Origin of the sequence: Chryseobacterium sp. MYb7 (genome assembly GCF_002979455.1) — a bacterium.
In the GTDB taxonomy this organism is placed as follows: domain Bacteria; phylum Bacteroidota; class Bacteroidia; order Flavobacteriales; family Weeksellaceae; genus Chryseobacterium.
Genome location: NZ_PCOU01000032.1, coordinates 1 through 57671, shown reverse-complemented (window position 1 = coordinate 57671; position 57671 = coordinate 1). Strand labels below are relative to the sequence as shown.

General features: G+C 35.4%; 49 protein-coding genes (1 of these 49 running past the window's edge). 27 read left to right on the top strand and 22 right to left on the bottom strand.

Going from position 1 to position 57671, the window contains the following annotated elements; translation table 11 throughout:
• Positions 1 to 1387, bottom strand: partial view of an aldehyde dehydrogenase family protein gene (locus CQ046_RS20345; RefSeq protein WP_105704021.1) — the 5' portion only. 20 nt of this gene lie to the left of the window's left edge; only the first 1387 of its 1407 coding nucleotides appear in the window; the start codon lies at positions 1385 to 1387; the stop codon falls past the left edge of the window.
• A gap of 102 nt (positions 1388 to 1489) precedes the next feature.
• On the opposite strand from CQ046_RS20345, the gene CQ046_RS20340 reads away from it, so the two are divergent.
• Both CQ046_RS20340 and CQ046_RS20335 read left to right on the top strand, forming a co-directional pair.
• Positions 1490 to 2359 carry a helix-turn-helix domain-containing protein gene (locus CQ046_RS20340; RefSeq protein ID WP_105704020.1) on the top strand — a complete coding sequence of 290 codons (870 nt, stop codon included), beginning with the start codon at positions 1490 to 1492 and terminating at the stop codon, positions 2357 to 2359.
• An 81-nt stretch (positions 2360 to 2440) separates the two neighbouring features.
• Positions 2441 to 2863, top strand: a complete 423-nt coding sequence (locus CQ046_RS20335) for a hypothetical protein (protein WP_105704019.1) — start codon at positions 2441 to 2443, stop codon at positions 2861 to 2863.
• Between the two features lie 288 nt (positions 2864 to 3151).
• Here CQ046_RS20335 and CQ046_RS20330 read toward each other — a convergent pair whose 3' ends face one another.
• The 10 genes from CQ046_RS20330 to CQ046_RS20285 all read right to left on the bottom strand — a co-directional run bounded on the left by CQ046_RS20330 (position 3152) and on the right by CQ046_RS20285 (position 13974).
• Complete coding sequence (locus tag CQ046_RS20330) at positions 3152 to 5278, bottom strand: type IA DNA topoisomerase (RefSeq protein ID WP_105704018.1); 2127 nt, start codon at positions 5276 to 5278, stop codon at positions 3152 to 3154.
• Positions 5279 to 5703: 425 nt separating this feature from the next.
• Complete coding sequence (locus tag CQ046_RS20325; RefSeq protein ID WP_105704017.1) at positions 5704 to 6408, bottom strand: M17 family peptidase N-terminal domain-containing protein; 705 nt, start codon at positions 6406 to 6408, stop codon at positions 5704 to 5706.
• A 70-nt stretch (positions 6409 to 6478) separates the two neighbouring features.
• Positions 6479 to 7354, bottom strand: a complete 876-nt coding sequence (locus tag CQ046_RS20320; RefSeq protein WP_105704016.1) for a pirin family protein — start codon at positions 7352 to 7354, stop codon at positions 6479 to 6481.
• Between the two features lie 515 nt (positions 7355 to 7869).
• On the bottom strand, positions 7870 to 8454 hold the full coding sequence (locus tag CQ046_RS20315) for a Crp/Fnr family transcriptional regulator (RefSeq protein WP_105704015.1): 585 nt from the start codon (positions 8452 to 8454) through the stop codon (positions 7870 to 7872).
• A 10-nt stretch (positions 8455 to 8464) separates the two neighbouring features.
• Positions 8465 to 8776 carry a hypothetical protein gene (locus CQ046_RS20310; RefSeq protein WP_105704014.1) on the bottom strand — a complete coding sequence of 104 codons (312 nt, stop codon included), beginning with the start codon at positions 8774 to 8776 and terminating at the stop codon, positions 8465 to 8467.
• Between the two features lie 287 nt (positions 8777 to 9063).
• Positions 9064 to 10674, bottom strand: coding sequence for a Na+/H+ antiporter (locus tag CQ046_RS20305; RefSeq protein ID WP_105704013.1), 1611 nt, complete (start codon positions 10672 to 10674; stop codon positions 9064 to 9066).
• Between the two features lie 274 nt (positions 10675 to 10948).
• Entirely contained in the window at positions 10949 to 11569 is a 621-nt protein-coding gene (locus CQ046_RS20300; protein ID WP_105704012.1) for an alpha/beta hydrolase, read from the bottom strand.
• 4 nt (positions 11570 to 11573) lie between these two features.
• Positions 11574 to 12527, bottom strand: a complete 954-nt coding sequence (locus CQ046_RS20295; protein WP_105704011.1) for a ring-cleaving dioxygenase — start codon at positions 12525 to 12527, stop codon at positions 11574 to 11576.
• A 159-nt stretch (positions 12528 to 12686) separates the two neighbouring features.
• On the bottom strand, positions 12687 to 12983 hold the full coding sequence (locus CQ046_RS20290; protein WP_105704010.1) for a GNAT family N-acetyltransferase: 297 nt from the start codon (positions 12981 to 12983) through the stop codon (positions 12687 to 12689).
• A 58-nt stretch (positions 12984 to 13041) separates the two neighbouring features.
• Positions 13042 to 13974, bottom strand: a complete 933-nt coding sequence (locus CQ046_RS20285) for a ring-cleaving dioxygenase (RefSeq protein WP_165790563.1) — start codon at positions 13972 to 13974, stop codon at positions 13042 to 13044.
• 577 nt (positions 13975 to 14551) lie between these two features.
• Here CQ046_RS20285 and CQ046_RS20280 point away from each other — a divergent pair.
• The 5 genes from CQ046_RS20280 to CQ046_RS20260 all read left to right on the top strand — a co-directional run bounded on the left by CQ046_RS20280 (position 14552) and on the right by CQ046_RS20260 (position 20652).
• Positions 14552 to 15550: an EamA family transporter gene (locus tag CQ046_RS20280; RefSeq protein WP_105704008.1), complete on the top strand. Its 999-nt coding sequence runs from the start codon at positions 14552 to 14554 to the stop codon at positions 15548 to 15550.
• A gap of 18 nt (positions 15551 to 15568) precedes the next feature.
• Positions 15569 to 16597, top strand: coding sequence for a methionine ABC transporter ATP-binding protein (locus CQ046_RS20275; RefSeq protein WP_105704007.1), 1029 nt, complete (start codon positions 15569 to 15571; stop codon positions 16595 to 16597).
• Complete coding sequence (gene metI / locus CQ046_RS20270; RefSeq protein ID WP_105704006.1) at positions 16590 to 17246, top strand: methionine ABC transporter permease MetI; 657 nt, start codon at positions 16590 to 16592, stop codon at positions 17244 to 17246. Before CQ046_RS20275 ends, metI begins: the two co-directional genes overlap by 8 nt.
• Before the next feature lie 87 nt (positions 17247 to 17333).
• On the top strand, positions 17334 to 18143 hold the full coding sequence (gene metQ / locus CQ046_RS20265) for a methionine ABC transporter substrate-binding lipoprotein MetQ (protein ID WP_105704005.1): 810 nt from the start codon (positions 17334 to 17336) through the stop codon (positions 18141 to 18143).
• A gap of 298 nt (positions 18144 to 18441) precedes the next feature.
• Positions 18442 to 20652 carry a glycoside hydrolase family 3 C-terminal domain-containing protein gene (locus CQ046_RS20260; RefSeq protein ID WP_410493695.1) on the top strand — a complete coding sequence of 737 codons (2211 nt, stop codon included), beginning with the start codon at positions 18442 to 18444 and terminating at the stop codon, positions 20650 to 20652.
• A 601-nt stretch (positions 20653 to 21253) separates the two neighbouring features.
• On the opposite strand, the gene CQ046_RS20255 is transcribed toward CQ046_RS20260, so the two are convergent.
• The 8 genes from CQ046_RS20255 to CQ046_RS20220 all read right to left on the bottom strand — a co-directional run bounded on the left by CQ046_RS20255 (position 21254) and on the right by CQ046_RS20220 (position 33649).
• Positions 21254 to 23440, bottom strand: coding sequence for a TonB-dependent receptor domain-containing protein (locus tag CQ046_RS20255; protein ID WP_105704003.1), 2187 nt, complete (start codon positions 23438 to 23440; stop codon positions 21254 to 21256).
• A 382-nt stretch (positions 23441 to 23822) separates the two neighbouring features.
• The gene (locus CQ046_RS20250; protein ID WP_105704002.1) at positions 23823 to 24374 is read right to left on the bottom strand and encodes a DUF2652 domain-containing protein; all 552 of its coding nucleotides are present in this window, start codon (positions 24372 to 24374) and stop codon (positions 23823 to 23825) included.
• A gap of 58 nt (positions 24375 to 24432) precedes the next feature.
• Entirely contained in the window at positions 24433 to 25845 is a 1413-nt protein-coding gene (locus tag CQ046_RS20245) for an efflux transporter outer membrane subunit (RefSeq protein ID WP_228407005.1), read from the bottom strand.
• 17 nt (positions 25846 to 25862) lie between these two features.
• A complete protein-coding gene (locus tag CQ046_RS20240; RefSeq protein ID WP_105704000.1) occupies positions 25863 to 29003 on the bottom strand; it encodes an efflux RND transporter permease subunit in 3141 nt (1046 codons plus the stop codon).
• Between the two features lie 9 nt (positions 29004 to 29012).
• Complete coding sequence (locus tag CQ046_RS20235) at positions 29013 to 30158, bottom strand: efflux RND transporter periplasmic adaptor subunit (RefSeq protein WP_105703999.1); 1146 nt, start codon at positions 30156 to 30158, stop codon at positions 29013 to 29015.
• Positions 30159 to 30375: 217 nt separating this feature from the next.
• Positions 30376 to 31290 (bottom strand): helix-turn-helix domain-containing protein, encoded by a 915-nt coding sequence (locus tag CQ046_RS20230; RefSeq protein ID WP_105703998.1) that lies wholly within the window; start codon positions 31288 to 31290, stop codon positions 30376 to 30378.
• Positions 31291 to 31392: 102 nt separating this feature from the next.
• Complete coding sequence (locus CQ046_RS20225; RefSeq protein ID WP_105703997.1) at positions 31393 to 32124, bottom strand: metallophosphoesterase; 732 nt, start codon at positions 32122 to 32124, stop codon at positions 31393 to 31395.
• A 136-nt stretch (positions 32125 to 32260) separates the two neighbouring features.
• Positions 32261 to 33649, bottom strand: a complete 1389-nt coding sequence (locus tag CQ046_RS20220; RefSeq protein WP_105703996.1) for an MFS transporter — start codon at positions 33647 to 33649, stop codon at positions 32261 to 32263.
• Positions 33650 to 33791: 142 nt separating this feature from the next.
• Here CQ046_RS20220 and CQ046_RS20215 point away from each other — a divergent pair, with 142 nt between their 5' ends.
• A complete protein-coding gene (locus tag CQ046_RS20215) occupies positions 33792 to 34262 on the top strand; it encodes an Lrp/AsnC family transcriptional regulator (RefSeq protein ID WP_105703995.1) in 471 nt (156 codons plus the stop codon).
• Between the two features lie 78 nt (positions 34263 to 34340).
• On the opposite strand, the gene CQ046_RS20210 is transcribed toward CQ046_RS20215, so the two are convergent.
• Together CQ046_RS20210 and CQ046_RS20205 are read right to left on the bottom strand one after the other, a co-directional pair.
• Positions 34341 to 34856: a hypothetical protein gene (locus tag CQ046_RS20210; protein ID WP_105703994.1), complete on the bottom strand. Its 516-nt coding sequence runs from the start codon at positions 34854 to 34856 to the stop codon at positions 34341 to 34343.
• Between the two features lie 17 nt (positions 34857 to 34873).
• On the bottom strand, positions 34874 to 35875 hold the full coding sequence (locus tag CQ046_RS20205; protein WP_105703993.1) for a hypothetical protein: 1002 nt from the start codon (positions 35873 to 35875) through the stop codon (positions 34874 to 34876).
• A 507-nt stretch (positions 35876 to 36382) separates the two neighbouring features.
• On the opposite strand from CQ046_RS20205, the gene mnmE reads away from it, so the two are divergent.
• The 6 genes from mnmE (at position 36383) to CQ046_RS20175 (ending at position 45082) form a co-directional block, all read left to right on the top strand.
• Positions 36383 to 37768 carry a tRNA uridine-5-carboxymethylaminomethyl(34) synthesis GTPase MnmE gene (gene mnmE / locus CQ046_RS20200; RefSeq protein ID WP_105703992.1) on the top strand — a complete coding sequence of 462 codons (1386 nt, stop codon included), beginning with the start codon at positions 36383 to 36385 and terminating at the stop codon, positions 37766 to 37768.
• Between the two features lie 258 nt (positions 37769 to 38026).
• Complete coding sequence (locus CQ046_RS20195) at positions 38027 to 38404, top strand: helix-turn-helix domain-containing protein (RefSeq protein WP_105703991.1); 378 nt, start codon at positions 38027 to 38029, stop codon at positions 38402 to 38404.
• A gap of 1395 nt (positions 38405 to 39799) precedes the next feature.
• Positions 39800 to 40960 carry a tyrosine-type recombinase/integrase gene (locus CQ046_RS20190; protein WP_105703990.1) on the top strand — a complete coding sequence of 387 codons (1161 nt, stop codon included), beginning with the start codon at positions 39800 to 39802 and terminating at the stop codon, positions 40958 to 40960.
• Between the two features lie 67 nt (positions 40961 to 41027).
• The gene (locus tag CQ046_RS20185) at positions 41028 to 42215 is read left to right on the top strand and encodes a hypothetical protein (RefSeq protein WP_105703989.1); all 1188 of its coding nucleotides are present in this window, start codon (positions 41028 to 41030) and stop codon (positions 42213 to 42215) included.
• Positions 42216 to 42333: 118 nt separating this feature from the next.
• Positions 42334 to 42621, top strand: coding sequence for a helix-turn-helix domain-containing protein (locus CQ046_RS20180; protein ID WP_105703988.1), 288 nt, complete (start codon positions 42334 to 42336; stop codon positions 42619 to 42621).
• A gap of 4 nt (positions 42622 to 42625) precedes the next feature.
• Positions 42626 to 45082 (top strand): DUF3987 domain-containing protein, encoded by a 2457-nt coding sequence (locus CQ046_RS20175; protein WP_105703987.1) that lies wholly within the window; start codon positions 42626 to 42628, stop codon positions 45080 to 45082.
• A gap of 77 nt (positions 45083 to 45159) precedes the next feature.
• Here the strand turns inward: CQ046_RS20175 and CQ046_RS20170 are convergent, their stop codons facing one another.
• Complete coding sequence (locus CQ046_RS20170; protein WP_105703986.1) at positions 45160 to 45855, bottom strand: ADP-ribosyltransferase; 696 nt, start codon at positions 45853 to 45855, stop codon at positions 45160 to 45162.
• Between the two features lie 370 nt (positions 45856 to 46225).
• Here CQ046_RS20170 and CQ046_RS20165 point away from each other — a divergent pair, with 370 nt between their 5' ends.
• From CQ046_RS20165 to CQ046_RS20105, 13 genes are all read left to right on the top strand, one after another.
• The gene (locus CQ046_RS20165) at positions 46226 to 46636 is read left to right on the top strand and encodes a hypothetical protein (RefSeq protein WP_105703985.1); all 411 of its coding nucleotides are present in this window, start codon (positions 46226 to 46228) and stop codon (positions 46634 to 46636) included.
• Positions 46637 to 46682: 46 nt separating this feature from the next.
• On the top strand, positions 46683 to 47249 hold the full coding sequence (locus tag CQ046_RS20160) for a DUF2971 domain-containing protein (protein WP_105703984.1): 567 nt from the start codon (positions 46683 to 46685) through the stop codon (positions 47247 to 47249).
• Between the two features lie 495 nt (positions 47250 to 47744).
• Positions 47745 to 48260, top strand: coding sequence for a hypothetical protein (locus CQ046_RS20155; protein ID WP_105703983.1), 516 nt, complete (start codon positions 47745 to 47747; stop codon positions 48258 to 48260).
• Positions 48261 to 48306: 46 nt separating this feature from the next.
• Entirely contained in the window at positions 48307 to 49188 is an 882-nt protein-coding gene (locus CQ046_RS20150) for a hypothetical protein (protein WP_123906659.1), read from the top strand.
• Between the two features lie 201 nt (positions 49189 to 49389).
• On the top strand, positions 49390 to 51579 hold the full coding sequence (locus CQ046_RS20145; protein ID WP_185126216.1) for a type VI secretion system Vgr family protein: 2190 nt from the start codon (positions 49390 to 49392) through the stop codon (positions 51577 to 51579).
• Positions 51580 to 51589: 10 nt separating this feature from the next.
• Positions 51590 to 52729, top strand: coding sequence for a hypothetical protein (locus CQ046_RS20140; RefSeq protein ID WP_105703981.1), 1140 nt, complete (start codon positions 51590 to 51592; stop codon positions 52727 to 52729).
• A 6-nt stretch (positions 52730 to 52735) separates the two neighbouring features.
• A complete protein-coding gene (locus CQ046_RS20135) occupies positions 52736 to 53275 on the top strand; it encodes a hypothetical protein (protein WP_123906658.1) in 540 nt (179 codons plus the stop codon).
• Between the two features lie 13 nt (positions 53276 to 53288).
• Positions 53289 to 53771, top strand: coding sequence for a hypothetical protein (locus CQ046_RS20130; protein WP_105703979.1), 483 nt, complete (start codon positions 53289 to 53291; stop codon positions 53769 to 53771).
• A 15-nt stretch (positions 53772 to 53786) separates the two neighbouring features.
• Positions 53787 to 54116, top strand: coding sequence for a DUF4280 domain-containing protein (locus CQ046_RS20125; RefSeq protein ID WP_105703978.1), 330 nt, complete (start codon positions 53787 to 53789; stop codon positions 54114 to 54116).
• Positions 54117 to 54438: 322 nt separating this feature from the next.
• Complete coding sequence (locus tag CQ046_RS20120; RefSeq protein WP_105703977.1) at positions 54439 to 55398, top strand: hypothetical protein; 960 nt, start codon at positions 54439 to 54441, stop codon at positions 55396 to 55398.
• A gap of 9 nt (positions 55399 to 55407) precedes the next feature.
• Positions 55408 to 56106, top strand: a complete 699-nt coding sequence (locus tag CQ046_RS20115; RefSeq protein ID WP_105703976.1) for a hypothetical protein — start codon at positions 55408 to 55410, stop codon at positions 56104 to 56106.
• An 8-nt stretch (positions 56107 to 56114) separates the two neighbouring features.
• The gene (locus tag CQ046_RS20110; RefSeq protein WP_105703975.1) at positions 56115 to 57134 is read left to right on the top strand and encodes a restriction endonuclease; all 1020 of its coding nucleotides are present in this window, start codon (positions 56115 to 56117) and stop codon (positions 57132 to 57134) included.
• 195 nt (positions 57135 to 57329) lie between these two features.
• Positions 57330 to 57596 (top strand): hypothetical protein, encoded by a 267-nt coding sequence (locus tag CQ046_RS20105; protein ID WP_105703974.1) that lies wholly within the window; start codon positions 57330 to 57332, stop codon positions 57594 to 57596.
• Positions 57597 to 57671: the final 75 nt, after the last annotated feature.

Sequence of the window (57671 nt, the reverse complement as noted above, 5' to 3'; positions counted from 1 at the left end):
CTTTAGGAACGGTAACTGCTTTCAATCCTTCCATTCCGAATTCTACTCCATAACCGGATTGTTTTGCTCCTCCAAACGGTACAAACGGGTGAATCGCTCCATGTTGATTGATCCAGACTGTTCCTGCTTCCAGTTGTGCTGCCACTTTCTGAGCTTCGTCAATATTATCACTCCAAACAGAAGCTCCGAGTCCGTTTTCTGAATCATTGGCCTTACTGATAGCTTCTTCCAAAGTTTTATATTTAATAATTGGTAACACCGGACCGAACTGTTCTTCGTCTACAATTCTGTTTCCGTTATCTACATTTCCGACTAAGGTTACCGGAATGAAATATCCCTCCAAATTAGGCTTGTGTCCTGTGAATATAAAGTCTGCCCCGATACTTTCAGCATCACGGATCAGATCCTGAATTTTATCGTACTGCATTTTATTCTGGATAGGTCCAAGAACGCTGGTTTCATCCGCGCCATTCCCCATTGGGATATTGGAAGAATAATCTGCTAACGCCGTAACGACTTTTTCATAATTGTTTTCATGAACATATAATCTTTTTAAACAGGCACAGGTTTGTCCCATATTCAGGAAAGCACCCCAGAAAATATTATCAATATGTTTGGTAACATCAAGTCCGGGTAAAATAATTCCTGCATCATTTCCTCCGCATTCAAGAGTTAATCGAGCCATATTTTTAACAGAAGCTTCAATCACTTTTTTCCCTGTGGCAATTGAACCTGTGAACATAATTTTTCCAATTTCGGGATGTGATGTAAGATAACCTCCTACTTCTCCTCTGCCGGTAATTACCTGCAAAATATCCTCAGGAAGTACGCTATTGATCACTTTTATCAATTCTAAACTACAATAGGTAGTATATTCCGAAGGCTTGATGATCACCGCATTTCCCATTCTGAGTGAAGGAATAATCTGCCAGATGGCAATCATCAACGGCCAGTTCCAGGGAGCAATAGCAGCCACTATTCCGATCGGGTTTCTGTATAAAACATCTTTTCTGGTTTCGTCTTCAAAAACAATTTCTTCAGGTAAATCCAGTGATGCAGGAACCTGAGTCCAGCCTACACATGCCTGCATTTCGAAATTGGCTCCAGGACCATTAAGCGGTTTTCCCTGCTCGCGGGTAATCCATTCTGCAAGGTGTTTTGAATTTTGCTGTAAAGCTTCCGCAACTTTTAATAAAATTTCTTTTCTTTCTGAATCAGGTCTCGCTGACCATAATTTTTGGGCTTTTTTTGCTTTCTCAATTTTAGCATCAATCTCCTCACGAGAAGTATCGGTTACTTCGCCTATAACCTCTAAGGTAGAAGGGTTTAGAGATAAAAACCGGGTATCTGGAGTATGGGTTTCTTTGGCTATTGATGTATTTTCCATTGTTTTAAATTATTTTGTATTTTACGTAGTTCGAAAATGGCAATAACATGATATAAATCATTTACCTATTCTCTATTTTTTTTAACCTAAACTCTACCTATCATGGAAAAGATCGAAGAAAGAACTGTTTTCAGCATTCCTTTTGGTGAATTGAATGTATTTGAAACGAATGTAGTTTGTCATGATTTTCCTTTCTTTTTTGAAAAGCCTGTCATCACGCTTATGCTGAGTGGCAATAAGATTATTCGCAGTGAGGATGAGACTTTTGAGTTTAATGAAAGAAGTGTATTTATTCCGCCCTGTAACAAGGAATTGAGCATAGATATTCACCCTGTTTTCAAAGAACCCACCAAGTGTCTTGTATTAAATATTGAGCAGGAATATATTGACAGTGTATTCGCTGAAGTGATTGAAAACTGGCATCCGGATTGGGACAGAACGGGAATTATGATGAAAGAAAATGCGGTGAAAAAGTTCGTAAGTTCAGATGAGTCTTTGTGGAGAAGCCTTACAAATCTTTATAACAGAAGAATTGACGGAAGCCTTCACGGTACCTCAGATTTTCTTTTAAGCTTAAACCTGAAGGAACTGATTTATGAGCTGATGAAAACCAATGCAAAACATATCCTTTTGTATTCTGACAAGACAGGAAATGTGCAGAATGGGCTGCAGGAAGTCGTTCATTTTATCAAAAACAATTACAGAGAACCGATTACCATTAAGAAACTGGCTGTGATTGCAGGAATGAGTGAAGCCAATCTGTTTAAAAAGTTCAAGCATTCGTACAACTGCACTCCGGTAGAATATATTATCCAGCTGAGAATAGAACATGCGAAACAGCTTTTGATCAGCAATCCTGAAATTGGAATTAAAAATATATGCTTTGAATCCGGTTTTAATACACTGGAATATTTTTATAGAAAATTCACCCAGATCACCGGAAAGTCTCCGAAGAAGTTTAAAATAGATTGATAAGGGCTGGAAGATGGAAGGAGGTTAGTACCATTCTTTTTATTTCCGGTAATTATCATTATTAAATAAAGTAATCGTCTTATGTATTATAAAAAGATATTCATTGTTTTAAGTCTTTTCTTATGCTGTATTTTTCATACACAGACTCTGCATTTGTATGGCGGTGTGGATCAAAAAGAATACCTGGGATGCTTAAACTGTGACAATTTTGATAAGAATTCAATATGGAATAAGTTCAGTGATTACGGAAATGTCTTCAGTTCAAAATCCATCTGGAACGCCTATGGAAATTATGGAAGTACATACGGTCCCTATTCACCATGGAATTCTTATACTTCTTATCCTCCGGCGATCCTGGATCAGGATGGAAATTTCTTTGGGTTTCTTACATTAAACCCTTATAAATCTGACAGGTCTGAGCTGGAGCTGGCTTTGATTTTATGTAAGCATCATGAGGAGATTAAGAATGATGTTGGGAGTTGGTATGAGAGGTTGTTCCGGTAAACCACCCCGTCAAAAATTCCTTGAATTTTCGCCACCCCTCCGGAGGAGGGGAATTTTCACGTCTTCAGTTGTAATACTTGTTATTAAAACAAAATTGCAAAGTACAGAAAATATAGGGTTGGATTTTAATAGGTAAAAATCTGGCGCTTTTGACTGGCAGTCAAAAGGTCACGGTTTCGAATCCCGTATTCTCCACTAAACGGTAATATTTAATGTATTGGTCACAGATTTTTATCCTCTCACGGATTGATCGGATTGGACAGATGTTCGCATTAAATTCAATATTAATCAGCTAAGTTGTACCTGAAAGTCGTCAGTTAAAGTCAAAATACCTTCTACAAAGCCTTCCGGATGGGTCGTGAATCCTTTCAACTTCGATGTTTTTCCTTTTAAAACTAAATCTAAAAGCTGTTTATCGGATAATTTTTTGCCGAAAATTTCGAACGTAATTTTAAAACCACAATTTTTGAAATCGGAGCAGCCTACTGCAGCTTTCCCTTTGATCAGATTGTGTTCTTTGCATTTAGGGCATTTCGTTTCTTCCCAGGACTGAAGTTCTTTTTTCTGTGCAGGTTCTCTTTTTTTCTTTTCCTTCACTTCTTCTTTTTCTTCTCCCTGCAGAGTAATGACTTTCCCTTTTCCGTATACCACTTTCTCTGTAAGTTCTGTAACCATCTGAATCAGTTCTTCTTTGAAAAGGTTGGCTTCATACTCTCCTTTTTCAATTTTTCGAAGTTTGGATTCCCATTCTCCGGTCAGTTCCGGGCTTTTTAACAGCTCGTCTTCGATAGTATCGATCAGCTGGATTCCAGTTTGGGTAGCGATCAGATTTTTTCTTTTCTTCTCGATATATTTTCTTTTGAAAAGGGTTTCGATGATGTTGGCACGGGTAGATGGTCTTCCGATACCGTTGTTCTTCAACATTTCACGCAATTCTTCATCTTCTACCTGCTTTCCGGCGGTTTCCATCGCTCTCAGCAGTGTTGCTTCCGTGTAGGGTTTTGGAGGTGTTGTTTTTCCCTGGTGGATCATCGGATCGTGGGATCCGGTTTCTCCTACAGTAAATTCAGGGATGGTTTGTTCTTCTTCTTTTTCTTTTTCCTTATCGGCGGTTTCTTCTTTAGGTTCTTTGGCATAAACGGCTCTCCATCCTGCTTCAAGCACCTGTCTTCCACTGGTTTTGAAAGGAATAGTTCCTACTTTTCCTTCTACCAAAGTATTGGAAATTTTACATTCCGGATAGAATACGGCAATAAAACGTTTTGCAATCAGATCATAAATCAATTTTTCTTCCCTGCTCAGGTTCTGAGAAGGTGGAATTTCTGTAGGAATGATGGCATGGTGATCGGTTACTTTTGTATCATCGAAAACGGCTTTTGATTTCGGAATCGGAGCTTCCAACAAAGGTGCAATCAATTCCTGGTAAGGATACATTTTCTGAAGAATACCTGCTATTTTCGGATATAAACTCTCGGATAGATAGGTGGTATCAACACGAGGGTAAGTCACGTGTTTCTTTTCGTAAAGACTTTGAATATAATTCAGTGTATTTTCTGCTGAATATCCGTATTTTTTATTGGCTTCTACCTGAAGTCCGGTCAAATCGAAAAGTCGTGGATTTTTTTCTTTTCCTTCTTTAATTTCGAAAGAAACGATCTCAAATGGATTGACTTTAAGGTATTCCAGCCCTTTTTCTGCACGTTCCAATGTTTTTAAACGATCGATCGCTGCATTGAAAATCACATCACGATATTTGGTTTTCAGTTCCCAATATTCTTCTGTGGTAAAGGCATCAATTTCTTTCTGACGCTGCACCAGCATCGCCAATGTAGGAGTCTGAACTCTTCCAATGGACAGAACGGCTTTATTTCCCCCAAATTTTTTAGTAAAAAGCCTCGTAGCATTGATTCCCAATAGCCAATCTCCTATAGCTCTGGCATTTCCGGCCAGATAAAGATTCTTGTAATCTTCTGCAGGTTTTAAGCTTGCAAAACCTTCTTTAATGGCATCTTCCGTCAATGAAGAAATCCATAAACGCTGAATCGGTTTATTGCATTTTGCTTTCTGCAATACCCAACGCTGAATGAGTTCTCCCTCCTGCCCGGCATCCCCGCAGTTGATGACCTCATCACATTCTTCGACTAATCTTTCAATCACTTTAAACTGATTTTCAACGCCTTTATTCGGGATCAGCTTGATTCCAAAACTGCTGGGAATAATGGGTAATGAAAAAAGATTCCAGGATTTGAACTGTGGACCGTAATCGTGGGGTTCTTTCAGGGTGCAAAGATGTCCGAATGTCCATGTTACGCAGTAGCCGTTTCCTTCCATATAGCCTTGTTTAGGCGTGGTAGCGCCCAATACTTTGGCGATATCTCTGGCAACACTGGGTTTCTCGGCAATACATAATTTCATGAACTCGGGTTTATTGAAGGAGTGCAAAAATCGGGATTTTTTTTGACATTGCAAATTCAGATAAAGGTTGATATCTTAGAATTGAAAGAAAGGAAATTACATTTTGTAATCTAAAGATGTAAAGTTTTACAATATATATCATCAATTTATTTAAACGCAAAGTTTAATATGCCTTTTTTAAAATTCTTATCTAAGGGAGCAAAGATGGAATCAATTTCATTGATTTTTTCTAAGCTTGTGGATTATCCTTTAGCTTCGTCATCGACTTAGTGGCGTTTCTTTGCTTCTTCAAATAAATAATACAATAACCTTCGCGCGTTTAAAAATAAATCACTTGTTAGATATTTGATTATGATCAAATATTTTATACAAAAAGCCCCCTTATAAAAAGGAGGCCGGATCAACAATGTAATGAAACTAGTTCATTATTTCTTTTTTACTTCTGAAATGGCATCGGAAATTCCTCCGCCTGCGGTTTCAAAGAAGGCAGGACCAGCCAGAAGATATACTTTTTCTAATTTTTTGGTGGTGGATAATTTGTGTTCTTTCAGGTAATTTTCGGAACGATTGGCATGTACAATTCCTCTTACTACATTTCCCGCTACTAAAGCGGTTGGAGAATCTATTCCTGCATCTTTCAGATCACTGGCGAATGCAAAATTGGTAACGCCTAATCTCATGGCTTCACGGGCGGCCACTTCTCCTACGGAAGTCATTAAGTCGGGTGTGAATTTGTTACGGTCACCCAAACCGATCAATAACAATTTCTTGGCGGACATCGATCCTGCAGGAGGTGTAATTAAAATAGTTTCTAAAGAATGTCCTAAAAACTGACCTGATTTTCTGATGTTGGTCAGTTCTCCTTTTAAAGCTTCATCCAGGTGAACCAATCCGTTGACATTTGCAGGTAAGGCCTGAGCACTATGGATATCATTGTCTGTATATTCGAAAACACAGGCTACCTGAAGCTGGGCATCTGCTGATGAGGGTCCTTGTACCAATCCTACCATGGAAATTCCATCTACTGTTCCCCAATTTTTGGAGGTTCCTACGGCTGTTGTTTGTGCAAAGCTTAGGGTAGAAAGTGCTAATGCTGCGATTACCAGTGATTGTTTTAGTGTATTTTTCATGTGATTTATTTTTTGTTGGTTGTTACGAGATGCTAGCTTCAAGCTGCGACTTATTTTTTTTGTTTTTTATTTATAATGTCATGGGTACCTCCATCAAAAGGATCTCTGTACCTTCTTTAAGGGCTTTTACAGTGATTTTCTGAATATCCCAGATTCCGAATCCATCGCGTTCTTCTATCGTCTCATTACCTATTTGCGCACTTCCTTTAAGGATAAAAGCATAGATTCCGTTTCCTTTTTTTCTGATCTGGTAATGAGTTTCTTTATTCTGATCAAAAGTTCCCAGATGAAACCATGCGTCCTGATGGATCCATACTCCTTCGTCATCTGCGTTAGGAGAAAGAATCTGTTGAAATTGATTGTAACTTTTTGTTTTGTCTAAAGTAATCTGATCATATCTCGGTGTCACATTTCTTTTTTTCGGATAAATCCAGATTTGAAGGAATTTTACAAGCTTATCACTGTTTTTGTTGAATTCGCTGTGCATGATTCCGGTTCCTGCACTCATCACCTGAATATCTCCGCTTCTGATCACTGCCGTATTTCCCATACTGTCTTTGTGCTCGAGGTCACCTTCCAAAGGAATGCTGATGATTTCCATATTGTCATGAGGGTGTGTTCCAAAACCTCTTCCTGCTTCCACTTTATCATCATTCAGTACTCTCAATACTCCGAAGTGCATTCTTTCAGGGTTATAATAATTCGCAAAACTGAAAGTGTGCTGGCTCAACAGCCATCCGTGGTCCGCTTTCCCTCTTGAATCAGCTCTGTGGATCACTGAGTTTTCTTCTATTTTTGATTCTGTATTGGGTAGATGATTGTATCCGATCGGTTCTAATGGTTCGATCTCATCAATGTCATTTTTCATAGCACTTGCTAAAGAAGCTGATGCTACAAACATACCTGTTCCCAATAATCCTTTCTTTAAAAAATCTTTTCTGTCCATATCAGATTGTTATTTGTTCTTGTTTGATAGGACAAATTTAGAGAGACGGGAAACCCTGCACATTTAACTAGTTTAATAAATGACTTCGAAGCAAAAAAAAAATGCCGGATACAAAAGTATCCGGCAGTATGAGTATATTGGGTTGTTGTTTTTCGGAAAATACAAGAGTCTTTTTTATTATTAAGACTTAATTAATTCTATTAATATTGTAAAGAATAACTTTATTTAGATTCCTAAGGAATGACAAACTGCATGGGTAAAGCTATTATTGCAATTGTGTCATTCCGTAAGAATCCAGCCAATATTATTCAAATAAGAAAAGTATCAACAAAAACTCCAATCCTGGCCTAATATCCCAACTGGAGACGTGAAATTCCCCTCTCTTGGAGGGGTGGCGAAAATTCAAAGAATTTTTGAAGGGATGGTTTTACACGCAAAGCCATCAACAACATAAAATCATCCTAGTCATCCATTTCCATCCGTGCAATTTTTAGGTAAAAAAATTCCCCAAAGATTTATTTCTCCTTTGAAGCAAGTCGCTTTCTGATGGTACTTACAAATTCTTTTGAAACACCAAGGTAAGAAGCGATGTAGTACTGTGCTACTCTTTGTGGTATTGAAGGATATACTTTGATAAATTCCAGGTATCTGTCTGAGGCGGTTTTGGAGATGGTATTGACCAGTCGGCTTTGCAGGGTTGCCAGATTCCTCTGAACCAGCATTCTGAAAACTCTTTCGAATTTAGGAATCTCTTGTAATAATTTCTCTTTTGTTGAAGGATTGAGCATATAAATTTCCGAATCTTCCAGGGTTTCAATATACACTTTTGAAGGCTTCTGCTCCTGAAATGAAGCTATATCACTGATCCACCAATCTTCTATGGCAAATAGCAGCGTTACTTCAGAACCATTATCATCCAAACAATACATTCTCACACATCCTTTATGAATATACCCCTCAAACTGGCAGATTTCTCCTTCTCTGAGTAAAACCGTTTTCTTTGGAAACGACTGGCAGGCAAGCAGATCTGTAAAAAATTTTTCTTCTTCCGGAATGATTGAGATAAATCGTGTAATGTTTTTGATGATATTTTCGAACATAATGTCAGGTTTATCCCTGCAAATTAGGAAAAAGACTATAAACTTCATTCTTTAAAAGTCCACTTCCTCCTCCATAATGATCAATCACTTTAACCTCTTTATCTAATTCTGCACAAAATTCTTTGATCTCTTTTTCAAAATCATCTTCAAGACCGGAACTTAAAAGGACAATATCCACCTTATTTTCTCTAATATATTCATAGCAGAAATCTTCATCACTTTGGATTTCTGCCGTCCAGCCTTCATTATTTTCTATAATTCTTTTTAAAGTATCCAGAATTTCCTGGTTTTTTCCAATGACTAAAAAATGTAATGTTTTCATGTTGTTCAATGTTTAAAGTTTAAAGTTTAAAATTCAAGGTTCAGAGTTTAATGTTTATATTTTTATGTAAAGGATAAAATGACGATCTAGATTCCTGCAGAATGACAATGTGGGTGCATAAATAAAAACATATAATTTGTCCATTCGGTAGAAATCTAAACACTTTTACTCCCAAATGCTCCCACTCAATAACCCGAGTCTCGAAGCCTGCCTCCACACTAACAACTCTAATACTCTCAAGCCCTCCGACTCTCAAACAAACTCAAAACCCGCATCTCGCAACCTCTCTACAAATGCTTATTCCCCGTAATCTTCAACTCATTCAGATCCAGTTGTGATTCTGCTTTTCGGATCTCGTCTTCACTGAAGAGTTTTTCGCGTTTCATTTTAAACAGCTCTTTTCGCTGTAAGGCAAAAATATCAAGCATTACCTTATGATATTCTGCCATATCGTTTTGTCTGTTGGTGCACATTTCAATAGAACTTAAGTGATTCTGGTGAAGTTTGATATCACTTTCCAGTGCTTTTTTAAGATTCTCAAGCAAGCCATTGCTGCTTACCACTTCATTGTATTCATTATCAAGTTTTTCGACAGCAAGCTTATCCAGTCTCATCTGAATTCCCGCCTGTTGTTCATGGGAAGGAAGAATATGATCTATCTCTCCAATCTTTGTTAATTTAATAATCAAAGGCAGTGTTAGTCCCTGAAAAACCAATGTGACAAAAATGACTACGAATGTGATAAAAATGATCAGATTTCTCATTGGAAATTCTGCTTGAGAATTCATCATAACCGGAATAGACAAGGCTGTTGCCAGGGAAACCACTCCTCTCATTCCTGCCCAACCGATAATCAGGGGATTTTTCCATCCCGGACTCGGATCACGACGGGCTTTTTCACTGAACCATCTTGGGAGATGAGCCACAGGATAGATCCATAAAAGTCTTACCACAATGACGATCAAGCTTATAATCAAACCATATTTGATTCCTTCTATTACTGAAATTTCACCTAGTCCATTGATAATATCGGGAAGTTCAAGGCCTATCAACACAAAAACTAACGCATTCATCACAAAAATCAGCGTATTCCAGACTCCTGTCATATTGATTCTTGTAGTTCCTGTCTTGAAGATTTCATGAGCACGGAAAGACATAAACAATCCTCCGCTCACTACAGCCATCACACCAGAAAAATGAAAATGTTCTGCCGAAAGAAACAAAATATAGGGTGTCATTACCGTAAGTGCCGCATCAATAGCTGGTGTAGTGGGTAAAAAACGATGAATGGCATAAAAAATATGAGCCCCTGCAATTCCTACTACAACTCCCATTCCTGCCACCAAAAAAAACTGTCCTGTAGCTTCATGCATTGAGAAAGTGCCTGTCATTACGGCTGCCAGAGCAAATCTGAAAACAATCAGTGAAGAGGCATCATTAATCAAACTTTCTCCTTCCAGAATGGCAATCGTACGTTTGGGAACTTTTAATCCTTTTAAAACCGTTGTGGCTGCCACTGCATCCGGTGGTGAAACAATTCCTCCCAATAAAAATCCCAGTGCCAGTGTAAATCCCGGAATCAACATTTGTGAAGTATAGGCAACGACCAGAGAAGTCAGAAATACCAATCCAAAAGCCAAGAGACTGATGGGACGTTTCCATTTCCAGAAATCATTCCATGAGGTATACCAAGCTGCTTCGTATAAAAGAGGGGGTAAAAAAATCAGAAATATAATCTCCGGATCCAGTTTTAAAACAGGGACTCCGGGAATAAGACTGATTCCCAATCCGGCAAGTACCAAAAAGATAGGATAGGCAATTTTGATTCGTTGTGCCAGCATGACCAGCAGCATGACGAGTAATAAAAGGCCTAGGATTAAAAGGAGTTGTTCGTGCATGTTTTTAGAAGTTAGAAATTAGTGGTTGGAAGTTAGTTTTCAGATTCGGGTTATTTAGGTTTTGGCTAAAGTCAGTGATTTTTTGTTTTTTTGTTTGGCGGGCTAAAGCCCACCGCTATCGAATGTTAATTTATGATTGGGTTAGACTTCCTACGGAGTGACAATGTGAACGGATAGATAATGCGCATACTTTGTCACTCCGTAAGAGTCTCCATTTTACTTAAACACGTAAATGGTCATTAAAATTATAAATATATTCAATCTTAAAAAATACTTATTTAAATATCACTGAATTAGCTATTTCAATTTCTTCCTCGTTAATAGAATGTCCGAAATTGGCATATACTTTTTCTGTTACCTCCGCATTCATTTCTCTTAAAATATTGGCTGTAGCGTATACTCTTTCTATGGGAACATGAAAATCAGGGTTACTGGTTCCCAGAAAAACCGGGGTTCCGGCAAAATCTCCTTTATAATTTTCACGATTGATCTTATCACCTACCACACCGCCAATAATGGCTGCCGCTCCACCAAACTTCTGAGCATTTCGTGCTAAAAATTCAAGAGTAAGACAAGCGCCCTGAGAAAATCCGAAAAAGTAGATATTTTCAGGTTTAATTCCGGCTTTTACAGCAGCTTTCACTGTTTCTTCAACCATTTCAAGGGCTGATGATAACCATGGTTCGTTTTGTTCTACCGGAGCTATAAATGAAAAAGGATACCATGTGTGATTCAAAGCCTGTGGAGCCAGCAGTGCATAATCTTTTACATTTAAATGCTGGGATAAACTTAAAATATTCTGAGCGCTTCCTCCACGTCCGTGAATCATGATTAAAGCTTTTTCTGCCTGATTCAATGGTATTCCTGCTGTTTTTATATTTAAAATATGACTCATTATTTTATCTGAATTTTTCTGTTGGATAATTGATTTTGGGAAGAACTTCTTTCAAACGTTCTCTTCTTTTCTCAAACTGCAGCGGCAATTGCAAATCTTCCCCTAAAAATGCAGCTTCTTCATCTACATCGAAACCAGGGCCGGAAGTTGCAATTTCAAATAAAACGCCTCCCGGTTCTTTAAAATATACAGAAGTAAAATATTTTCTGTCTTTCACTTCAGTATGTTCCAGTCCGTATGCATTTAATCTTTTTACCATTTCAAGCTGGGATTCGGCATCTGGAGTGGCAAAAGCTACATGATGAACAGTACCTCTTCCGGCTAATCCTTTCAAAGCATTTGGAGTAGAAAGCAGATCTACATATTTCCCGGGCCTATTTTCTGTTCCCAATCTCAGTCTGTCTGGACTTTCCTTGATGACTTTGTGATCCATCTGAGTGGTCAGAAGTGCTGCTGTTCTTTCATAGGCATCCTGCCAGATTTCTACATGATGGATTCCCTTGATGGCATAATCTTTAGGAATATAGCCGTTGTAATAGCCTTTTCTTTCATCTTTATCATTAAAAACCAATTCCAGTCCCAACCCGTCAAAATCTTCAAGATAAATGAAAACTTCCTCAGAAAGTCTTTGCTGTGGCTGTTTGAAAGGAATATTAAACTGTTCCAGGCGGTTTGTCCAATAATCCAGTGCATCTATAGAAACTGAAAATGCAGTGGTGTTGAGCATACCTTTACCATGTCTGCCATTGATCAGATCTTTACCATACGGAAAAGTAGTCATGATCGTTCCCGGTGTTCCGTATTCGTCCCCGAAATAAAAATGATAAACATCTGAGTAATCAAAATTAACCGTTTTTTTGACCAATCGAAGTCCTAAAACTCCGGTATAAAAGTCTATATTTTCCTGTGCATTTCCGGTAATTGCCGTAACGTGGTGCAGTCCTGTGATAAGTTTCATTGTGTTGATTGTTGTTAATAAAATTGTTGTGATAAGTTAAAAAAGATGGAGAAAGTAAAGAGGAAATCGTAAAAAGAAGTAAAGACAAATTTACAATAAGCTTATTTGCCTTTACACTCTCAAACATTCTCACTTTCTGACACTCAAATCTCTATTTCCTTAGAGTTCTTCCTTCATCCACACATCATTGTATTCTTCCGGATGACGTTTGAACTGTGCGTGAACATACGGACACAATGGTGCAATTTTCAAATCGTTTTCTCTTGCGTAGGAAACCAATCTTTCTAATAAAATTTTAGCGAAGCCTTTTCCTTCATATTCAGTATTTACTTCGGTATGATAAACCGTCAGTTTTTTTCCAATGACTGAAATATCCATTTTACCCGCTTTATGATCGTTTGAAAAAAGCTGGATTTCTCCTTTTCTTCCTTCTAAAACTATTTCTGTTCTTTCCATTTTTTTGTTTTTAATCCTTAATTCAAAATTAGCATCTTTATGAGTGCTGGCCGATGATCTATGATAAGTTCGGAAGTGCTTTTTCTATTTTATCACGCATTCCTTCATACTGTGCAGGAAGCTTAAGATTTGTTCCCAACTCATTCAAAGGTTCATCTACAGTAAATCCCGGATTGTCGGTTGCAATTTCAAATAGAACACCACCCGGCTCACGGAAATATAAGGAGTAGAAATAATCTCTGTTGATCTTCGGAGTAATGCTCAGTCCTGCAGATAATGCTTTCTCACGATATTCCATCAGAACATTGTCATCTTTTACCCTGAAAGCAATGTGGTGATTGGTTCCGGCAGCATTTCTTCCGGCAGGAATTGTACCATTTTCAATAATATCTATAAGATTAGCAGTATCAATGGCATCAGTGGAGAACCTGTATCTTTCTCCTTCCTGTTTCTGCAAATCGTAACCTAAAACATCAGTCAGAACTTTGATCGTAGGATCTGCTTTTTTTAAGGTTAAAGTGACATTATGAAACCCTTTCAATGCATATTCATCCTTGATATCATCAGTTGTCCATACTTTTCTGCTGTCATCACCAGATGGTTCTATAAACTGTAACTGAAGGCCGTCCGGATCTTTGAAAGAAATCATTTTTTCTCCAAACACTTCCCCTTCTTCTACGTTTACATTAAAGCTTTGTAAACGGTTTTTCCAGAATTCCAGGCTTCCTTTGGGTACTGAATATCCGATATGGGTAGCCATTCCACTTCCGTTGTTTCCTTTACCAATTCCTTCCCACGGAAAGAAAGTAAGGATGGTTCCCGGTGTTCCGCTTTCATTCCCAAAATAGAAATGGTACGTTCCCGGATCGTCAAAATTCACTGTTTTTTTTACCAGTCTTACTCCTAAAACCTGAGTGTAAAAATCTAAATTTCTTTTGGCATTGTCTGCTATTGCAGTAATATGATGCAGACCTAATATTCTATTGTCCATGTCTTTTAATTTTGATGCTAAATTACAGTGAACTGAAATCCTGTGCATTTAACTAGTTTAATAAATACAAATGCTTCCTTTCGGTCAACATCGTTTTATCATACGTTTAAATAAGAACACAAAACCGCCTTTACACAATTCTTAAAAATATCAGCTTATTTTATCTTTTCCACAACATCAATTAAGATGTAATTTCAGTATTACTTGAGTGAAAAAACATAAAACGATTATATTATTTTTAGAATTAATCAAAAAACAAAATACACAATCAACTAACTGCCAATAATTTAATTCATCAACGATAAATTAATATTTAAAAAGCCTACTTTTTTAGTGGACTAATAAGAATTATATTATATATTTGCAAACGTATTCAGGAAATAAAACAAAATGAGCACAGAACTAAAGAATAATTCAACAAGTAAACATACCATCAAAAATATGATGAAGGATATCTGTATGCCTATGCATCAAGAATACTGTGGTTAACCTTACTTTTATTTAAATATATTTTAAAGGCTCTACCACGGTGTAGAGCCTTTTTTCATTGAACACAACAACATCAAAAAAAATAAAAATGAACAATTCTAAAAACAAATGGTTGATTCCATTGGCTTTTACAAACATCTATGTGATATGGGGAATTACGTTTTTAGCTATTTCATTTGGCTTAAAAGGTTTTCCGCCATTTATTCTTTCAGGATTAAGATTTCTGGTTGCCGGAATTCTGATGATAGGATATCTTCTTTCTAAAGGAGAAAAAGCAAACTCTCTGATCAACTGGAAGAAAAATGCAATTACCGGTATTCTTATTCTTACCGGAGGAACAGGGCTGGTAGCCTGGGGAGAACAATATGTAACGGCTCCTGAGGCAGCAATTTCTATTGCAACCGGGCCATTCTGGTTTATTGCAATCGACAGAAAAAATTGGAAATATTATTTTTCAGATAAATTCATTCCAATAGGATTGGCCATTGGATTTGCAGGATTGATTATGTTTTTAAAAGGCAGCGTAAATTCAAATGCAGCGCATGCCATTGCTAATGGAAACCTTCGTATCACAGCGTTTGTAGTATTGGGGTTAAGTTCCATCGCATGGGTACTTGGTTCTCTATATTCAAAGAAAAATCCGGCTTCCCAATCTACCTTTATGAATATTGCTCAACAGCTTATAGTAGCGGGATTAGCTTCTTTTTTAATTTCTTTTTTAAGAAAAGAATGGACTGATTTTTCAGTTGCTGCTGTTCCATTATCGGCATGGTTTGGAGTTCTATTTTTGATCTTCTTTGGATCGATAGTCGCTTATTTGTCGTACATTTGGCTTCTGTCCGTAAAACCCGCTGCCTTGGTAAGCACCCACACCTATATCAATCCTATTGTAACAGTGATTGCAGGTTGGATTGTTGCCAGCCAAAGCATCAATGGAGGTCAGCTGTATGGTTTATTCATCATATTGCTGGGAGTACTTCTAACGAATGTCACCAAGTATTTCAGACTTTCAAAACGGTCAAAGGTAAAAATCAGAAGAGTAAGAAGGTTTTTTAACAGAGCAGGCAGACCATATCAGCCAATTTAAACAGTATACAAAATCAGAATGATAGAGATCAGAAACATATCGAAAACATTTCACCAGAAAAAACAGTCCTTTAAGGCACTGGATAAGGTGAGTTTAAATATAGAGAAAGGAGATATTGTAGGAATCATCGGTTTTTCGGGTGCAGGAAAAAGTACCCTGATCCGTACAGTCAATTTACTGGAAAGACCGGATGAAGGGCAGATTATTATTAATGGTAAAGATTTTACCCAGCTCAATTCTAAGCAACTGGCTGAGGAACGTAAAAAAATCGGAATGATCTTCCAGCATTTTAACCTTCTTTCTTCGAGAACTGTTTTTGATAATGTAGCGCTACCTCTGGAACTGGACCATAGCAGCAAGGATGAAATCAAAAGAAAAGTCAATGAATTACTGAAGATCGTAGGGCTTGAAGATAAAGCCAATGATTATCCCAGAAGTCTTTCGGGAGGGCAAAAACAAAGGGTAGCCATTGCAAGGGCCCTGGCCAATGATCCTCACCTTCTGCTTTGCGATGAAGCAACCAGCGCACTGGATCCGGCTACAACGCAATCTATCTTACAGCTTTTAAGAGATATCAATCAGAGACTGGGAATTACCATCCTTTTAATTACCCACGAAATGGAAGTGATCAAAGCGGTCTGCAACCACGTTGCAGTGATAGACCAAGGAAAATTATTAACAAAAGGAACTTTAAGCGAGATTATTTCGGACAAAGAGAACCCGATAATCCGGCAATTTATAAATTCAGACATTATGACCCTGCCACAGGAACTCAGCAACAGACTGCAGAAAGAACCCAAAGAAGGTTTATTTCCGCTGGTCGAAATAGAACTTAACGAAAACATCACTGTTGAACAGATTCTTTCAACTCTATACAATCAATATAAAATCCCTTATAAACTTTTAAAGGCTGACGTAGAATATTTCGGAAATTCCAATTTTGGAAAACTTCTGCTGCAGCTTCAGGGTGAAGAGGAAGAAAACCAACAAGCGATCTATTATTTCAACCAAAATAAAATTCAAAATACAGTAAAAGGATATGCTTAGTGATACGGTAATTGCCCTTTTGGCAAAAGGAACCTGGGAAACGGTTTATATGACATTTTTATCCGGTTTTTTTGGATTTGTGCTGGGTCTTCCGGTAGGAATCATGTTATTTTTAACCAGAAAAGGACAACTACTGGAAAATGTGGTCTATCACAGAGGATTATCTATTCTGGTTAATATTTTTCGTGCAATCCCTTTTATTATTCTGATTGTGTGGATGATTCCTTTTACCAGAATTCTGGCTGGAACTTCTATTGGAGTAAATGCAGCTTTGGTTCCGCTAAGTGTGGGTGCAGCCCCGTTTATCGCGAGACTTGTTGAGAACAGCCTTATTGAGGTTCCTCATGGTCTTATAGAAACGGCAAGAGCCCTGGGAGCTTCTCCTTTACAGATCATTAGAAAAGTATTGCTTCCCGAAGCGCTTCCTTCCTTAATCAATAATGCAACGATCACTTTGATTACGCTTGTAGGATACTCTGCGATGGGCGGTGCTGTAGGTGCAGGTGGACTTGGACAGGTTGGTTACCAATATGGTTATATCGGTTATGATATTGTCATTATGAATACGGTATTGATTCTACTGGTTCTGCTGGTTTTCATTATACAATTTGCGGGAGATCGTTTATCAAAAAGTTTTGACCACAGGTAGTTAAGTTTGAGGGTTTGAGAGTATAGAAAGTTATTAATCTAGTTATTTTCGTTCTCTGTCTTCATCCATTTTAAATAAAAAATTAGAATGAAAAAAATAAATATTTTTGGTGTATTAACTGCAGGAATACTACTGTTCTGTGCTTGTTCGGGAAGAAAAGATGATCCGAACTTTATCCGTGTGGGAATTACCTATGGTCCGGAGCAGGAAATTGCTGAGGTTGCCAAAAAGGTAGCAAAGGATAAATATAACCTGGAAGTGGAACTTATTCCTTTTAATGATTATGTAGTTCCCAATGAAGCCCTGACAAATGGAGATATTGATGTCAATGCTTTTCAGCATCTTCCTTATTTGACAGAACAGTCCAAGCAGAGAGGATACAACCTCGTCCCTGTAGGAAATACATTTGTTTATCCTATTATAGCATATTCAAAAAAGATTAAAAATATCAGTCAGCTGCAGGAAGGCAACACGGTTGTTATTCCCAATGACCCAACTAATGGAGGACGTTCTCTGCTTCTTCTGCAGAAAGGCGGTCTGCTGAAATTAAAAGAAGGTGTAGGACTTCTGCCAAAAGTAACAGATATCACAGAAAATCCAAAACAGCTGAAAATCATGGAGATTGAGGGCGCACAGATCCCAAGGGTTTTAGATGACCGAGATGTTGTTGTAGGGATTATCAATAACAATTTTGCCGCTCAGGCAGGATTAGATTCTGAAAAACAGGGAATCCTTATGGAAGATAAAGACTCTCCGTATGTAAATCTGGTAGTGGCCAGACAGGATAATAAAAACAGTCAGAAAGTAAAAAACTTTGTAAAAGCCTACCAATCTCCTGAAGTGGAAAAGAAAGCCAAAGAAATTTTCAAGGGTGGAGCCGTGAAAGGATGGGATTAATGAGTGAGAGGGTTTCGAGATTCGGGATACGAGTTTGAGGGGTTTAGGGTTTGAGAGTATGTAAGGGTAGTTTTTTTACCTTCTATGCTTCTCTTCACTTTTTCATTCTTTACAAATAAAAATATTCAACAATGAGCTGTCTGCAAATATGTGGACAGTTTTTTTATTCATTAAAATTTATTTTCTCAATTTGAGATAATAAAAATTTTCTTTACTTTTGTTTTTAATCAAATAGAAAGGCATCATGTTAAAGAAAACCGTCATTATAAGTTTATTCACCTTTATTTCTGCTTCTTATATGGCTCAGACTAATAATACCCTTCCCGTTTATTTAGATGAATCCAAACCTGTAGAACAGCGTATTCAGGATGCATTATCAAGAATGACTCTGGAAGAGAAAGTGGCAATGCTTCATGCACAGTCAAAATTCAGTTCACCAGGCGTTCCAAGATTGGGAATTCCGGAATTCTGGACCACCGACGGTCCTCACGGGGTACGTCCGGAAGTAATGTGGGACGAATGGGATCAGGCCGGATGGACCAACGACTCTATCATCGCCTACCCTGCCGTGACTGCTTTATCCGCAACATGGAATAAAAAAATGTCATGGAATTATGGTAAAGCTTTGGGTGAAGAAGCCCGCTACAGAAAAAAAGATATTCTTCTGGGACCTGGAGTGAATATTTACAGAACTCCGCTGAACGGAAGAAATTTTGAATACATGGGTGAAGATCCTTATCTGACTTCAAAAATGGTGGTTCCTTATATTAAAGGGGTGCAGTCTAATGGAGTAGCAACTTCTGTGAAACATTATGCTCTGAACAATCAGGAGATGTTCCGTCATACGAGCAATGTAAATGTAGATGACAGAGCCCTTTATGAAATTTATCTTCCCCCTTTCAAAGCAGCGGTGACAGAAGGTGATTCATGGACAATCATGGGTGCTTACGATATGTACAAAGGTCAGTACGCCAGCCAGAATCAATATCTGTTAAATGATATTTTAAAGAAAGAATGGAATTATAAAGGCGTTGTAGTCTCCGACTGGGGTGCTGTAAACAACACGGAACAGGCGATTCACAACGGTCTTGATCTGGAATTCGGATCTTGGACCAACGGGCTTTCTGCCGGAACTAAAAATGCCTATGACAACTACTATCTGGCAAAGCCTTATCTTGACCTGATTAAAGCAGGAAAAGTAGGCACTGCAGAACTTGATGACAAGGTAACAAGATTGCTTCGTCTTGCCTATAAAACTACGATGAACCGTAACAAACCTTTCGGAAATATTGCTTCTGAAGAGCATAAAGCGGTTGCAAAAGAAATTGGTGAAGAAGGAATCGTTTTATTAAAAAATCAGGGTAACATTCTTCCTATTGACCTTAATAAAGCTAAAAAAATAGCGGTTATTGGAGAAAATGCCATTAAAATAATGACTGTGGGTGGAGGTTCTTCATCATTAAAAGTGAAATACGAAGCTCTACCTCTGGACGGAATCAAATCCAGGTTTGGAAAACAGGCCGACGTACAATATGCGAGGGGTTATGTAGGAGATATCGGAGGTGAATATAATGGGGTAAAATCCGGACAGGATTTAAAAGATACCCGTTCTGAAGCCGAATTACTGAATGAAGCTGTAGAATTGGCAAAAAAATCAGATTATGTGATTTTCGTTGGAGGTCTGAATAAAGCCGACTTCCAGGACAGTGAAGGAAACGACAGAAAAAGCTACGGCCTTCCTTATAATCAGGATCATGTAATCTCTGCTCTGGCAAAAGCGAATAAAAATCTTGCTGTTGTTTTGGTTTCCGGAAATGCTGTAGCTATGCCGTGGATTAAAGAAGTTCCCACCGTTTTACAGTCGTGGTATCTGGGTTCTGAAGCTGGAAATTCTATCGCCTCTATTCTGGCAGGTGATGCAAATCCGTCAGGAAAACTTCCGTTTACATTTCCTGTAAAACTTGAAGACAACTCAGCACATCAACTTGGAGAATATCCGGGACAGAAAGATGAATTGGCAGCAGGAAAAGGTAAAGATCAGAAAAATCCTATCAACATTACTTACAACGAAGGTGTTTTTGTAGGTTACCGCTGGCATGATACTAAAAATATAAAACCTCTGTTCAGTTTCGGTCATGGACTGAGCTATACAACTTTTGAATTCGGAAAAGCAAAAGCAGATCAGACCACCATTTCACAAGATGGTAAAATTACGTTTACAGTAACTGTGAAAAATACGGGTAAAAAGGCAGGTGCAGAAGTTGCACAGCTTTACATCAGTGATTTAAAATCATCAGTTCCACGTCCCGCAAAAGAACTGAAAGGTTTTGAAAAAGTATATCTGAATCCTGGAGAACAGAAAGAAGTTACTTTCACCATTGATAAAACAGCTTTAAGTTTCTTTGATGCTCAAAAACACGACTGGGTAGCTGAACCGGGAGATTTTGAAGCACTGATTGGAAATTCTTCGGATGCCATTAAAACAAAAGTGAAATTTACACTTAAATAAACTGAGAGTTAAGAGTATAAACTCTATTTAATAATTATTTGATAGAATGCAAACAGATTCCAATTGGAATCTGTTTTTGTATTTATACCGCGAATTACGATATTTTTAGACCTGTTAATTTTGTGGGATAAAGTTTTTTTAAACGCAAAGATTATTTAATTTGATCTATTATCTCAGGAAGCAAAGAAAGGCGATAAAGTCGCTGATGAAGCTAATTGATAATACGAATGCTTAGAAAGAATCAATTCTATTGATTCCATCTTTGCTCCCTTGCATTCAAAAGTATCTCAGATTAAAACTTTGCGTTAAAAATAAAATTCTAAATTTTAGATCTGCTCAAATATTCAATCTCCAAAAGCTTTTTAAACCATTAAGGAGTTTTAAGTGATGAAGAAAAGTTAAGATTCAAATAAATTTGAATGAAGCCCAGTACTTTATAAATATCTCCAGATATTCTCTTAATATTCTTAACAGCTTACTATTTTCTTAATGGTTCAAAAACTTCAGTGTAGATTTTCTGCTATAGCATAAATATTTTAGGTAAATAAAAAGCAGATTCCAAATTGAAACCTGCTTTTATTTTTATCTGACAAATTTTGGATTATTTTCCGCCACCGCCGTTTTTCTCTACATCGGTTTTGGTATTTTCTTTTACCTTCTGGTTTCCGAAACGCTTCACAAACGTAAGAGAAACTCCGTACCAGTCCCATTTTGAATATTCTCTGAAAGTCCCATCCTGGCTATAAGTTGTGTTATCTCCATAAGGTCTTTTAAAAATATTCATTAGCTGCATACTCAGCTCCATTTGGGTTTTTGGGAATATTTTAGTGACTGAAATATTGTGGAAAACATTGGTATTGTTCGCGTATGAATTTCCGTTGTTTTGATTGGCAAGTTCCACCCACGCACTCAGGTTAATGTTTTTATTGAACAGATTGGTATAAGAAACATTCGCAGAAGCTCCCCAATAGCTGATGTAATCTTTAGCTCCTAACTTGTTTTTTTCATTAAAATCTTTATTATTAATATAGTACCATCCAAATCCTGCATTGACGTTCAGCTTATTTTTCAGGAAGTTCTGATTGGTATTGGCAAAAAGGTAATATTTTTCAACTTTTCCATCAAAGTTCCCTGGTAACGAAACTGTTCTCCCATTTTCCGTTACATAAGTCGTCCAGTAATCCTGATTGGTATGCATATACCTTGCAGAAATAAAATACTTTTTCAGAATTCCGAATTTCAGATAAAGCCTGTCATTAGGATTGGGGTTCAGATTAAGGTTTCCTCTGGAATAGGTTCCGTTAATTTCAGGCATCACGAAAGGGTTAAACTCAGAATACCAAGGTCTCCAGATGCTTCGGTTATAGGTAAGACTTAAATCAAACTTCTCTGAAAAACTATACTTCAGCAATAGATTGGGAAGAAAAGTTCCATAAGAATCTCTTCTCTCTGTACCTGCCACATCCTGTGTTACTTTATAATCAATATATTCATATCGGATTCCGACTCTGGTTTCCAGTTTTCCGAAAAATGTTTTGCTGTAATTAGCATATAAAGAGCTTAAATGATCTTCATAATGGAATCTGTCATTCTTGGATAGATTGGCGTATTCCGGTGTACCATTATCAATACTGAATCCATAGAGCCTATTAGGAATAACATGGTTGTTCAATTCAGTTTTCCCTCCTACTTCCATGGTACCTCCTGTTTTACCAAAAGGATGGGTATAATCAATTTTCAGATAATAATTACGCATTTGGTTGCTACTGATAACTCCCAGCTGCTGGTTGGTAATCACCCCCTGCTTATTAATTTGTTTGTCAATCAAATTATCATTGTTATCGCCTGAATAATTGGTTCCCAAATTAACATCTAAAATCCTGTTCTTTTCTTTATCATAGTATTTGTAGAAGGCATTAGTTCCTAAATTTCGGCTGAATCCCCAGTTATTCTGGCTCTGGCGAAAAGATTCACCAGGATCTCCGTCTTTTGTCGTCATCCCATCAGATTCTGCTGAAAGTAAATTTCTGTTCTGTGAATATTCCAGCACAAATCCGAAATTATTTTTATCATTGATTTCAAATTCTGAAGTAGAGGAAAGAGAAGGGCTTTCATTTCTCATTAGGTTTTCAAGATTGAACTGGGTGAGCTTATTGCCCTCAAACCGGTTATCCCAGGTCTGTGTTTTCTGCACATAATTTCCGCTGTTGTAACTTCCTATAAAGGTTTGGGTAAACTTTTTCTTATGGTAATTCAGGTTAAAATTTGTGTATTGTGAATTCTTGGTACTTTGTCTGTTGTTCAGGGAGATGCTTCCTTTCAATCCTTCATCATCTCTCTTTTTCAGAACAATATTGATCACGGAACCTGAAGTTTCATATCTTGATGAAGGGCTGGTAATCACTTCAATCTTCATCAGGTTATCAGCAGGAATGGTTTTAAGGTATTCTTTTAATTCCTTTCCTGTAAAAACAGATTTCCTATCATTGATATATACCGTAACCATCTGTCCTTCAGCTTTTACATCATCATTATTGTCTATGCTTACCAAAGGGGTCATTCTAAGAACATCCCATGTTGTATTTCCTGCCAGAATTGCACTGTTAGCTACATTAAATACAGTTCTGTCTACCTTAGATTCTACGGTCGGTTTTCTGGCAACCAGAGTAACCGCTTCTATTTCTTTTGTATTTCCTTTTACAGTATCCTTTACGGCCGGGGTCTGAGCCTGCTGAGCCATTGCAAATGAACCTGCTAGTATTGCTATTGGAAATAATATTACTTTCATGTGAAATTATAGTTTTTCTATAAGACCATTATCTTCACAAGTTTGTTACATCAAAAAGTAAAAAAAAATAAAATAAATACTTAACTCCCAATAAGATATAAATTACAAACCCAACCATAAATTTAAAAACAGTGAAAAAATTTCAATAAATCAGCGTAATAAAAATCACATCCATAATAAATATTCTTAAAAATATATTTTATCTGTAAATTAAATTTTATTAAAAAAACTTTACAATTTGTCATGAATGCGTGAATCTTTTATTGTGAAAATAGGTTATTCATGATTCAAGTTTCAAAATTCTTATCAATAAAAAAGCCCGGATCTCACCCGGGCCGCTAGCAATAGCAAATTTACAAGGAATACTATTAAAAAATATATGCTAGTTTAAATTTTCAAAATAATGGATAACCCCCACTTCAGGCAGACGACGTGGATCCTTATTAAAATCAGACTCCTGATTTTTGCTGTTTTCCAGAAAAGAATTACTGAAAAGGGCGTAAGAAGGCTGTTCTGCCAGTCCGTTTTTCAAAAGTTGATGGGCTTCCACAATGGTTTTCCCATATAACTTTCTGAAGTTTCCAATATTATACTGTGAAAAAGAGCCGTAATGAACAATAAACTTGAGAGCCAGATCAATATTGGTACTCAAGCTCTTACTCAGCTCTTCAATTTTCCTGTTGAAGGCACTTCTCATCTTCCACAGCATTTTTGAAATACTCTGGTAAGACGGATTTTCATCATAACGGTAAAATAAAATGGCATCACCCTCAATCTCTGAAATTTCAAAATACTGATCGTTCACATCAATCAGTGTAGACAGTAACTGTCTTACAATATACTCACCTGTATACAATTTTGTATTGAACACAAATTCGGTAAATCCGCTGAAATCCGGAATTAAAATGATCCCCTCCTGTATATTTGTCTTCATAATGATATGGATTAAAAACCTGCTTCATCATTACAGACGAAGCAGATTCAATTTTACTTTATTGCCACCCGCCACCTACAGAACGGTAAAGCGTTGTTATAGCATTCAGTCTCTGGGTTTTCAGAGACGCCAGTTCCAATTCTGCCTGAAGTTTATTAGATTGCGCAATGATCACTTCTACATAAGTCGCTGAATTATATTTAAATAACAGATCAGCTTTCTTCACCGCTTCACCTGATTTCAAGACCAGCCCTTCTGCAATTTTCTGCTGTTCTTCCAGTTTCTGGATCTGTATCAGTGCATCTGAAACTTCGGCTACCGCTTTTAAAACAGATTGTTTAAAGTTGAGTTCCGCCTGATCAGCCACTACTTTAGACTGCTCATACTGTGTTTTCAACTGTTTCCCATTCAAAATTGGCTGGGCAACAGCTCCTGCCACCATTCCGAAAAGTGATCCCGGAACGCTGAACCATTTACTGATCTGAAAAGCATTTACACCGCCCTGCGCTGTAATATTCAATGAAGGATACATACTCATTTTGGCAACATGAATTGCTGCAGCACTCTTTCTTACCTCAAGTTCGGCCGTTTTAATATCCGGTCTGTAGCTTAATAATTCTGAAGGAACTCCTGCCGCCAGATGATCCGGAGACTGTACATTGTTCAGGCTTGCACTTCTTTCAATTTTCCCGGGCATTGAACCGGTCAACAGGCTCAAAGCATTTTCCTGGGTTGTCACAGAGCTTTCAATCGCAGGAATTGATTTCAAGATCTGATCTTTCACAATTTCCTGCTGCTGTACAGCCAAAGCTGTTGTTAATCCCAATTCCTGCTGTTTCGTCAGAAACTTCAATGTATTATCAGCATATGCCAGATTAGATTTTGTAATCTCCAGCTGCGTATCCAGCATCAGCAGGTTATAATATCCCTGCACTACAGCAGACACCACTTGTGTTTTTACCGCCTTTGCGGCTTCCTGTGTTTTCAGATATTCTGCTAATGCCTGTTCTTTTCTTCCTCTGATCTTACCCCACATATCGGCTTCCCATGAAAAACTAAGCGAAGTTGTATAATCTTCCATATACCTTTTTCCCATGAACTGTCCGGCCATCATCCCGTTCATACTGTTGTCTGAAGGACGGTTGATATTAGCATTGGCAGAAGCACTGATTGTCGGAATATTAGCCCATTTGCTTTGAGTATAGGCCAATGACGCAAATTCTATCTGCTTTAAAGCTACCTGAAGATCATTATTCTGCACCATCGCTTTATCTATCAAGCCTACAAGAACCGGATCTTTGAAAAAGTCTTTATAACTGATCTTAGCAATATTCTCCTCTTGTCCCGCAACAATGCTGTCACTTCTGAAAGCTTCAGGCATTTTTATTTCAGGCTGTTCATATTTCTGAACTTTACAGGAGATTGCCGTTCCTGAAATGAATGCGATATATGCTATATTTTTAATTTTCATTTTTAAAATCATTTGAATTAATATTCCCAATCCGCATCTGTAACTACCTTTCCGTTGATTCTCTCATGCAAAGCCTGGAATACCACAAAAAGAACCGGAACCACAAAAATTCCTAAGATCGTTCCGAAAAGCATCCCTGAAATGGCCGCATACCCGATAGAATGGTTACCCATTGCTGAAGGTCCTACCACAAAGATCAATGGCAGTAATCCGGTAATAAATGCCAGAGAGGTCATCAAAATAGGACGCAAACGTGCTTTTGCCCCTTCTACAGCGGAAGCAATAAGACTCTTCCCTGCTCTACGTCTTTGGATGGCAAATTCCACGATAAGAATACCGTTCTTCGCCAACAATCCGATCAGCATCACCAAAGCAATCTGTACATAAATATTATTGGATAATTCTGCGAATGTAATTCCCACAAACACTCCTGACAAACCTACCGGAATCGCGATCAATACCGCTAATGGAAGAATATAACTTTCATACTGCGCTGATAAAAGGAAGAACACAAACACGATACATAATCCGAAAATCATGACAGATTGCGAGCTCGAACCTGCTTCTTCACGGCTCATTCCTTTATAATCGTAAGTATATCCCGGAGGAAGTACCTGCTTGCTCACCTCATCAATGGCCGCCATAGCCTGCCCGGTACTGTATCCCGGAGCCGCCATTACCGTTAAATTAGAAGAATTAAATAAGTTAAAACGATCCACTACTTCTGCTCCTGTTACTTGTTTCAGGCTTACCAAAGTATTGACAGGAACCATCTGACCCAGATTATTTTTCACAAAAATTCCATTCAGAGATTCTTTATCCTGTCTTGTTTCCGGCGTAGATTGTACCAGTACTCTGTAATATTTCCCGAATCGGTTAAAATCAGAAGCCTGAATACTTCCATAATATCCCTGCATTACTCCTAACACATCAGAAACATTTACTCCCAACTGAGCAGATTTTACTTCATCCACAAGCACTTCAAACTGTGGATAGGTAACATCAAACGTAGTAAATGCTACCGCAACTTCCGGTCTCTGCATCAAAGCTCCCATCATTCCGTAGGAGATATTTCCTAAATTCTGAAGTTCTCCGTTGGTACGGTCTTGAAGCACCAGTTCCATCCCGCTGGTATTACCGAAACCGTCTACCGTTGGGGTATTGATCACAAGGAAATTAGCTCTTTTATCCTGAGAAAGCATTCCCTGAGTTTGTCCGATGATGTCATTGATATTATTAACAGCACCTCTCTCGCCTCTTTTTTTTAATTTAACAAAAATAGAAGCTGCCGAAGATGACATGGAACCACTGAATAAGTTTAGTCCGTCTACTGAAATCACTTTGTCTACTGCCGGATTTTTCATTAAAAGATCTTCCGTATCGGAAACTACTTTTGATGTTCTGTCCTTTGATGCTCCAGGAGCAAGATTAGCGGTTACGATAATGAAACTTTGGTCTTCATCCGGAATAAATCCTTTAGGTGTTGTCATAGACATCCATGCAAACAGTCCACCGAAAGCCACAATAATAATCAAAGCCACCCATTTTCTTTTTAAAAGGAACAATACAGCTTTTCCATAACGGAAAGTCAGTTTATTGAAGCTCGCATTGAATCCTGCAAAGAACCGGTCTTTGAAATTCATTTTTTCATGAGTTCCCGGATGATGTTGTTTTAAGAATAAAGCACATAAAGCCGGACTTAATGTCAATGCGTTAATTGCTGAAATTACAATGGCAATCGCCAGTGTCAATGCAAACTGCTGATAGAATAATCCTGTGGAACCACTCATAAAAGCCACCGGAACGAATACCGCTGACATGATCAATGTAATCGAAACAATAGCTCCTGTGATCTCACTCATGGCCGACATGGTAGCTGCTCTTGGATTAAGTTTTTTATGTTCCATCTTAGCATGAACCGCCTCTACGACAACGATCGCATCATCAACCACAATACCAATCGCCAACACCAATGCAAACAATGTCAGAATATTAATAGAGAATCCGAAAACCTTCATAAAGAAGAATGTTCCCACAATAGATACCGGAACTGCAATGGCTGGAATCAATGTTGAACGGAAATCCTGAAGGAAGATATACACCACAATGAAAACCAGAATAAATGCTTCTATCAGGGTATGAATAACCTGTTCTATGGATTGATCCAGCGCGTCTTTTGTCGCATAAGGAATTTCATAATCCATTCCTGCAGGAAAGGATTTTTCCAGTTCTTTCATTCTTTCCTGAAGGGCAATCTGTACTTCATTGGCATTGGATCCTGCCATCTGGAAGATCGCCATCGTTACAGATGCTTTTTTATTGTAATTGGAAGAAACCGTATAACTGTACGCTCCGAATTCTACTTTGGCAATATCTTTTAACTTTAAAACAGAACCATCGTTCAATGCTTTAATCGTAATGTTTTCATATTGTTCAGGCTCTGTAAATTTTCCTTTGTAGCGAAGAACATATTCCATGACCTCTTTACTTCTTTCTCCTAATCTTCCGGGTGCTGCTTCAAGGTTTTGGGTCTGAATAGCACGGGAAACATCGGATGGCGTAAGATTGTAAGATGTCAGTTTATTGGGATCCAGCCAGATACGCATAGAATAATCTTTATTTCCGTATACCATGGCATCTCCTACTCCTTTTACCCTTTTCAGTTCGGGAACGATATTGATTTTTGCATAGTTTTCAAGGAAAAGATCGCTCATGGTTCCGTCTTTACTGGTCAGAGAGACCATGGCAATCATACTGTTCTGTCTTTTCACCGTCGTAATTCCTGCCTGAATTACCTCTGCAGGAAGTTGGTTGGTCACCTGTGCTACCCTGTTCTGAACGTTAATAGCGGCCTGATCGGGATCAGTTCCCAATTTGAAAATAACAGTAATACTCAATGTACCATCATTACTGGCCGTAGACGTAATATAGTCCATATTTTCCACTCCATTAATGGCGTTTTCCAATGGTGGTGCTACGGATCTTGCAATGGTTTCAGCGTTGGCTCCCGGATAAGCAGCTGTTACCATGACGGTAGGGGGCGCAATGTCCGGAAATTTGGTAATCGGAAGGCTTACCATCCCGACAATCCCGAGAATAACAAGCAATACGGAGATAACCGTTGCCAGTACGGGTCTTTTTATAATTTTCTTTAGCATGATTTCTTCTTAGGATTTTTTCTGTTGAGCATTTTTCTTTTGTGCCACGACAGGAGTTCCCGGCTGTAGACGGTCAAAACCGCTGGTGATATACTCATCTCCAGCCTTCAGTCCTTTGGCTACAATAAAATTGTCTCCGGCTTTTCCGTTTACTTCAACCGGAAGCATTGCTGCCTTCCCGCCCTGAATCGTGAACACAAAGACTTTATCCTGAATGGTTCTGGTAGAAGCAATCGGGAGCAAAACAACATTGCTGTAGAACTGATCCAGTACAATTTTACCCGTGTTTCCACTTCTCAAAAGATTGTTGGGATTGTTGAATTTTGCTCTTAGCGTAATAGATCCGGTTGTTTTATTAAACTGACCTTCTACGGCATCAATCTTTCCTGTTTCCGTATATTTTTCACCTCCTGAAAGTAATAATGAAACTGCCGGTGTATTTTTGATCACCTCACCAATACTGCTTCCTGTGTATTGTTTCTGGAAATTATTAAAATCATTTTCGCTCAGACTGAAGTACGTATACACCTGATGAATGTCTGATAAAAGAGTAATCGGATCCTGATTACCCGGCGTCATTAAGCTTCCGAGACGATAATTGAATCTTCCGATAAATCCGCTCACCGGAGCTTTAATGGTAGAGAAATTAAGATTGATTTTTGCAGACTCAATGGTTGAAGTAGACTGGCTTACCGCTCCACGTGCCGCATTATAAGCAGCTTCTGCCTCTTTTACCTGAATTTCGGAAACCATTTTGCTTCTAAATAGTTCTTTTTTTCTGTCCAGATCAATTTTAGAAGTTGAAAGGTTCGCCTGAGCGGTAATTAAAGATGCCTGAGCACTTTTAAGCTGTTCACGGAAGACCTGATCTTCAATTTTGAATAATGGCTGACCTGCTCTCACAAAATCACCTTCATCCACAAAAATTTTGCTTAAATATCCTGTTACCTGAGGTCTGATTTCCACATTGGAAACTCCCTCGATAGATGCTGCATATTCTCTGGAAACAGAAGCGTCTCCCTGTATCACTTTTGCCACGGGTAATTCCGGCGCCTGCTGCTGATAGCCTTGGTTTTGATTATTTTTCCTGCACCCCGCCAATACGATCAGCGAGAGGAAAAGTAGAGTTGATTTTTGAATAAAAAATCTTTGCATAACAATAGTCCTTTAAAATTTCCGCACAAAATTCGAACGAAAAAAATTTAATAGGATTATTCGAAAAACTCCTTGTTTTGTCAAAAAGACTCCTTATTTTTAAAAATATGAGAAATATCATTCATAGACAACATAAATGATAATATTCAGTATTTTAAATCAAAATAATAGTTGAAATTTAGCAAAAAGACGTCTTAAATTTATAAATTACTGATTATCAATACAAATCATCTTTTCTATATTCCAGGGGAGATCTCCCTACGTGTTTTTTAAAAAACTTACTGAAAGACGCCTGATCTGAAAACTTCAATTTTGATGCTACTTCACCAATATTCAGGTTGGGATTTCTTAGCAGTAATCTGGCTTCTACAGCCAAAACCTGATGTATAATATCTCTCGGGGATTTAAAGACTGTTTTATTGATCACTTTCGTAAGGTATTTGCGGCTGATAAAAAGTTTATCTGCATAGAACTGAACATTATGTTCTTCTTTAAAATGATCCTGAACCAGCTTAAAGAAACTGGTCGTCAGCTCATCTTCTCTGTTGGTTACAACGTGAGGTTTTTCTATTTTCTTAAAATAATTATCAATTTCGTAGATCACCAGCGAAAAGTGATGCCAGATCATTTCATTGAAATAATAATTCTCTTTTTCCTTATCGTTCAAAACCTTCAATTCATCGAGATGGAAATTTATTTTTCTGTATACATCCGGTTCATTTCTGATGATGTGGGTAGGATCTGACGAAAGGCTTTTCAGAACATTGTTTGATTTATAATTAAATCCTGCATCAGAAATAAAATTCAATGAAAAGAAAATATATTTAGCATTGTAATCTTTAGAAATTTCATCCACCCAAAAAGTTTCTAACATCGGACAAAAAACAATATCACCCTTGGAAACTTCATAACTCTTGTCATCCAATCTGAATGTGACTGCTCCTTTCTGTACCATAAAAATGCAGAAATAATCTGAACGGTAAGGAATGTTCGGCTGTATGATATAATTAACCTTATCAATTTCCATCACAACAAATTCCTTGACTCTAAGATCAAACTCAACCTGCTGAAGAACTTCGTCAAAAGCTAGCTGCGAAACAAAATCAGGTTTAGGCTGGGATTTTTTAGGCATTGGAGAAAAATTAAATACGAAGGTAGTGTAAAAAGAAAAAAGAGCCAAGAAGTAAAGGTAGCCGAGAAAGGCAGATAATTGAATTTCACTTTTTATGGTTTCCTAAACAACAATCAGCAATTCCTTATCGTAGCCGTTATATTTTTCATCGATATATCCATGAGGATTACAAATCACCTCTGTTTCTCCGATCTTATATCTGCACAGCGTATGAATATGCCCGTGAATCCAGTATAACGGTTGGTATTCTGTAATTAAATCTTCCAGATCAGAAGCATAGGCAGCTGTTAGCGGATCTTCTTTGTAATGTTCGGGAACAGATTGTATACTGGGTGCATGATGGGTAACGACTATATTTCTAAGCACTTTCGAATCTTCAAGGCTTTCTTTTAACCATTGTTTTGAAAGCTGATGGATTTTGAAGGTATCCAAAGTTCTCATTTTTGAATAGGAAGGATCCCGACGGATCATCTTATAGTCATTCATTTTAGGCTGACAAAGCATTCCGTATTGAACAGGATTTCCGAAAATTGAAAAATCTGTCCATAAGGTAGCCCCATGAAAACGAATTCCATCAATATCTATAAATGTATTCTCCAGCATATGAACGTTGGTATCCAGCGATGCTTCCTTAATTTTATTGAGTGTTTTCGGGTATGAACCTTTGTAGTATTCATGATTTCCCAAAATATAGATTACAGGTTTATCGGGTATTGCCTCTTTAATCCATTCAATTCCTTTAGTTCCCAGGTTGACATCACCTGCCAATACTACAATATCCGCATGATCAAAACATAATTCCGTACTTCCAAATTCCCGATGAAGATCGCTGATGACCTATATTTTCATGATGTATCGTAAAAAGACAAAGGTAATAAAGGGAAAATAGAATGACAAGAAGACAAAAAAAGAACCGGCACCCAACCACCGATTCTTTCGTCATATAGTTTGTATATTTTTAGACCGCTTATTATGAAACAGCAACTTCCGCCTCCTTTACTTTTAAGCTTTTTACTATAAAATAGAATAACATTCCGAGGGCTAATAGAGCGTAACCGATTAAAATAATCAGATTCAGGCTTCCTACTGATAGTTCTGACGGAAAAACCTGGCTCATTAACGTCATGAAAGACAGCCCGATTCCCGCTCCCAGAAAGTAACTTGTAGAGCTCAAACTTGATGCTAATCCGTAATGTGCAGGCTCAACATCCTGAATTCCCATGACTGAAAGCGCGGTAAAACAAAACGTCATTCCTACTCCGGAAATACATGCTGCTCCCAGTAAAACTATTATTAGCGGATGCCCTGTATAAACGGAAATCAACAGTAACAATCCTCCAGCCAGCATAAATGACCATCCTAAAATACCCATTTGAGAAGAATTCAGACGTTTTGATATTTGTGGCAGAATGAATTTAGCCGTTAAAGCAGACAGGATACTGAACGGAACCAACATTAACCCTGCAGAAGCAGCACTGTGTCCCATATCTTTTTGAAGCATCAGTGAAATAAGAAATAAAAATCCAATAAAAAATGCTCCCAAAGTAAAGAATACGGCATTGGAAACTACCAGGGATTTATGTTTAAACAATTGTAAATCCACCAAAGGCTCAGCAACGGATTTTAAACGGTAATAAACCATAACAAGCAGCACTAAAGCCAACACCAGAGAACCTATTACCAAGAAAGGCTGGTCTTTAATATGAACCAATTCGTGGGTTCCGTAAGTTAAACTTAGTAATCCTAACACCATTAATACCCCTGAAACCAAATCTGTTTTCTGCTCAGTTTCGTTTTTTTCATCTACAGGCAGGTAATAGTAAGACAGTATAAGCGTAATTAAAAGAATAGGAACATTGATCAGGAAAACCCAATGCCAGCTTAAATAAGTACTGATAATTCCGCCTACTGAAAGACCGCTTCCAGAACCAATAGCCGCAAATGAGCTGAAAATTCCGATGGCACGATTTCTCTCCTGCTCTCCTCTGAAAGTATTGGTCACAATGGATAGTGCTGCTGGCATTACCAATGCGGCTCCCAACCCCTGCAAAGCACGGAATATTGCCAATACTTCAAAATTCTGGGATAATCCTGCTCCTAACGAAGTCAGCATAAAAATCAGGGCTCCCCATAAAAACATTTTCTTTCTTCCAATCTGGTCTGAAAGTTTTCCTCCAATGATAAGAAATCCTCCAAAGAACAGTACATACAATGTCTGTAACCACTGAACAGTTTCCGCTCCAATTTGAAACTGCTGCTGAATAGAAGGAATTGTTAAATTAATAATGGCAATATCCAACGCCTCCACAAATGTTCCTACCGATGCTAAAATTAATATTAAATTCTTCCTTGTATCCATGTTCCAAATTTCCTGCAAAATTAAAATTAACAGAACATATATGAAAATTTAACCTTAAATTTGGAACGATATTGAAAATATTAAATATTTAAAAGAACAAAATACCTGATACATCTTAAAAAAACTATAAAAACAGAACAAAATGGCAACTGAAAATTATATTCCAGATGAAAAAGACTTGTCTATCCTCCGTTTGCTTCAGAAAGATGCGAAGATGAGTGTCCGTGATATTTCGGCAAGAATCAACTTAAGTCCCACTCCTACTCATGAACGTATCAAACGTATGGAAAAACAGGGAATCATTAAAGAGTATACGGCTGTGGTAGACCGTAAAAAAGTCAATAAAGGAATGATGGTAATCTGTATGATTGCCTTAAATGTTCACAATAAGAAAACAGCTGGAAAATTCATTGAGGAAGTTGGTAAACTGAAGGAAGTAGTGGAGTTTTACAATATCAGTGGGGATTTTGATTTTATGCTGAAGATTCTCGCTCCCAATATGGATGAATTCCATGAGTTTTTTGTGAATAAATTATCAGAAATTCAGGGGATTGGACAGACGAAGAGTATTTTTGTGATGAACAGCATCAAGGAAAGTGCGCAGATTGTTTAAGCTAAAAAAGCAGCTATATAAAATATACATCCGCTTTTTCATTTTAAACCAGAATTTTCTAAATTATTCTGTTGTTATTTATTTCCAGTAATTCCAGACTGAGCCATCAAATACCGCCAGTGTCTTGCTGGTTGTATCATAGCAGATCATACCTGGATAAGGATTTTTTACGTTAAGATGCGGTGTTGCTACTTTGGGAAGAATCATTGCTTTATTCGGGGATTCCAGAACTAATACACCATCGGCTGCACTGGTTGCTTCCCCCATAATTACTCCTTTGCCTGTTTCTGCAGAATTGTTGACCAGAATCACACTTGAGTTTCCGGTATCTGATAAGGATTTCCAGGCATCATTTTCATACATTTTTACTTTGCTATCTGTCACATCAAAAATGAATGTTCCGTTCACTAAAGATCCTGTAGGAAATCCGGATGTGGCGGGAAGAATTAAACCTTTTGTATTTCCGGCTCCGTTTTCAAAATCCAGCACTGTACTTCTTCCATCTATCGATTGCTTTCCAATGGCTACCTGAGCAAAAAATGAGTTAAAAATCACCAAAGCCACTGCTATACTTATATTTCTTATATTTTTCATATTATTTATCGGTTAGATTAATCATTACAGCTTCTTTGCACACATTTCCATTCAGTACCATTATAAAGCTTTACACATTTATCCTGAATATCGTACAGAAGCATTCCTTCTTTTGGCTCTGCGATGGCATCTCCAGGCTGTGGAGTCTGGCTTACATGCTGAACTCTGGTAATAACAAAGCCTTTATTTTTTGATTCCAACGTTAAGAATCCATTAGGTATATTTTCCGGCCAGGAATCACGTTTCTGCTGTACGGTAATTCCGAATTTGGTATATCCGTCAGGAGTCCCTGAAATTCCGGGTTTTGTACAAAATCCATCGATCTCATCAATAATCAGGGGTGCATTTCCACAACTAGATTTATCTTCAGACAATCCTTCAGGCCAAAGAGAAGGACACATTGCTTTTGTTGCATTCGGTCCACAAAAACTGGAATTTCCCATTCCTAATCCTGTTACGGATCCCATCACAATAGCTACGATCTGGCTGTCATCACTGATGATGGAAGCTCCACCTCCCCCACTTACGTCTGCTTTTGCAATACAATACGCTCTTCCGGTAGGAATACCTACATATTCAACAGAAGGATAGGTTGTAGACTGCTGGGTAAATGTTCCACAAATTTCTACCACACTGCTTGTTCCCATTTCAATAACCGAGGTTGTTCCGGGATAAAAGCCCCCAAAAGAAGGATCTTCCTGAATCACTGATCCTACAAGGGACAGAAAAGATTTCGCTCCTAATTTGATTTTTGAATTCTTCTGAGATCCGAAAGTTCCTACTTTCACTGTTCCTGTCAACTTAACACTTGCTCCATCACCAATTTCCAACACTCCATCTACCTGAATACTATTGGATTGCAATTGTCCGGATTGTATGATAAGAGTTGCTCCGTTCGGAATACTGATATTGGTGCTTACACTAAGGTTTCCGTTGAGGCAATAGGTATTTCCGCTTGTGATTGCCTGTCCGGTATAAGGAATACACTGCGAATACGTCACAATGCCAAAAACAAGCATTAATAAAAAAATGATTTTTTTATTAATATTTAAAAATAATAATCTATTCATATGTATTTATAATATTTTAACGAATTATCACCGTTTTAATGAAAAATATTTAAATTTTCAACATCATCGACCGACTATTAAACAATTAACATACCAAACACGTGTTTAATTTTTTAATAATTAGTCAATTACGTCATCAGAGCATGTGTTTTTCTACACGGTTAAAAAATTTATAAATATTACACTTCAACCTATTGTACTCTTTAAAAATGATCAGCATTGAAGAGAATTTTTAAGGCTGAAATATTATTTTTTCAATATAATTTAGGTTATCGTTTAATAAAAAAAATATTGTGTCTTTACATACAGGATTCTTATTCTCAATACGGAATAATCAAAACGGCAGCAAATTGTACCATGATCTGCTTTTCACTATTTTCCTACTGAATAAAGCAATAGATAATCTGAATGGCAGACCTCAGCGAAAATTCATATTAAAAAACGTAAATTTGCAGCATGAATAACGATACGATATGTGCACTGGCTACTGCCAATGGAATAGGTGCTTTAGGCATCATCCGAGTTTCAGGAAATGAGGCTTTATCTGTAGTTCAGAAAAGTTTTCCGGCAAAAAAACTGGAAAAACAAAAATCCCACACCATTCATTACGGTTATTTTATGGATGAGGAAGAAGCTATTGATGAAGTTATGCTTTCTATCTTCCTTGCTCCGAAAAGTTTCACCACTGAAAATTCTGTGGAGATTGCTTTTCACGGCTCTCCACATATCGGAAAACGTATTCTTGAAACCCTGATTAAAAATGGTGCAAGAATGGCTAAAGCAGGAGAATTTACACTTCGTGCTTTTATCAACGGAAGAATTGACCTTTCTCAGGCAGAGGCGATTGCTGATGTGATTGCTTCTGAAAATGAAGCTTCAAGAAAAGTAGCCATCAATCAACTGAAAGGGGGAATCACCAATGAGATATCTCTATTAAGAACTGATCTTCTAAATTTTGTTTCTCTGATCGAACTGGAACTGGATTTTGCTGAAGAAGATGTAGAGTTTGCAGACAGAACTGCTCTGAGTGGATTATTGGATAAAATTGAACTAAAATTAAATTCTTTGATTGAGAGTTTCCAATACGGAAATGCCATTAAAAACGGAACTGCCGTTGCCATCATCGGAAAACCGAATGCCGGAAAGTCTACGCTACTGAATTCTCTTCTGAAAGAGGAAAGAGCGATTGTGAGCAATATTGCAGGAACAACGAGAGATACGATTGAGGAAGTTCTTCATATTAAAGGTCACGCCTTCCGATTGATTGACACTGCAGGACTTCGTGAAACGGTTGATGAAATTGAAGCCATCGGAGTAAAAAAAGCTAAAGAAAAGGTAGAAAACGCTAATATTCTTGTATATCTGGCAGACGCTGCTACGGAGGATTTTTCGGAGGATATTGAAATGATTCAGTCACTTTTGAGAGAAGATCTGAAACTGATTATCTGCGCCACAAAAATTGATGAAGTTATTCCAACAAAATACGAAACGGTAGAAAATATTTTCAGAAATGCCATTTCTCACGAGTTTGATTTCATTAAAATTTCTGCGGTTGAAAATCAAAACATCCAGGATCTGAAAAATGAGCTTTCATCGTATGTAGAGCATTTAAAAACTGAGGAAAATAATGTTGTAATCACCAATCAACGTCACTTTGAAGCCCTAAGAAAGTCTTTGGATGCTGTTGACAAAGTGAAAGAAGCTATTTCTTTCCAAATCTCTACGGAATTACTGGCCTATGAACTGAGAAATGCTTTAGAACATCTTGGAGAAATTTCCGGAGAGGTTACCAATGATGAAGTACTAGGGAATATTTTTTCTAAGTTTTGTATCGGCAAATAGCCTATCTCTGTAAACCCCTATGAATACTGCGTTTAATCAATGTTTTATGAAAATGTTGAGTGACATTTAATGACATTTTATACCATTAATTGACATTATTTTTGTTACTAATCGTGATACTGCGTTGTAAAATCGTACTACTTTTTTGAATTTTATGACACTCGGAGAAATTATCAGTGGTAAATACTGCTAAATAATGGCAAATACTGCCAAATACTGAGTGAAATTATCTAACATAAAAAAATCGGAAAGTATCAAATGAGCAGTAACATCAGGATTAATCGCATTTGTAGCTATTGTAACCAAACATTCGTAGCCAAAACATTTACTACAAAATATTGTTCTCACACCTGCAATCAACGGGATTATAAGAAGAAAGCCAAAGAGGAAAAAGTTCGTCAATCCAAAGAAGAATTTAGTACTGATTCAAAAGTTAGTAAACTCAAAAAGACTACTACTACCTTTGATATAGAACAGTTAAAAGCAAAATCTTACCTCAGTATATCGGAGGTTTGTGTTCTCTTAAATATGTGTGATTCTACTGTAAGGAAACTTATTAAAGAGGACAAAATTAAAACGCTACGTCTTGGTAAAAAACATATTATTCCAAAATCGCAATTGGAAGAATTCATTTAATTCTTTGTAGAATATCATTTATTTTAAGTTACAGCGATTTTAAATTGGAGATTGAATATTTTATTGTCTTCAAAATTTAAAATGCTGTACTTTCTTTGTTTAAAGTTTTCGCGATTTATTTTTGAAATCATCAGAGATAATTCTTCTTTTTTCCCTTTGTTTAAAGCTGTTTTCAAAGGTAATTTTTCTTTTTTTGTTTCCTTTAACAGAGATTTTAAACAATTCTTTCAAAAAAAAATACTACCACGCTCCCTAAAAAATGACTACTAAAAATCCATCTTCCTATGAAAAACCTGAGTTTTATTCAGGAAATTTGTCCTTTTTCAGAAATATCCCTTTAAAAACTACCCTATAATCAGTAATAAATCCCTTTTTATTTGATAATCGGTATTTTGTCCTCTTTTGAATGTCCTCTCTCCGTAGTCGTAAAACGTATTTGGCTATATTGCTCATATTGCCTTCTATGCAAATTAATGTTTAGATGGATTAATCAATTATTCATTGTTAATAATTAATAATTATTTAATTAAAGCAATTAATATTATTAATTATACAATAAATTGCTTTAAAATATTAATATTATAATAATTATTAATAAAATATATACAATTAAAATTAATACGCAAATAAAAATAAAAAATAGTTCTAAAAATAAGGTTATCAAAGTGTAAAATACCCTATATAAAAGAAAAATAGAGAAAAGAAGAAGAAAATAAAAGAACGAGCAGGGCAAAACGGGCAATATGGCAAAATGACTACCACAGAGGAGAAAATATAAACTCAAATGGTGCTTTGAGCTGATATTTTATAGAACATTAAATAAAAGAAGTAGACCAAAAATTATAATAAAGAGGGATCAAATCTCAGAAATAAGATGTTCGAATAATCTCCAATAGTAAAAATTTGTAGAAGATGATCTTTAGATGATTTAAAGAGAATTATTTCTTCTTTTGAATGATCTTACATTCGTAAAAGAGAAAAAAAACATCCAACTCATTTTCCTTTTAGTAGACCAATTTTCAAAAACATTTTGGTGTAGAATATCCAAATTGAAGTTAAAACCGAAATTTGAATCGACTACTGTGTTTAAATTAAAAGATTAAATGATTGAAAGATTAAAAAATTAAGAGATTGAGAAATTAAGAAATCGAAAATCGACCACCATCCATTTAAAACTCAAAAAAAGAAATTAGATTTTCCTTTGAAGAAAAATAAAAAAATAAATCCGAAGTATCAGGAAGAAACAGAGCATAAAAAGCAGCGAGTTTCCCTACCCAAAAGTAACTTTTACAAAATAAAACCAAAGAAAAGGTGTAAAACAGGAGGTTTGCGTTGTCTGTATAGAATATTCAGCTGAATGTTGTATCATAATTCGTAACAAAAAAGAGAAAAATTATGAAAATCTACCTGATGAAACGAGGCGGGCAATTATCAAAAAAGAATGCCGAAAAAGGAAAACCAAAAATGAACAGTTTGTTTTTACTGTATCATGATACCGACAGAAAAACCAGACACTATGAATTCCTACAACTGTATCTTTATGATAAGCCAAAAAACGAAACTGAAAAACTCCACAACAAAGAAACATCAAGTCTTGCCGAAGCGATAAAAGCCAAAAGGATTTTGGATATACAGAGCCGTAAACACGGATTTGTGAGCAGTGCCAAAGGAAAAATAGGATTTCTACAATATTTTAAAACATTGGTAGACAAACGTTTTGAAGTAAGCGGAACACACGGAAACTGGAACAGTGCCTATAAACATTTGCAAAAATTCTGTAAGAATAAAGATATTAATATTGATACCGTAGATGATTTGTTCTTGGAATCTTTTAAAGATTATCTTTTGAATCAGAAAGTTTCCACCCAAAACGGAAACAAACTCGCACAAAATACAGCATTATCCTACTTTAATAAAGTAAAGACTGCTCTGAAAGAAGCGTATCAATCCAAAATGATAAAAGAAAATCCTGTAGTCGGAGTAAAAGGAATCAAAGAAAAAGAAACCAATAGACAATATCTTACTTTAGATGAATTGCAGAAACTTGCTAAAACAGAGTGCTATTATCCTATAATGAAAGATGCTTTCTTATTCAGTGCTTTAACAGGATTACGATTTTCAGACATCAAAAACCTGACGTGGAAAAATCTCTCTTATGATACAGAAAACGGCTGGATCTTGAAATACACCCAAAAGAAAACAAAAGGAGCTGAACATCTTCCAATAGCAGAACAAGCTGTAAAAATAGTAGAAGTTACTCCTGAAACACTCCGAGCCAAAAATCCGAAGGAAAACATCTTTGAAAACCTGAATTATAGCGCTTACCAAAACAAAAAGCTTCATAAATGGGTAGAAGAAGCAGGAATCGATAAACATATTACATTCCACAGCGCAAGACACAGTTTTGCGACATTACAACTCACAATGGATACAGATATTTATACCGTAAGTAAATTATTAGGACATCGTCATTTGAAAACTACCGAGATTTATGCAAAAGTTATCGATAAAAAGAAAATAAATGCAGTAAGTAAAATGCCTGAATTGTATATTTGAATTATTCCTGTAAACCTGTAAATTTGTGGTATATTACATCAATATTATACCACAAAATTATTATAAAATGCCCAACTTCAAAGAAGATCACCCCGAATTTGAAGCCGATTATTTTGATCCGGAAAGCTTCTTTTCTCTTGAATACTATCGGGAGTATTATGAAAAAACAGAGAAAGAAGCCATTTTGTATTTTACCCAAAATGAACATCGTTACAAAGAACTGCAAAAAGGCTTTCCCAAACTATCCGTTGCAACACTAAAAACAATGGCTTGGAAATCATATAGTCCAGATATTCACTACGAAGAAAAATTAGCAATATGGAATGAGAGTGGAGCATCACCTTTTGATGCAGAATACCGCTTCAAATTCAAAATTAAAAGCAAAGAAAAACCTTTAACCATTGTAGCCAGTATTCTCCCTAAGAATGAGCTGCAAAAGAATTTATATCTACAATTCCTAATAGAATATATCAGCGGAGAATATATTAAAAATAACGAGTTGTATGGAGCAAAGATTCTTTCTTATTATGATTTAAAAGAACAATTCCTAAAAGATAAAAAAGATGTGAAAATAGAAAAAGAATCTATCACACAAAAATGCAATCAGATTGCAAAGGACTGCTCATTAACGGTTAATTTTAGTGATTATCTTCACTATCTTAAGTATCATAATAACTTATCATCTTTGAATATAGAACAGCTCGAGAGAATCGAAAACCTTTGGGCATTGGCGATTGAATTAGCTTTTTATCAGCATTATGCAAAGTATTATCTGTTTTTAGAAAATTATGACAATAGCAGTACTAAAGATAAAAAGCTGTATAAGTCCGAAGAAAACAAAACTTTTAAAACAGCAGAATATTTTGATGACTTAAAACTGCTCAAATTGCACAAATTGCTCGTAGATGAAAATTGTATCTCTGAAATTAACTACAATGATTTCAAAAAAGTGTTTACCCAAACAGAAATAAGATATGGAATTTACCGCCATCAGAAGATTAACTGGAAGCTCGAACGTAATCATGGTATGAATAAACAGGCATTATTAACATTGATTGAATATGTGGTAAGTCCTGATTATACAGATGAAAATAAAGCTATAATAAGTAAAATTATAGGAACTTGCTTTACCTTTGAAAACAAAGACATATCTGAAAATATCAGTAAATCTTTTAATGAAGCCTTTAATTCATTCAAAAATAAAAAGTACAAAAACTCAAAAAAAATAGAAGAAATAATGAATAAAATATTATAGTCAAAAATAATAGCTTGATTATCAATACGATGTTCCCAAGGTTAGACCTTGGGAATTTCTATTTTCGCCCAAGGTAGGTGTCAATATTTTTATTTCATAAAATTTTAACATCAGTTTTATGAAAAAATCATTAAAAAACCTAAGCACCTCAGAAAAGGAGGAATTGTTTAGTCTTCTTCAAGCCAAAAACGTACTGACTACGGAAGAAGCAGCCATATATCTTAATATCAGCATTCCTACGCTGAGAAAATTAAGAAAAAATAAAAAAATTGCCTCCCATCAACCCGTTAGGAAAGTCTTTTATATGCGTGAAGACTTAGACGGCTGGTTGCTAAGCAACAGGCAGTCTGACAATAATTCGATTGAGAGCCGTGTATCAGGATATTTTTTAAACTCTAAATTCTAATAAAATGAAAAAGATTTTAAAATTATTGTTCAACCTTTGGGCAAACCACGTTAAACACATCGAGTTTCTGACATTATTTGCTTTCTATGAAGCTATAAAAACAGGAAAATATAAAAAAGAAATAGAGCAAATCCGTAGTCACATCCAGCAAGGAAATTATAGCCTTGCCGATACTCTCAAAAAGAAGCTGTACGGAATGACATTCTCAGCAATATTTCATTCCGATAGAAACAGGAAAAAAGACAATATGGTGGAGTATACAGGCGTGGTAGTGTTGGATATTGATAACCTTACCAAAGAACAAATCACACGATTAAAGCCTATCATCATTAAAATACCTCAGACTTTGATGTGCTTTATTTCTCCGTCTGGAATGGGATTAAAAATCGTCGTAGTTACTGATAATAAAGACCCAAACCAACATAAAGCCTGTTATCAGCAGGTGATTAACTATTACAAGCAACATCTCAATGTAGAATTTGACGAACAGACCAATGATATCACTCGATTATGCTATGTATCCGATGATTCCGAAGCATATTTTAATCCTAATGCTGAAATATTCAACTGTGGATCCGAAGTATCCGATCAATCCGCACATTCAGGAGAATCAGAAGAAACTTTGCAAAACAACAAAGATACAGGCAATAACACAAATACTGATCAGCAGTTTTTACATCAGATGAAATATACGGTTAGTTATACAGGCAACAAAGTTTTGTTTGAAAAAGGCTCAAGAAACCGCTTTATCTACATCTTGGCAAGCAATTGTAACCGATACGGTTATGACAAAGAAAAAGTAATTAATTACTGCTTGGAACATTATTTAGAAGCCGATTTTCCAAAAGAAGAAATCATTGCTACAATTAGCAGTGCTTATGAGCGTACAGAAGAATTTGGGAGCTGGGTTAAAAAAGAAAAACCTGCAAAACAGCCAGTTAGCCAACCCATATCTAAAGATAGTACAGAATGCTCCTCTAAAACTGTTAATAATGAAAATAACACAGCAATCATCACTAAAGCAGACACTATCAAAACAGAACTAAATACAGAGAAAAAAGAAGATATTGCAACAAAAACCAACACTACGATTGAAAATGCTTTGCCTGAAAAAGATGGTAGTATTCAGTTGGATTCTCCATATATAAGCCATGTAGTTAAAGAATGCCTTCCTTCATTTATGCAGGAGATATTATCCTACATGGATTCAGAACGAGAAAAAGACATTTTTATCATCGGTTTTCTAACGGTAATCAGCGGAATTATTGATATTCAGGGGATTTACAACAGGAAAAAAAATTATCCTGCGGTGTACTCGTTTATTTCTGCTCCACCTGCATCGGGGAAAGGAGCGCTCAACTACTGTCATCAGCTGATTCTACCACTTCATAAAATGCTTAAACAACAGAGTGAAGACGCATTAATACAGTATCAGATGGATTTGCAGGATTATAACATCCGAAAAGCGAACAAAGAAAAAGATTTGGTAAAACCAGAAAAACCACCGTATAAAACGGTTTTAGTTCCTGCCAATAGCAGCAGTTCGCAAATTGTAGAGCATCTCTCTGATAACGGCGAAAAAGGCGTTATCATCGAAACCGAAGCAGACACTTTGACGAAAACCTTAGAAACAGACTTCGGTAACTTCTCTGATATCCTTAGAAAAGCCTATGAACACGAACATATCAGCTTAAGAAGAAAAACCAATAAAGAATATTTAGAGCTGTACGATCCCCGTTTGGCGGTTACATTAAGTGGCACTCCCGATCAGCTGAAAAAGCTGATTAATTCGGTAGAAAACGGACTATTTAGCCGATTTATTTACTATGTATTCCAGACTACTCCGAAATGGAGGGATGTTTCTCCGGTACAAACCAACGAAAAACCGCTTCATACCGTCCTCGAAGAAACAGGGAATTATCTTGCGGAAAAGCTCATAGAACAGCAGAAAACTCCGATAGAATTTCATTTGACAGACCACCAATGGAAGCAATTCAATGAAATCTTTAGGCAGAGAGTACAGGAAATGAGCTGTTTTGTAGGTGAGGACATTTCAGCGAATATTTTCAGATTAGGAAGTACCACATTCAGGATAGCAATGGTATTGTCAATATTAAATCTTATAGAAAGTGAGGATACTGCTGATACCATAGGCGGAATACATATTTGCAGTGATGAAGTTTTCGAAATGACAATGTCATTATCCCATACCTTTTATCAACATTTGGAGTTTGCTTTTAAGCTGATTAGAAACACCAATGATGTGATTAATACTACATTACAGAAGTTTTTAAACATCCTCCCTAACAACTTTGATCGAAAAACCGCCGTAGAGATTGCTAAAAACGCGGGAATCAATGTTCACGAGAGAACGATTGATAAATACCTCAAAAGGCTTACAGAATACCATTATCTCACAAAAATAAGCCATAACCAGTATGAAAAAAGAGATAATAAATAAAAAACAATTGATATTTTACTAAAAATCAGAGCCGTTGTATTCTATACAGCGGTTTTTATTTCAACTATGGTTATATATTAAAGCTGAACTTTTGAAAAAAACACATAATTATTTAAGATTTTATATTTTTCCTCAATAACTAAATTAAGATTAGTAGGAAGCAATAACTCATATTCTTCCCTTTTGCTTACAGATTCAATGTATAAACAATTGCATCCCTTGGGAACTTTTATAAAAATAAGAGTTTCTCTATTCAGGGGTTTATGGTCACTATTCAGGTTTTTCCTGTATGATAAATCAATAGAAGTACTCAAAAATGCTTTATCAGAAATGATAATTCCTTTTTTAAGACGTTTACCATTGAGGAGGTAATTTCGTAGAAAAGAGTTTGATATTCTCCTTACAACAACAATATTTTCATCAAGTGAAAACTTGTGAATTTCATCATTTATACCATTAACTCTCCTAATTATATACTCTAAACCTTCCGTTTGATTAAATTTATCCTTACCCGTACGCAAAAATAAATTAATACTATAATAAAACCAGCCAGCATAATACCGAAGGTGTTCAACAGTTGAATTATTATATTCTTTTTGTTTTAACTCCAAATACTCAGAATGAGTACTACCCCAATTATTAATAAGATTAGGTGATAAAAAATAAGTATAATTATTAGGTTTGAAGTCTTTTGCTATTTGCTGCTGCAATATAAATTGTACAAATTTTTCAAATATTTGGGGAAACTTAGAATTTATATAATTGTAAATCATTAGTATTAAAGAACATAGTTTTAAATATGCTAATATGGATAAATATACTATTTAAAACAATATAGAAAAGTTAGAAATTTCATAAAGAAAATAAAGTTTGCTTTCAGCGTCTTTTTATTATAGAGGAAGAGCTCAAAGAAACGTGGGTTTATCTACAAATCCTAGACTTAGGAACAAATAAACTTAGAAAGAAATACAACCTAACCTCCTGTTAAATATAGTTTGCAAACCTATGATTATTTAACTTAAGCGAAGTCCATGAATAAATTTGAACGGTACAACATGATTGTAGGAAAAATAAATTTTAATGCGACGTGTTTTGTCGCAATAGCTGTATAGCTTTGTTTGAATAATATAAAAATTAAAGAATATGTCAAATTTAAAAGAGATTGAAAAAAATGTTTCAGTAAAGTATGGAGACTGCAAAGGTGTAGTAGAACTAGATTTTAAGGATGGAATTATAACTCTAGATGATTTTTGCGAGGAAATGAATATATCTATTGAGGACAAGTTTATCGTTGGTTTTGAACTCTCAGATGAAACAATCTTAGGAATGACAGGAGAAAATATTCATATAAACATATTATATGTAGATGAGAATGTTTATGGAAGTAGCTTTGATGAAATAGAAAGAAAAGCAGTGAATGACGGATACATTGAAATTCAAAAGATTGGTAAATATATTAATATTAAAGATTTTTTGAAGTATGTCAAAAGATTGAATCTATTAGCAACAACCACTATTACAGATAGAGTAGAAATCAAGATACTTGAACGTTAAATGTTGAGAAAACAGTATTTTTGAGCTCTATAGAAAATATTAAGATATGACTTTTTACAAATTCAGAAATTTTAGTAACTACAAATATTTATTGGATATTATTGTTAATCAAAGATTATATGCTTCGAATTTCAGAAGTCTCAACGATAATCTTGAGGGCCAATTTACCTCCAATGCATTTGATGATACAAAAAAAAGAGTGACATTAACTCCAAAGAGCGAGGATCATATAAGTATATGTTCTTTCAGTGCAAATTATAAAAGTCATTTATTATGGTCGCATTATGCAGACGGACATCGGGGAATGGCACTTGGTTTTACAATTGATGATAACAAATATAATATCCAAAAAGTTAATTATGATGGGCTATCTCATTTTGATGACCTACCTATTACACTTGATGAAAAAAAACAGGTTTTTCTGAACAAAATAAAAGATTGGGAATATGAAGAAGAATACAGAGTTATATCAGAAAAACAATGTTTTATTGATATAAAAATTGAAAAAATAATCTTTGGCACTGAAGCTTCTAAAGCTGATAAAGAGTTAGTTACCAAACTTGTTGAATTAATAGATAAAAATATTGCAATTGAAACTTATAAAGAGTTTTAGTTAAATAGATCATTTTAAAATTACTTTTGGCATCAAATATCCAAACTGAAATGATAATCGATTTTTAAACGGAGAACAACGCTTAAATTAAGTTTTATACTGATTAGGATTGAGGAATGTTAAATTATTATTAAGATAAAAACATAAAATTGTTGTTTGAAAATATTAAAATTAATAGCTTTACGGCAGTAAACGAACAAATAAAAATATATAAGAATAGAAATATTTAAAATTAGATAAAAAACATATTGCATTTCGCAAACTGATTTCTGCCTTTGAAAAGTCGAAAATTTAAAAGTGTAACAGAAAGGAGTTTAGCAAAATGCTCAGGCTAGGGCTTGAGCGTTGCTTTACTTTGTTACACAGGGCTTCGACTCCCTCAAAGGCAGGTAAAGACAAACGTCTCAAGCCTGTTTTGTTTTCATACATCATCATTACGGGTTTCAGTAAGGAAAAAAGAAAAATAACTTATAAAATTAACCCCAAAATAAGCTTATGAAAACAACTATTACTACTCTATTTACAACATTAGTTCTCTCCACTACCCTCTCCTGTAATTCCAAAGGAAATAATTCACAACCCGAACAAAACAAAGTATTTACGATCACAAAAATTACCGAAAGTGGTTTTGAAAAACATGGTAACTCCTATAAATACAATTTTATAGGAGAAGCCCGGAATAACTCCACCAATATTTATGATGATGTCTATACAACTTTAGAAGTCCAGCTTGAATTGGAGAACGGGAGTATTATTACCGAAAGAGATTATGATAGTGGGCTTATGACAGGTTTCGGAGATACTGAAAAAGTATGGAAACCCAATGAAATCAGAAAAATAGACGACCACGGAGGATTAGATTCTGACTTTATTCCTGCACATTACAAAGAATATAAAATCAAAAAAGTAGTAGCAATATTTGATTTTAGTACAGAGGACATTATCAACCATACCAAAGATACTTTTACTGATACCATTGATATTACCAAAAAATGGAACGCCTTAAAATAATATTACAGAAAACAACAAATAAATTATGAATCTTAAAATTTACATTATGAAAACAAAAATTATGAAAAAAGCTATCATCTTGGGATTATGTACACTTTTAATCAGCTGTTCAAAAACTACTGATGAAGAAATCAACGAATCGCAAACACCGATCACAGAGAAAATATTTGCATTCAAATATATAGATAATGGAACGAATAGTGTTGTTCAACTTAATCCTAATAATGGTAGTGAGATCAAAACAATAGCTAATCTGGGAAATCAATATTTAAGAATTGCGAAATATTATAGCAATACAGATGAAATACTTGGAGAAGTGAACGAAAATAATACTAAAAAGTTCTACAGAATAAAAGTTTCTGATGGAACAATTTCTAAGTATAACTACAATGGATATGATGATTTTGTTATTGGAGGAAATAAACTTTACGCCTTTAAATACAATAACAGCAACAACAGTATTGTAGAATTAAATCCAACCAATGGAACAGAAATTACCACATTGAAATCTGTTGGAAGTAATTATCTTAAAAACTTTGTTTTCTCACAAACTACCAATACCATTATTTGTGAAAACAATACAACAAAATCACTTTACAAAATTAATATTACAAATGGGAATACAGAATCTTTTAACTATTTCGGGTATGATAATTTAGCTATTTCAAAAAATGGACAGTTATATGGATTTAAATACACCACTAACAATAATCAGATTGTAGAATTAAATACCTTGAATGGTAACGAAATAAAAACAGTTAAATCAATGGGAAGCAAGTATTTAAAGAATATGCTCTATTTAAATTCCACCGCTGAAATTATTGGGGATTTAATTGATTCCTCTACACATAATTATTTTAAATGTAAAGTTTCTGACGGTACTTCAAGCGAAAACAGCTTTGGTAAATATGATTATTTTATCTTCTAAAATAAAAACGTACTTTAAAAGTCATTTAGAGAATCTTCTTTAAAAAAGGAGATTTTTTTGATTTTAATGTACTATCATAAAATAAGAGATAAGTGTTATTTGAATCGTAGTTTTACTACAATTTTTGAAATAGTGTCAAAAAAGTTTAGTTTTGGCATTATTTTTATCTACATTCAGTGATATAAAAACACACAAATCATCATGAAAAAAAATAGATCTAATGCTGAGAAAATTTCTGAGAATCATATAGCAGGCATTAACCGTGTGGTGAAGCTTGACATTGTGATTGATGGAAAGCCCATTAGCCACTTTAAGCATTTCCGATTACAACAAAGCGCTAAAACCCACCACTACTTTGAACTTACTCTAGCGCACGATTCATTAGATAAAACACAAAACCATAGCTTAGAACAAGCAAAACAATTTTTTGGAAAACGACTGACAGTAACTTTCAAATACAAAGATCCGGAAAACGAAAGTCCTGAAAGAACATTTGTAGGAGTTATTATGAAAGTGGCATTTAGTCAGGAGGAAATGAGTCTGGGAAATATAGTATTGAAAGGAAATAGCCCAACAATACTCATGGATTCTGCTCCACATACTCAAAGCTTTGGAGGAAATCAACCTGTGAATACTTCCATTATTGCTGATAGAGTAATTAAAGAGGCAGTGGGTAACAATGATTTTGATATTAGAATAGATACGCAAAACAATAGTTACATCAATTATAGTTCACAATATTGCGAAACCCATTATAATTACCTTGCTAGAATTGCAGAAGCTTATGGAGAACAATTCTATTACGATGGAGAAATACTACACTTCGGAAAGTTACCATCTCATGAAAAGTCTATAAAGCTTATTGATGGCAGTAATGTCAATGATGTGCAGATAGAATTAAATGCAATACATATAAAGCCTGAATATTTTGGATACAATAGTAGTAATCACGCAAAGATGATTGGTGTTGATAATCAGATCAAGCATCTTGGTGAATTATCCTCAGAAACTTATGAACTTAACAACAGTATATTTAAAACCCGTTCATTGACTCCTGCTCCTGTAAATCCTAATATGTTCCTTGATATAGATGATTCACAAAAAAGTGCAAGAGGGAGTAAAGCGGTAGATGTTTTTAAAGTTTCAGGAAAAACAACTGTGCCATTTCTATATACAGGCTGTGTAGCAGATCTAGCCATGAGAAAACCAGATAGCAACCAAACTTCACACTTCACTACATTGATGATAACTGAAGTAAATCATGAGGTGGATGCAAGAGGATATTATACAGGAGATTTTGAAGCTATTGCCGAAGGAACTGGCTTTATGCCTAAACCTGATTTTATAATACCAAAAGCTGAACCACAAATTGCAACTGTTATTTCAAATTCAGATCCTTTAAACCAAGGAAGAATACAGGTAAGATTTGACTGGCAGTTGAATGATACCACCCATTTTATCAGAATGATGAGTCCAGATGCTGGAGGTACAGGTTCAGTAAGCCAGAATAGAGGCTTTGTAGCTATTCCAGAAATTGGAGATCAGGTAATGGTTGGCTTTGAATATCATAATCCAGATTTCCCTTTTGCAATGGGTGGAATGTTTCATGGTGGCATAGGCTTAGGCGGTGGTATGGACAACCGTGTAAAATCTTTACAGACCCGAAGTGGTCATAGGTTGGTCTTCACAGAGGACGAAAGCATTTTACTGACTGATAAAAGTGGTAATGAACTCAGGTTTGATACAGAAGGAAGTAATATCAATATTACCGCTCCTGAAACCATTACTATAAAGTCTAAGAACTTGAAGTTTGATATTGAAGAGAATATCGAGACCAAAGCAGGAAAGAATATGGATACTAATGTTGGGCAGAATATAAAGATTATTGCCAAACAAGAGATTAGTCAAGACAGCGGTAAGAAAACCATTATCAATGCTGGAACTAATACTGAAATATCAGCAAAAGCACATCTAGACCTCTATGGTAAGGAAAAATTCATTGGTTATACTGATGGGCAAACTGAGTTCGGAGCAAAAGACAGAATGCATGTATATGGAGCTAATTCATTATTGACCGCTAAAGATAAGATCGAATACAGAGCTCCACAAATGAATAAACTTCCTGAGCAAGGAGTATTTGATTATGATAAAGAACCTGCAATTGTAGATGTATTTTGGTTAAATGATACTGGTGAAAAAGCAATAAAAAAATTGTATAAGGAAGAAGAAGCCAGTATCGAGGTCATTACCAGAAACACCAAAGAGGGAGAAGAAGTTAGTATTGATGTTCAAGAAACTGATGAAAAAGGAGAGAAAATCATGAATACCTACTCAGGTGCAGTTGATAAAGATGGAAAGGCTCTATTAAAGAAAATTGTGAAACATAGTTAAAACTTCTTTTATGGGAAAACAATTAAAGAAAGCAACCTCAGTATTTTCGATAAAAAAAGTAACAATAAAGGGGACCGAGAAAAAATTTGAAAATAAGGTACTGAATAATGATATTGGAAAAGAATATATAATAGTAATAGCTCCACAGAAGTATCAACACGGTAGTGGACTCCTTAAAAACGCTAGGAATTACTGGAAAAACGATGCTGGAGCAAACGGAAAATTCATGTTTGTTCTTCAGGGGATCAGAAGAGTCAAATTAAATCAAGAATTTAATTTTAATTGGACAATCCTGATGTATACTTACGGATATACTGAATCTCAAATAACAAAAACAAAAGAAGCTTTTCAAAAATTAGCTCCTGAATGTAATTTTGTCAAAATAGCTAGTTATCAAGAAGCTATAAATTATATTAACACTAAAAATAAAGACAAGACAACTGATGATAAAAAACTTCGGGAGAAGTGTTTAGTAGAAAGAGTTTTTATATATTGCCACGGATTTGTAGGCAAACTAGCTATGGGATTGACTAATAGGAGCAGTGGTGATGAAAAGCTTGATTGGGATGAAAAAGTTGCTTCTAAGCTACATAAAAATGCTTTTTCTAATTCAGCAAAACTATATAGTTTTTCATGCAAAACAGGGTTAGGTAATTTAGAGATTGAGGAAGAAAATAATCTTAAAAAACAAGTTTATGATGGTGAGGAATATTCTGGACAAAGTAGTCCAACAACAATGATTCCCATGTCTCATGCAGTTTATAAAACAATAACATTACCATTATTAGGAGAAAAGAGTTTGGCTCAAAAATTTGCAAATGCTACAGGTGCTACGGTACATGCATATTGTTCAAGGTCAGATTATGAAGATACATTAAATACTTCTGATGAATTAGACTTTATGGAGTATTATGAAGCAGGTGATGGTAAAAAGCCAGCCAGAGTAAATGATCGTTATAAATATTTATTAAATAAAAAAAATCGTAAACCTGAGGATGTTAAAAGATACGATACATTACAAAAAATTGATAAAAAAAGAATTTTAATTGATGGGGGGAGATTTGATTTTGATGGTGCACGTTACCCTGTAAAAGGAGGAACTACTCCAGTTGGCGTTCCCAATGATATGAAAACTTATATAAAAAAATAATCAAAAATGGAAAAATTGAAAATTTTTGCAAACAAAAATAATATTATCTGGGCTCTATGTATGTCGAGTATCTCTACTCTTATTCTTTTTTTGATAGGCTTTTTTTATCTTACTAGTGTGGATAGTTCTACGCTTACAAGCCCATTTTCTATTTTGGGTTATTTTGTTTTGCTCTATTTTATTTTTAAAATATCCACTTATTATAAAAAACTAACCATATTAGGATTAGTAGCTTCTATATTCATATTTTTCTTCTTATATCTTCTCCTTTTTTTATATGCAGATAAAAACAAAGACTATTTAGAAAATATTATAAAATTTATACCTATAAAAGAATGGGATAGTAATGGATACGACCCTGCTGAAGAAGAGTTATCATCTCAATTTTGTGGAATAATGACCCTTATCGTGTTGTTTCTGCAAATACTCTTTATCAATTTATTACCAGATAATTTTTTGGAAAATAAAAAACTTGTCAATTATACCTCAATTGGTGTAATTGCAGTAATTATAATTGCTTTAACAATTGTTATTTTCTTTTCATAGTTAATTAAAAGTTATGGAAGAACCATATTATATCAATACTGCACGTGGATATTATGATATAGCAGAAAAACTAAGTAGCGGATATAAAGATATTGATGGAATTAGACTCATAAATCCTTCACCAATGGTATTTAATCATGAGGAGTTAAAATGGATAAAAGAGCATCTGTCTGACTTTTTAAAACAGAATTACTCTGATATTCCAGACGACATCTTAAACCAATTACATAAGATTACTTTAAATGAAATTAAAACAAGATCATATATATTCACATGGTTTTTTAACACTTTCGATGAGGATGTATATCTTATGACGTTAAAAGTTCAAAATAAACTTTATAATATTTATATGATAAAATACACTGAAATGGAAGGGATATATGACGGAACTGAACTCATAGATCACAAATTAGCAAATAAGGTAAGATTAGAAAGTGAAAACTGGTATAAAAATCTCTTTAGTGATGAACAAGAATATTTGAAAAGTAAGTATTAATTTATAGCTTTAATTATGGCTAAACATATTACTGATACCACCCAGCTAAAATGTAACAAAGGAGCTTCACCAGCCCCACTCACAGTAACAAGTCAATCCTTTATGAGTATTGATGGAAAACTACAGGCTACAGAAGAAGACAAACAGCCTAATACTAATATTAAACCTTTTGGAATATGCAGTGTTTTAAGATCTTCTTGTACTCCTTCACCTATTAAGTGGAACAATACCTCTGATTTTGAAATTGATGGTAAAAAAGAACTGTTAGATAATTCAACATGCCAATGTTCTATTGGTGGTAAAATTTCCGTTGTACAGCCTGCTCAGAACTTTGTTGAAGAATAGATAGTTTAATTTGCGTCTGCTCAAAAAAGTCTTCTTTGAAAAACGACTTTTTTAATTAAATTTGATAAAGTTCAAAAACATAACAACTAAAATCTATTGACTATATTAAGCAATCCAGAAGCTAAAGAACTATTTGATTTAATAAATAAAGAATATATTCATATTTATTAAATTGGTCATCACAGCAGTATGTCCGAAGAAATATATTTAGATTGGTTGGTACCTTTGAAACCTGAACGATCAGAATATGAAAATACAAGATTGCTGAAATAATAAATATTTGATTTTATATCAAATTGTAGATACATAAAAACTAAAATACATGAAAATAACTTTTCCTTTACAAGAGGTAATTGAAGACATTGTTAACACAGAGAAGTCCTTATCCACTGCATTAATGAAGCTTGCGTATTTTGGACGGCAGATAGATAATCAAGAGTTAATTAATTATACTAATAAAGAATTAAATGGTTATGCACCTGATGATGACATTCCTAAATACAGAAGAGCAGCAGGAACGTTAAGAATAACCATCCAAGCCTATCCAGAAAGACATTTTGGTATATTACCTGCTTCAATGTTAGAAGAGCCCTATAATGAAATTTTCCAATATTTAAAAGTTAGAGAAGGAATTGCTTCTATTGAAAAGTTAGCAAAAGAAATTTCAGAGGAAGATTCGGGAGAAATTGGGGTGACTTTCCCTATGGAAATGTTACATATTTTACAGGAACCTGCAAGAAAATTATACAAATCAAACACCAGAATTGATGTAATTGCAGCAAGTGTAAACGCTAATAAAAATATTGTAGTTGCGATACCAAATGCAATTAGAACAAAGCTTTTAGATTTTGTAATGAATATCGCAAAAGAGTTTGGATATTCTATTGAAATTGAAACGTTTAATGAAAATTCAGAGGCTAATAATCAAACAATAAATAATTATATGAGTACAACAATTAACAACACAGGAGATGGTAACTTAATTAATACAGGTGACCACAATCAAATTGACAACAAAGTTCAGATCAATAAAGGAGATTTAGCAAAACTTCAGGATGAACTTAGAGGGCACGGAATTGATGAGGTAGACATTCAGGAAATCACCACAATAATTGCTGAGGAACAGCCAGACATAGAAAATGATAGACTAGGCCCGAAAGCGAACAATTGGATCTCTGGAATTTTAAATAAATCTTTAAATGGTATAGGAAAAATAGGGACAGCGGTTACTGCTAATTTATTGGCTTCTTTGATAAAAGCCTATCTTGGAATGGGAGCTTAAAAATATATTATGAATTTAATAAGTCAAATAGTAAATGAACTAATAGATGATAAAAGCTCCTTAAATGGAGCTTTATTAAAAACAAAAGTTTTAGCCAGTAGAATAGGAAATCAGGAGCTTTTGAAATGGACTAATGCTGAACTGTCAGGTTATAATAGTGAGGAAGATTTACCTGAGTATAGGAAGAATATTTGGAATGCATTAAAAGGAAATGTATTAAACGGAAATATGAAATATACAAATTATGAAATACCCACAATAAATCTTGATAAGGAGTTTGAAAGCTCACTTAGGTGTTCGAGCTTTCAAGATAGTGTAAGTGCCTTAGAAAGTTTACTTCAGTTTGATGGAAACTTAAGTATTCCCGTCAGACCAGAGATAGTCCATATTATAGAACAAAATTGGCAAGCAATGGGAAATCCTTATTTGAGTATTATATCTTGTAATAAGTTACTTTCTCGATCAAGCATTGTTGACATTATCTCAAATGTTAGAAGTAAGTTACTTGACTTTATGCTTGCAATTGAAACTGAATTTGGTGAAAGTGTTGAGATACAGGATTTAAAGTTCAAAAACGAAGAAATAACAGGCATTATGCATCAAACTATCATTAATAATAATGGTGATGGAAACTCAATAAATACGGGCAATGAAAACTCATTATCTAATAATTCAGGAAGTATTAAGAAAAGTAATTTAGGAAATTAAAAAATTGAATGGAAGAAAACTATAAAATATGGATGGTTCGTGCTGGTAGTGGAGGATATTTAGTTGATGAGTTCTTAGCATGGGGTTTTGTAGCAATTGGTTGGAATGATTTAGGACAAGTTCCTAACAATATATCTTATGATAATCTAAAACAACTTTATATCAAAACATATCCCGAAGACAGTGTAGGGAGAATCAATCAGAATACCTCTCAGGTTTGGAGATTCGCAAAAGAAATAAAAGTTGGAGACAAAGTTGTTACGTACGATTCAACTAGCCGAAATTATTATCTGGGTGAAATTACATCTGATTATGACTTTGATACAACCTTAACTTTCCATCATATTCATCGAGTCAATTGGATGCCAGAACCTACAGGTAGAGATGTTCTTTCAACAGGAAGTAAGAATACACTTGGATCAGTCCTTACGACTTTTGAAATTGGTTCTGATGTTTGGAAGGATTTAATTAGTTCAAACCCTGAGAATGCTTCAGAGGAAGAAATCGTATTAGAGGAAAAACAAAACCTTGAAGAAGAACCTGAAAAACTGGAAGAATTAAAAGAAGATGTACAGTATAAATCTCAGGAATTCATCAAAGACATTATAGCGAATCTAAGCTGGCAGGACACTGAAAAATTGGTTGCAGGTATTCTAAGAGGAATTGGATACAAAACACGAATGACACCATCTACTTCTGATTTTGGAAGTGATATCATTGTTTCTCCAGATGAGTTAGGAATGGAAGAGCCTCGAATAAAAGTCGAAGTAAAGAAAAGAACCCGTGAGAAGATTGGAACATCTGATATTAGGGGCTTTATCGGAGGTATGAGGGACTATAACAAAGGGATTTTCGTAAGTACATCAGGTTTTAGTAAAGATGCCCGACATGAAGCAGAAAGAGCTAATGTTGCAATTACTTTAATTGACTTAGATTGGTTAGTAGAATTATTACTAAATAATTATGAAAATTTAGATATAGAAACAAAAGCTTTAGTTCCGCTTAAACGAATATATTGGCCTGTTTAGTATAGATATTGCTTATTAATCTTATGTTCTCCACTTTAAAAATCAAAAAAATATCAGACTTCCAATAGAAAAAAACGTTGTAGAATTCTCCTTAAAATCAATTAATAAAATTATACAGAATCAACACAAGAGAGCTAACAAATAATATTTCCTATTCGTGATACTACTTTACTTTAACCTTAACAGAGATACATTATGGATGATAATTTTAGCAAACTATATGAAAAAATTGATAAGGTACTAGAGAATCAAAAATTGATCTTAGAAAAGCTGAATCAAAATCCTACATTTTACAGTTCTAACTCTAGATTAGGCAACTCTAAAACGAAACCAAAATCTACAAAAGCTGAAATAAAAGAAGAAATAAGAGAGTATGTTCAATTAAAAATACATTATGGACCAATGCTACAGCGGAAGTTTAATTTAGCAACTGAACCTCATATTAATAGAATAAAAGAATGAAGTCATCTTGACTTTTTCAAAAATTATATTTTTTATTTGAAATAAAAAAAGGGATTAGGAAATTAGAGTCGCTAA

Excerpts from the sequence above, each read along its gene's own strand:
- metQ (WP_105704005.1), top strand. The coding sequence starts at position 17,334 with ATGAAAAAAATAAATATTTTTGGTGTATTAACTGCAGGAATACTACTG.
- CQ046_RS20245 (WP_228407005.1), bottom strand. The coding sequence starts at position 25,845 with ATGAAAATTAAAAATATAGCATATATCGCATTCATTTCAGGAACGGCA.
- CQ046_RS20220 (WP_105703996.1), bottom strand. The coding sequence starts at position 33,649 with ATGGATACAAGGAAGAATTTAATATTAATTTTAGCATCGGTAGGAACA.
- CQ046_RS20330 (WP_105704018.1), bottom strand. The coding sequence starts at position 5,278 with ATGAAATTATGTATTGCCGAGAAACCCAGTGTTGCCAGAGATATCGCC.
- CQ046_RS20165 (WP_105703985.1), top strand. The coding sequence starts at position 46,226 with ATGTCAAATTTAAAAGAGATTGAAAAAAATGTTTCAGTAAAGTATGGA.
- CQ046_RS20135 (WP_123906658.1), top strand. The coding sequence starts at position 52,736 with ATGGAAAAATTGAAAATTTTTGCAAACAAAAATAATATTATCTGGGCT.
- CQ046_RS20125 (WP_105703978.1), top strand. The coding sequence starts at position 53,787 with ATGGCTAAACATATTACTGATACCACCCAGCTAAAATGTAACAAAGGA.
- CQ046_RS20240 (WP_105704000.1), bottom strand. The coding sequence starts at position 29,003 with ATGCTAAAGAAAATTATAAAAAGACCCGTACTGGCAACGGTTATCTCC.
- CQ046_RS20305 (WP_105704013.1), bottom strand. The coding sequence starts at position 10,674 with ATGCACGAACAACTCCTTTTAATCCTAGGCCTTTTATTACTCGTCATG.
- CQ046_RS20250 (WP_105704002.1), bottom strand. The coding sequence starts at position 24,374 with ATGAAGACAAATATACAGGAGGGGATCATTTTAATTCCGGATTTCAGC.
- CQ046_RS20295 (WP_105704011.1), bottom strand. The coding sequence starts at position 12,527 with ATGAAACTTATCACAGGACTGCACCACGTTACGGCAATTACCGGAAAT.
- CQ046_RS20290 (WP_105704010.1), bottom strand. The coding sequence starts at position 12,983 with ATGGAAAGAACAGAAATAGTTTTAGAAGGAAGAAAAGGAGAAATCCAG.
- CQ046_RS20190 (WP_105703990.1), top strand. The coding sequence starts at position 39,800 with ATGAAAATCTACCTGATGAAACGAGGCGGGCAATTATCAAAAAAGAAT.
- CQ046_RS20215 (WP_105703995.1), top strand. The coding sequence starts at position 33,792 with ATGGCAACTGAAAATTATATTCCAGATGAAAAAGACTTGTCTATCCTC.
- CQ046_RS20285 (WP_165790563.1), bottom strand. The coding sequence starts at position 13,974 with ATGGACAATAGAATATTAGGTCTGCATCATATTACTGCAATAGCAGAC.
- CQ046_RS20170 (WP_105703986.1), bottom strand. The coding sequence starts at position 45,855 with ATGATTTACAATTATATAAATTCTAAGTTTCCCCAAATATTTGAAAAA.
- CQ046_RS20210 (WP_105703994.1), bottom strand. The coding sequence starts at position 34,856 with ATGAAAAATATAAGAAATATAAGTATAGCAGTGGCTTTGGTGATTTTT.
- CQ046_RS20310 (WP_105704014.1), bottom strand. The coding sequence starts at position 8,776 with ATGAAAACATTACATTTTTTAGTCATTGGAAAAAACCAGGAAATTCTG.
- CQ046_RS20180 (WP_105703988.1), top strand. The coding sequence starts at position 42,334 with ATGAAAAAATCATTAAAAAACCTAAGCACCTCAGAAAAGGAGGAATTG.
- CQ046_RS20315 (WP_105704015.1), bottom strand. The coding sequence starts at position 8,454 with ATGTTCGAAAATATCATCAAAAACATTACACGATTTATCTCAATCATT.
- CQ046_RS20130 (WP_105703979.1), top strand. The coding sequence starts at position 53,289 with ATGGAAGAACCATATTATATCAATACTGCACGTGGATATTATGATATA.
- CQ046_RS20150 (WP_123906659.1), top strand. The coding sequence starts at position 48,307 with ATGAAAACAAAAATTATGAAAAAAGCTATCATCTTGGGATTATGTACA.
- metI (WP_105704006.1), top strand. The coding sequence starts at position 16,590 with ATGCTTAGTGATACGGTAATTGCCCTTTTGGCAAAAGGAACCTGGGAA.
- CQ046_RS20255 (WP_105704003.1), bottom strand. The coding sequence starts at position 23,440 with ATGAAAGTAATATTATTTCCAATAGCAATACTAGCAGGTTCATTTGCA.
- mnmE (WP_105703992.1), top strand. The coding sequence starts at position 36,383 with ATGAATAACGATACGATATGTGCACTGGCTACTGCCAATGGAATAGGT.
- CQ046_RS20105 (WP_105703974.1), top strand. The coding sequence starts at position 57,330 with ATGGATGATAATTTTAGCAAACTATATGAAAAAATTGATAAGGTACTA.
- CQ046_RS20185 (WP_105703989.1), top strand. The coding sequence starts at position 41,028 with ATGCCCAACTTCAAAGAAGATCACCCCGAATTTGAAGCCGATTATTTT.
- CQ046_RS20115 (WP_105703976.1), top strand. The coding sequence starts at position 55,408 with ATGAATTTAATAAGTCAAATAGTAAATGAACTAATAGATGATAAAAGC.
- CQ046_RS20320 (WP_105704016.1), bottom strand. The coding sequence starts at position 7,354 with ATGGACAGAAAAGATTTTTTAAAGAAAGGATTATTGGGAACAGGTATG.
- CQ046_RS20160 (WP_105703984.1), top strand. The coding sequence starts at position 46,683 with ATGACTTTTTACAAATTCAGAAATTTTAGTAACTACAAATATTTATTG.
- CQ046_RS20300 (WP_105704012.1), bottom strand. The coding sequence starts at position 11,569 with ATGAGTCATATTTTAAATATAAAAACAGCAGGAATACCATTGAATCAG.
- CQ046_RS20275 (WP_105704007.1), top strand. The coding sequence starts at position 15,569 with ATGATAGAGATCAGAAACATATCGAAAACATTTCACCAGAAAAAACAG.
- CQ046_RS20110 (WP_105703975.1), top strand. The coding sequence starts at position 56,115 with ATGGAAGAAAACTATAAAATATGGATGGTTCGTGCTGGTAGTGGAGGA.
- CQ046_RS20340 (WP_105704020.1), top strand. The coding sequence starts at position 1,490 with ATGGAAAAGATCGAAGAAAGAACTGTTTTCAGCATTCCTTTTGGTGAA.
- CQ046_RS20205 (WP_105703993.1), bottom strand. The coding sequence starts at position 35,875 with ATGCTTGTTTTTGGCATTGTGACGTATTCGCAGTGTATTCCTTATACC.
- CQ046_RS20175 (WP_105703987.1), top strand. The coding sequence starts at position 42,626 with ATGAAAAAGATTTTAAAATTATTGTTCAACCTTTGGGCAAACCACGTT.
- CQ046_RS20120 (WP_105703977.1), top strand. The coding sequence starts at position 54,439 with ATGAAAATAACTTTTCCTTTACAAGAGGTAATTGAAGACATTGTTAAC.
- CQ046_RS20140 (WP_105703981.1), top strand. The coding sequence starts at position 51,590 with ATGGGAAAACAATTAAAGAAAGCAACCTCAGTATTTTCGATAAAAAAA.
- CQ046_RS20335 (WP_105704019.1), top strand. The coding sequence starts at position 2,441 with ATGTATTATAAAAAGATATTCATTGTTTTAAGTCTTTTCTTATGCTGT.
- CQ046_RS20260 (WP_410493695.1), top strand. The coding sequence starts at position 18,442 with ATGGCTCAGACTAATAATACCCTTCCCGTTTATTTAGATGAATCCAAA.
- CQ046_RS20145 (WP_185126216.1), top strand. The coding sequence starts at position 49,390 with ATGAAAAAAAATAGATCTAATGCTGAGAAAATTTCTGAGAATCATATA.
- CQ046_RS20195 (WP_105703991.1), top strand. The coding sequence starts at position 38,027 with ATGAGCAGTAACATCAGGATTAATCGCATTTGTAGCTATTGTAACCAA.
- CQ046_RS20325 (WP_105704017.1), bottom strand. The coding sequence starts at position 6,408 with ATGAAAAATACACTAAAACAATCACTGGTAATCGCAGCATTAGCACTT.
- CQ046_RS20155 (WP_105703983.1), top strand. The coding sequence starts at position 47,745 with ATGAAAACAACTATTACTACTCTATTTACAACATTAGTTCTCTCCACT.
- CQ046_RS20235 (WP_105703999.1), bottom strand. The coding sequence starts at position 30,158 with ATGCAAAGATTTTTTATTCAAAAATCAACTCTACTTTTCCTCTCGCTG.
- CQ046_RS20280 (WP_105704008.1), top strand. The coding sequence starts at position 14,552 with ATGAACAATTCTAAAAACAAATGGTTGATTCCATTGGCTTTTACAAAC.
- CQ046_RS20230 (WP_105703998.1), bottom strand. The coding sequence starts at position 31,290 with ATGCCTAAAAAATCCCAGCCTAAACCTGATTTTGTTTCGCAGCTAGCT.